Origin of the sequence: Butyrivibrio sp. AE3009 (assembly GCF_000420845.1) — a bacterium.
Classification (GTDB): domain Bacteria; phylum Bacillota; class Clostridia; order Lachnospirales; family Lachnospiraceae; genus Butyrivibrio.
The window spans coordinates 1-57671 of record NZ_ATVS01000022.1; the positions used below are offsets into that span (position 1 = coordinate 1).

Below are 57671 nucleotides of genomic sequence, written 5' to 3' on the forward strand. Positions count from 1 at the left end.
ATTGGTACTCATTGATACTTTATGGCTGGATTATCCGGTTAAATTACGTATCATCTAGAGTTTTTATCTAAACAGACGTAGTCCTTTCCGGGCATTACGTCTAAAATCCCATTTTTACTTATTAGAAGTAGCGTGCTAAGTTTTTTATTACGTCTATATTGGGGGAAAATGTATAAATACGTAAATCTGATTTGGAAGTGAAAAGGCAGGCAGAATTATTACGTCTTACTCAATGAATTATGCAGATAGACGTAAGTAATTTTGAATTTCTGTGGGACCGCTACGTCTCATACAGAAAATTGCATTATAAGACGTAACGAGATTTTTTTACTACGTCTTATTTACATAATTAGAGGAATAGACGTAAACTATCAGTTCAAAAAAGTGCAAAAGTATACTGTTTACCGATTTCGGCTTGGAGATTTATACATTCCAATAAACGTTCCCAATTATTTATTCACAATCTCAGCAATCTCATCAGCATTTTCCCTGTTAACCTTGATATAGTCGCAGCCTATATAATGCTTGTTGCCTTCGCCTGTGATATAGCGGACAGCGGCGTCTACAGCATTGTGGGACTGTGAGATATAGTCGTTGAAAACTGTTCCCACGAGAGATCCGTCTTTTACATATTCGATAGCCTGGGGGAGGGCGTCAACACCCACTACCAATATGTCCTGACCGGGCTTAATGTCTGCGGCATTAAGGGCCTCTATGGCGCCTATTGCCATGGCGTCGTTGTTGCAGATTATCAGTTCAACTTCCGGGTGGGCTACAAGGGCCTTGGCGACAAGCTCCCTTGCTGTGGCTGTGTCCCAGTTGCCGACACCTGTGTAGAGGCAATCCATATTCCAACCCTCATGGGCAATGGTGGCTACTGAGTATTCGGATCTGTATCTTGCATCTATGTTTTCCGGAGCACCCTCAATGAGGTAGTATTTGACGGAGCCATCGCCGTTTTTGTCTACAGCGGATTCTCCAAGGCTTAAGACCAGCTCGCCCTGATAGATTCCGGACTGTCTGGCATCACAGCCCACATAGGTCATGTTGAGGTTGTAATCCTCCCAGCGGCTTTCCTCGGAAGCCTCCGGTTCTCTGTTGATGTAGATGACGGGAACACCGGCAGCAGAGGCCATATCCGTGATGGGACGAACGACGTTTACATTGACCGGGTTGACGATGAGAGCATCATACCCTTCATCAATAAGCTGCTGTGCCTGCTCAAGCTGAGTATCCATGTTGTTGAGCGCATCCAGCATGGTGATGTTCTCCTTGGAAAAACCAAGGCTATCAAGATACTTCTCTGTTTCTTCGGAAAAGCGTGACATGAAATCGTCACTAAATTGATAAATAAGGACACCGATTCTTTTATTTGACAAGTCCGCACTGTCTGAATTGTCGATGATAGCTTCATCCCTGCCCAAAAGACTTGAGCCGGAGGAACATCCCATAAGAGTGGGAACAAGGACCATTATCAGACCTGCAAGGACAAGAAATCTATTTTTCATGCTAAACCTCTGTCATATTTTTTGAAAAACATATTTTAGTATAGCAGAAAACAAGCATATTACATATCGTTTTTATGTAAATGTGTCAGAAAAATCCACAGCGCAAGAAGCAGGATTATTCCTGCAAATAAAAAATGCCTTATATTGGGATGGGAGCCTGTCTCAGAGTTATCAGCAAGCGAATCGAGAGGGTCCTGATACAGTATGATGCCGGTTCCCAGATTATGAGTGGAAATGGTGATTGAGTCTGGCTCAGGGTCAAGATCCGGTAAAAGAACGTATTCCCCCATATTGCTTACCATGATCCAGTAAGAGCGCTCTTCGGAGATCAGATACAAGGGTACGTCTATTTCAATGAAAACATCATCCGAGAGGGCGCTGAGACTTTCGGAAGGACTGCCGGGAGCGGTTTTTTCAGCGGAAAATTCGATATACATTCCCTCTGAGAGTTTACCCAGGGAGGCTTCTTCCTTCTGTCTGGCGGCATCTAACTGCTGCTTGAGAAATTCATCAGAGATATCTTCGGATATAGCAAGGTTCAGACTAAGGTCGGCAGTCTGACCGCCTGAAATGGCCTCCAGCTCCTTTTTGGTAAAGCATGCCTCCACCAGATTGTCATAGTCGGCAGGCCTGTAGGCAGGAGGAGCTATCTCATACAGGCTTTCGGAATTCAATGTGATATTTACGGTTCCTTCTTCGTAGGACAGGCGGGTGGTTTCGTGCATTCAGGCCTCCAAAAAATGCGATATTCTCAATATTATCTTACATCAATTAACTAAATATAGATAGTTTGCAAAAATAAAAAAAGAGCAAAGAATTGATATCCTTTGCTCTTTGCATTATCCGGTTATTTCTGCCTGATATTATTCAGCAGATGAAGCCTCTGCGGCGGTATCATCAACATACTCTGTTGAGATAGCTTCTGTTGAAGCATCTGCTGCAGCTGCGTCATCGTTCTTACCTACCTTGTTGTAGACAATAGAACCAACGATTGCTGCAACAATTGCAACAGCGGCAAGACAGCTGATGATCTTGGCAATCTTTCTTCTCTTTTTCTGCTTCTCGATTCTTTCCTTACGACCTGCTTTTTCTTTTTTGTAAGCGTCTATTTTTTCCTGACTCATAATTCCCTCAATCCCTTTTCTCTGATTTTTGCTATTCCGTGAATATTTCTTTCACAAAAGCTTTATTCATTATACTACATTTCCTTAAAAATAGTTAAAATTAATTTGTGAATATTATGCGTTCGTTGTATCTTAAGGTAGGAGAATTTGAAGATGAAATTTTATTTTGCACCTATGGAGGGGATAACTCTTTATCCTCTGAGAAATATTCATAACAGTATGTTCGGCGACAGTATAGACAAGTACTATACACCTTTTATTACGGCAACCCACAATTTCCATTTCAAGAAAAGGGAAAAAAGGGATGCCCTCTTTGAGAACAGTCCCGCCTTTGAATCGGATAAGGACAGGATATGTGCTCAGATAATGGCGGGGAGACCGGACACCTTCTGCTGGGCCGCCGTTGAGATGAAAAAATTGGGCTATCACGAGGTTAATCTGAATCTTGGATGCCCTGCTCCCACTGTGGTCAATAGGCACAAGGGTGCGGGCCTTCTTCTGGATACAGAATACCTGGATTGGATGCTTGGCGAAATTTTTGGGAAACTGCAGCCCTACGATGAGGGCGGTGTTGATATTTCGCTCAAGACAAGGCTCGGGTTTTACGACGAAGATGAGGCAGAGAAACTCATGCAGATCTACGCCAAATATCCGATCAGTGAACTGACCATTCATTCCAGAGTAAGAGAAGACTACTACAAGGGCGAACCCAGAGTAGACGCCTACAAAAAAGCTGTCAGCATATACCGTGAGAGCGGCGGAGCGGCACCTGTGTGCTACAACGGCAACATCCTGTCCTCCGGCGATGAGTCGATAATTGCTGAGATTGCGGATATCTCCGATGCAGTCATGCTGGGACGCGGAATAATGGAGAACCCCGCCCTTGCAAGAGAACTAAGAGGCGGAGAACTTCTTTCAAACGAAGAACTCAAGGAATATCTGGAAAAATTATATTATGGCTTTGCCGAGTACATTCCCGAAGAGAGAAATGTTATCTTCAAGATGCTTGAACACTGGGCTTTTCTTGCCGGAAGGTTCGAAGGCAAGGAAAAGGAACTCAAGGCCATCAGGAAATCCCGCAGTAAGGGCGAGTATTTCGCTGCGGTTAATAATTTTTTTGCAAAGTGATTCGGAGCTAAGGTGGAAAAAAAGCTTATTCGTAAAAATGACATAATTCTCCTGGGAGGACTGCTTTTTGTTTTGGCTGTCATAACTCTGATTGTATTCCTGACGAGGCAGGCAGGGGCAGAGGTGGTAGTGTCCGTTGACGGACAGGAAGTTGCAGCTTTTCCTCTTGATGTGGACACAACCTATGAGATAGAGGGCGCCGGCGGAGGCAGGAACCTGCTGGTAATAGAAGGCGGTCAGGCTTATCTTAGTGACGCCAGCTGCCCGGATCTATTGTGTGTTCACATGGGCAAAATAAGCAGAGCCGGGCAGTCCATAATCTGCCTTCCCAACAAGGTTACTGTGGAGATACGGGGAAAAGAAAAGAGCGAAGAATACGATACTATTGTAGGTTAAGGGGATTTAGAACTTGAGGAAAACATCCAAACTTGCGCTATATGGAGTGATGACAGCACTGGCGATGATACTTAGCTTTGTTGAGTCTCAGATACCGGCTTTTGTTGCTGTACCCGGAGTTAAGATCGGGCTTACCAATATTGCTGTTCTTGCAGCTCTTTATATCCTTGGTGACAAAGGAGCTCTGGCAATTAATTTCGTGAGAATAGTAGCAGTGGCGCTTCTGTTCGGCAATGCCATGAGCTTATCCTTTTCACTTGCAGGAGGCATGCTTGCCACTATAGTAATGATACTTCTTAAGAAGCTTGGCAGATTTTCGGCGACGGGAGTCAGCATCGCAGGAGGACTCTGCCATAATCTTGGACAGATAATCATGGCGATGATTATTCTGAATACAAAGGCAATTTTCTGGTATCTTCCCGTTCTGTGGTTAAGCGGAATTTTGTCCGGATTTGTCATCGGAATCATAGGTGCTCTTGTTATCCGCAGAATCCCTGTGGGTAAATCTGATTTTTGAATTATTTGTGAACTTTCAAAACTTTCTTGCATTTTACTCTTTTTATGTATAATATGTTCTCATCAGCATTCAGCTGGTACAAATCACAGGAGTTCTCCTGCTGATATTTCACTTTTTTATCAAATATTCGCTGCATATGTTGTGGTGTCTGTTTTTGGGGCTTTTCATACATATGCCGCGCAAGGAAGAAAGGGTATGTAATGAAACTGAAAGAGAGATTCGGAAAACAGAACAATTCAATCAAGCAGCTCTTAAAAAAGCTGAAAAGACATGACACTGTAGTGGTGGCCATTGCGGTACTGATCGCACTGATACTGTGCGGCGGACTCATCTACCTTAGCACCCCTGTGGTTGCATCCAGCGTTGCGGAGGAGTACGGGGAAAAAGGCATGGAAGCCAACGAACAGACCAGGGAGAAGCTGGATGAGATTCATGAGTATCTCACAGAGCTTGACAAGCTGGTATGCGACAACAAGGAAGGCATCGACTCAATCTGCGAGGATACCAGGGAACTTAGGAAAATAAGCAGTAAGGAGACTAATGATTCGGAGACAAACAACACAGAGACCATTACCAGCGAGATTAAGAGCACCATCACAGAGAAGATAATAGGTCTCGATAAGTCCGTATCGGAGATTCACTCCAGCATTGAGAAGACTAATGACAAGATCACGGAGGTCGAGAAGCTCATCATCGCCGGGGATCAGGATAACAAGAAACTAATCGCCGAGGGCTTTGATAAGATAAGCGAAGATCTCTCCGTGATCAAGCAGCAGTATGCGCAGATTCAGGAAGATAACCGCGCTCTGACAGAGGAACTCAAAAAAGAAATTAATGACGGAGATGCGCAGATAAACAATAATCTGACTGCCAAGTACAATGCTATCATTGACAAGCTTGACAAGATGAACGAGGATCTGCAGGCCAAAGACAAGGAGGCCATAGATGCCTTCAGAGGCGATATTCAGGCACTTAGTTCGGATATCGGCGGCAAGATCACCGCACTTAACAATAATGTAGATAACAAGTTCGGCGGCCTTCAGGAGACCATATCCGGCTATAATGAGACCGTGGTTAACAAGATCGATTCTCAGAATGCCAAAATGGATTCGGATATAGGATCGCTCAAATCCTATATGGAAGAAGAGATCGGATCGGTAAACACCAAGCTTGATGAGGTTTTTCAATCTGTGAGTAAGGGCAAAGAACAACTGGCATCCGCCTTACTCACCAAAGGCGTAACTGTCAGTGAGGATGCCAGCTTCTATGAGTTAAGCCAGGCTATTTCCAGCATAGATACAACCCAGATGCAGGGAGAGATTGAGTATATCAGACATTATCATGTCGACGGAAACGGCAATAAATATGAAGGAGAAGAAGTGCCCGCAGACAGGCATGGAGGCTGTTTTACCGTGGCTAAGAAGCATCAGCATACATCTGCGTGCTACAAAAAGGTAACGGTATATACCTACTCCACCGGTACAAGTGTTGATAATCTCGGGGCTGCCTATACTGTAAACAGTGAGCAGTACTATAACTATCGTTGCAATTATTGCGGCTCTACATTTGTAAACACCAATCCTTCCCATGCGGAAACAACAAGAGATTATTCAGATATTCAGAAGCGAAACGGACAGTCTGTAACCTCCAAGCAGGTGACAGTTTCAAATTGTAGTCTCGGCAATCAGGCAGATGTATACGCTTGCAGCTGTGGTTATCTGAATGGCCAGATCATAGAAGCCCGCATCAAGTATGATTCCCACAAACCCACAGTAAGACCCGCTGATGTGCTGACTCCTGAGGATGAAGAAGCAGCGGTGGCAGAAGCAAGAACTGATGGTGAAGTTATTTCGGGCAATGAAGCCGTGCTCGGTGAAACAGAAGCGGCCGGTGGAGAAGCTACTCGCGGCAGCGAAGATAACAGTAATGAAAATGTACAGGATGCCCCCGGTAAAACTGATGGTGACAGCCAGGTTGTCACTGAGGCTGTGGCCACGACATTTATCCACACCGAAGTAGGAAATGATGAAAAGGGGCCTGACGGCGGGGAAAATCCGCAACCTTGACATTATTTCAGGGGCTGCTATAGAATATACTTTGTTGTAGTAGATATAGCACAGATGTTTGTGCAGAATGGAGTATACATATGACAAAGATAGATATTATTTCAGGCTTCCTCGGAGCAGGAAAGACGACACTTATAAAGAAGCTTCTCAAGGAAGCTCTGGCAGGAACAAAAGTAGTTCTTATTGAAAATGAGTTCGGAGAGATCGGTATTGACGGCGGCTTTCTTAAGGAAGCAGGAATTGAGATCACCGAGATGAATTCAGGCTGCATCTGCTGCTCACTGGTGGGTGATTTCGAGACCTCCCTCAAGCAGGTTATGGAACAGTATGCACCTGAGAGAATCCTCATCGAGCCCTCAGGAGTAGGCAAGTTATCCGATGTTATGAGAGCTATTCAGAACATCGCCGACGGATCAGCTGATATGGAGCTTAACAGCGCAGTTACCGTTGTTGATGTATCCAAGGCTAAGGTTTATATCAAGAACTTCGGCGAATTCTTCATCAATCAGATTGAGAACGCCGGCACAATTATCCTTACAAGAACAGACAAGGCTGATCAGGCCAAGATTGAAACAGCTGTAGAGCTTATTCGTCAGCACAATCCCAAGGCAACAATCATCACAACTCCTCTTGATCAGATTACAGGTAAAGAGATTCTTGATACCTTCGAGGGCAACAATGATCTGGAAGCTGAGCTTCTTAAGCTTGTTATGGAAGAGCAGGAAGAGCATCATCACCATCATCATCACCATGGTGCACACAAGACCGTTGCAGAGGATGGCTCAGTAGTATACAGCGCTCACCACGACCACGATGAAGATGAGTGTGACGATGAGGAGTGCAGCTGCCACCATCACCATCACGACCATGATGACGATGATGAGCATGAACACGAGCATCATCACCATCACGACCATGACGATGACGATGATGAGCATGAACACGAGCATCACCATCACCATCACGACCACGATGATGACGATGATGAGCATGAACACGAGCATCATCACCACCATCACGATCATGATGATGACGATGATGAGCATGAGCACGAGCATCATCACCACGATCATGATCACGCTGCTCACGATGTATTTACAAGCTGGGGTATGGAGACTCCCCTTAAATATACAGCTGAGGAGATTGAGTCCATGCTTGCAAGGCTTGAGGACGAAGAGACCTATGGTATCGTTCTTCGTACCAAGGGTGTTGTTCCATCAACAGACGGCTCCTGGATAGAGTTTGACTATGTTCCCGGAGAGGCTGATGTCCGTAAGGGTGCAGCTGATGTAACAGGTAAATTCTGCGTTATCGGATCTAAGCTTAAGGAAGAGAACCTTGAGAAGCTGTTCCGCAGACTTTAAGCTATGATAAGGAGAAGTAAATTGAAACCGGTATATATAATCAATGGTTTTTTAGATAGCGGTAAGACTGATTTTTTCAGATATACCATCGCTCAGCCCTATTTCAGAACCAAGGGCAAGACCCTTCTTATAGTATGTGAAGAGGGCGAGAATGATTATGAGGACAGGCTCCTTAAATCAACCAATACGGTTATCGAGATGATCGAGGACGAAGAGGATTTCAATCCTGACACTCTCATTGCTCTTGATGCCAAGCACAATCCCGAGAGAATCCTTGTGGAATACAACGGTATGTGGAACTTCAAGAACATGAAGCTTCCTGTAATGTGGAATCTGGAGCAGCAGATAACAGTCATCGATGCCTCCAGCTTCGAACTGTATTTCAGCAATATGAAGTCTCTTCTTGCAGAGCAGATCAGGAATTCCGATCTTATTCTGTTTAACCGCTGCGACGGTATAGAGGATCTTGCATCCTATAAGAGAAATGTCAAGGCAATCAATCAGAAGGCAGATATCATCTTCGAGGACAAGAACGGCGAAGTTGATGTTACTCTTGACGAGGATCTTCCTTTTGATTTAAATGCCAACCCGATAGATCTTAACAATTACGGCTATGGTATGTTCTATCTTGATGCTCTTGATCATGTTGAGAGATATGAAGGCAAGACTGTAAGATTCAAAGGCATGGTCCTTAAGCCCGAGGAATTCCCTAAGAACAGATTCGTTCCCGGAAGAATGGCTATGACCTGCTGTGCTCAGGATATGCAGTTTTTGGGCTTTGCCTGCGAATATGACAAGACAGAAGAGCTTAATGAGAAGGACTGGGTTCTCGTTACCGCCAAGGTTGAGAAGCAGTATGTTGCTGAATACCAGGGCGAAGGTCCCGTTCTCAAGGCTGTTTCAGTGGAGAAGACCACAGAGCCTGAAAATCAGGTAATAGATTTTTCCAATCCTCAGCAGTAAGAATCTGATCTCAGGAGAATTATATGTTTAATTATCTTCCGCTTCAGTGGATGTTTCTTTTCTATTCCTACAGCTTTTTGGGATGGATATGGGAATCACTGTATGTTTCGGTTTTAGAGAAAAGACTGGTTAACAGGGGCTTCATGCGAGGCCCCTTTATTCCTTTATATGGTTGCGGCGGAGTCATGATGCTGGTGGTATCAAGGCCCTTTTACGACAATGTGCTTCTGGTATATCTGGCAGGGTGTCTCGGCGCCACGCTTCTTGAGCTTATAACGGGCATTCTCATGGAGACCCTGTTTAACGTAAGATATTGGGATTACCACCACAAGAAGTTCAATTTCAAAGGGTATACCTGCCTTGAGTCAACGCTGTTCTGGGGCGTTTGTACCGTTGTGTTTTCCCACTACCTGCAGATACCGGTTGAAAAACTGCTCTTGTCCATACCATATAACATACTGACTGTTGTTACTCTGGTTCTGACAATATATATCAGCTGCGACTTCATGATTGCCTTCAAGACAGCTCTGGAACTCCGCGATGTTCTGATGTATATGGAGAAGGCCAAGGCTGAGATCCAGAGAATGCAGAAGCGTCTTGACGTTATCATTGCCTTTAAGGGCGAAGATGTCAAAGAAGGCATAGGCAATACCGCCTCCGGAACCCTTAATACCGCAATTAACTTTGGAAGCGGCATTGGAAATAAGGCCCAGGCCATTACCTCCGGAATAAGCAGCAGACTCGATGTCCTTAGCAGCACCCTTGAGGGAACCTTTGCAAGTGTCAGGGAAAAGATCAAGCTGGATCCTTCTTCCTACGTGGAAGGGGCCAAAGAAGAGGTTGCAGAGCTCTATGTTAAGTACAGAGTTATAATGTCCAAGCTGACACCTCCGCCGGTGAAGGGATTTTTTGAGTGGTACAAGGCCCGCACAATCGCAGGCAACCCGACAATTACCTCCAGGTTCAGAATAAGTATGGATGAACTTAAGGAAAAGGTAATGAGCAGAATCGACAAATAAGAAATAATAAAGAACAACAAAAAACCTGATGCCGGTGAGAAGACATCAGGTTTTATTATTATCAAAAATATTAAAAAGTAAAAGCTTAAGCCATCTTGTTTACAGCCTGTGCAAGACGGGAAACCTTTCTTGAAGCAGTGTTCTTCTTGATGATTCCCTTTGACTCAGCCTTGTCGATAGCAGATGTAGCAGCAAGGAGTGCCTTAGCAGCCTCGTCCTTGTTACCAGCCTCAACAGCTGCTCTAACCTTCTTGATCTCTGTCTTAACAGCTGACTTGATCATCTGATTTCTCTCAGCCTTCTTGCTATTTACCAAAACTCTCTTCTTAGCGGATTTGATATTTGCCATAGTTACCTCCGATTTATACTAGAAAAATTGAAATTATGTTTGTGTGTGCATTAAGCCGGACACGGACAGTTAATGCTACATACTCTGTCTATTCTAGATGAAATTGCGCAAACTGTCAATAGATATAATGGATTTTTGGGCTCCGTCATGTTATTATAGGTTGTTGGAAAAAATAGTTAATTATAAGATTGAGGAAATATAAGTGGATCAGAGTAAGATTAGAAATTTTTGTATAGTAGCACACATCGATCACGGCAAATCAACCCTGGCCGACAGAATGATCGAAAAGACAGGTGTCCTTACCAGCAGAGAGATGCAGAATCAGGTGCTGGACAACATGGATATCGAGCGTGAGAGAGGAATCACCATCAAATCTCAGGCTGTGCGAATGATATATAAGGCTAAGGATGGTCAGGAATACATCCTTAACATGATAGACACCCCCGGCCACGTTGACTTTGGTTATGAGGTATCAAGAAGCCTTGCAGCCTGTGACGGAGCCATTCTGGTGGTTGATGCCACACAGGGTGTTGAAGCCCAGACCCTTGCCAATGTGTATATGGCCCTTGACCATGACCTTGACGTATTTCCGGTCATCAACAAGATAGACCTTCCCAGCGCAATGCCCCAGGAAGTCAAGGACGAGGTTGAGGACGTGATCGGAATCGAGGCCCAGGATGCACCTCTTATCTCAGCCAAGAACGGAATCGGTATTGAGGAGGTTCTGGAGGCGGTTGTTGAGAAGATCCCCGCTCCGGTTGGTGATGTATCCAAGCCTTTGACTGCACTTATTTTTGACAGTATCTATGATTCCTACAGAGGAGTTATCGTATTTGTCAGAGTAAGAGACGGTGTTATCAGGAAGGGAATGAAGGTCAAGTTCATGGCAACCGACGCTGAGGCGGATGTTGTTGAGGTTGGCTATTTCGGACCGGGAAGATTTATCGCAAGTGATGAACTTACTGCCGGTGAAGTTGGATATTTTACCGCATCAATCAAGAATATCGAGGATACCCGCGTAGGTGATACCGTAACGGATCTGGCCAATCCCTGCAAGGAGGCCCTTCCCGGTTACAAGAAGGTTATGCCTATGGTGTACTGCGGACTTTACCCCGCAGACTCCGCTCATTATTCGGATTTAAGAGATGCACTGGAAAAGCTTCAGCTCAATGATGCTTCTCTTTTCTATGAGCCAGAGACTTCTCAGGCTCTGGGCTTTGGCTTCAGAGCAGGTTTCCTTGGACTTCTCCATCTGGAGGTAATCCAGGAGAGACTTGAGAGAGAGTATGACCTTAACCTGGTGACCACAGCGCCTTCCGTTGTATACAAGGTACATAAGACCGACGGCACCGTATTTGATCTTACCAACCCTACCAATCTGCCGGATCCTTCCGAGATCGATTATATGGAGGAGCCGATCGTTAACGGTGAGATCATGGTGACAACTGATTATGTGGGAGCCATTATGCAGCTGTGCCAGGAGAGAAGAGGCAAATACTTAAGTACCGATTACATTGAGCAGACAAGAGCAATCCTTAAATATGAGCTTCCTCTTAACGAGATTATCTATGATTTCTTCGATGCCCTCAAGTCAAGATCAAGGGGCTATGCATCCTTTGACTATGAGCTCAAGGGCTATGAGAAGTCCGATCTTGTCAAGCTGGATATTCTTATCAACAGGGAAGAAGTGGATGCGCTGTCCTTCATCGTTCACAAGGAGGGTGCATATGAGCGCGGCCGCAAGATGTGCGAGAAGCTCAAGGATGAGATCCCAAGGCATATGTTTGAGATTCCCATCCAGGCATCTGTCGGAGGCAAGGTTATAGCAAGAGAGACCGTCAAGGCATACAGGAAGGACGTTCTTGCCAAGTGCTACGGCGGTGATATCTCACGTAAGAAGAAGCTTTTGGAGAAGCAGAAGGAAGGCAAAAAGAAGATGCGTCAGATCGGTAACGTAGAAGTTCCCCAGTCAGCATTCTTAAGCGTCCTTAAGCTTGACAGCGTAGATTAAATATTAAGAGATCAGCTATGAAACAGTTGTCTATTTATGTGCATGTTCCTTTTTGTGTCAAGAAGTGTCTGTATTGCGATTTCCTGTCCTTTAACGCAAGGCCGGAACTGATCGACGGATACTTCGGCGCTCTGGTAAAGGAGATAGAGGCATGTGCTGATAAGTTCAGAGATTATGAAATAAAGTCGGTGTTCTTCGGAGGGGGAACACCTTCTTTTGTTGACAGCAGGCTGATATGTGAGACGTTAGGCGTGGTCGCAGGGAACTTTCGCATAAGGAGCGACGCTGAGATCAGTATAGAGGTCAATCCCGCTTCGGCAATATACGGCAAACTGTGCAATTACAGACAGGCAGGCTTTAACAGGATCAGCATAGGAGCCCAGTCCCTTAACGACAGCGAGCTTGTGGCTATCGGGCGGGCCCATGACAAAAAGGCCTTCTATGAGACCTTCGAGAATGCGAGGAAGGCCGGTTTTAGCAATATCAACGTGGATGTGATGAGCGCTCTTCCGGGGCAGAGCCTGGATTCCTATATGGATACCCTCAAAAAAGTAGTCAGCTTAAGACCTGAGCACATCTCTGCCTACAGTCTTATCATCGAGGAGGGGACTCCTTTTTATGACATGAAGCTGGATCTTCCCTCTGAGGAAGTGGACAGGGCCATGTATCATGAGACCAAGAGATTTCTTGAAGAGCACAGATATCACAGATATGAGATATCCAATTATGCCCTTGGCAGAGACCATGAGTGCTCACACAACAAGGTCTACTGGACAAGAGGTGAGTATCTGGGACTTGGAATCGGCGCAGCTTCTATGGTGGATAACAGAAGATGGAACAATACAAGAAATGTGGAGGATTACATCCAGAACAGTACGAATCCGGATTCAGTCAGAGAAAACGTGGAAGAACTTGATGTCAAAGCTCAGATGGAAGAGTTCATGTTCCTTGGGCTTCGTCTTGTAGAGGGAATCAGCATCAGCGAATTTGAGAGGCAGTTTGGCAAGGATATTTTTGCGGTCTACGGAGATGTTATTTCCAGGTACAGGGAAATGGGCCTTCTTGAGCTGCAAAAAGGGTGGCTGCGTCTTACCGACAAGGGGCTTGATGTTAGCAATACCGTTATGGCTGACTTTTTATTGTAAAGTACTATTGATTAAATCATTTTCTGATAGTAAGATTAAGTGCTATCGTTTATAAAGGGAGTTACAGGTATGAATTACAACTTTTTTGCATTGATATCAAGAATGAGATATATAGAGAGATGGGCTCTTATGCGCAACACAAGGCCTGAGAATCTCTGCGAGCATTCCATGGAGGTTGCCATGATCGCGCATGCGCTCTGCACCATAGGAAATGTCAGATACGGCAAGAATCTGGATGCGGACAAAGCTGCTCTTGTGGGCCTCTATCATGACGCTTCCGAGATAATCACCGGAGATATGCCTACTCCCGTCAAATATTTTAACAAGGAGCTCAAGGCTGCTTACAAGGAGGTTGAGGCCATTGCCGATGACAAGCTTCTTGATAAGCTCCCCAAGGATCTCAGACCTTCCTACGAGAAGATATTCAAGGGAGATATGGGCCCTAATGAGGCATATATGAGAAAACTGGTAAAGGCCGCAGACAAGCTCTCGGCTCTTATCAAGTGCATGGCTGAGGTAAGCGCAGGAAATACCGAGTTCAGAACAGCCAAAGAGAGCACTGAGAAATCCATAAGGAGCCTCTACCAGGAGCTTCCTGAGGTTTTGGACTTTGTAAATGAGTTCCTTGGCCCCTATGGAGATACTTTAGATGAATTAACTTAATACAGTTGATTTTTGCACTTGTAAGCGCCATAATTAATCTGAGGCTTTATTCAGTCGGCAAGATTAATTATGCATGATGAGTGAGAGGTATACATGTCAAGAATCGAGGATATCCTAAGAGAGGCTAAAGACAACGGTGCTTCGGACGTACATATCACAGTAGGTCTTCCGCCCAAGATGAGACTCAATGGCAAGCTTGTTGCCATGGACAAATATGAGAAGATGACTCCTGCGGATACAAGCCAGATCGCGGATGAAGTCATGAACGAGAAGCAAAGAGAACACCTGGAGGAGAACGGACAGCATGATATGTCCTTTTCAATCCCCGGCGTTGGAAGATACAGACTCAATGTGTTCAGACAGCGTGGTTCTATAGCTATGGCTTTCAGAGTTGTGGCAACTCAGATCCCATCCGCTGACAGTCTGGGAATTCCGGATACCGTCATCGACCTGTATAACAGGAAAAGAGGCCTGGTTCTTGTTACCGGACCTACCGGAAGCGGCAAATCCACTACGCTTGCTTCGATAATCGATATGATCAATAACAACCGGGAGGCTCATGTAATAACCCTTGAGGACCCGATTGAGTTTACCTATCAGCACAGAATGTCGATTGTTAACCAGAGGGAGATCGGAACGGATTCCAACAGCTACGCCAATGCCCTCAGGGCGGCGCTTCGTGAGGATCCGGATGTAATTCTTGTGGGAGAGATGCGAGATCTTGAGACCATAAGTACAGCGATCACAGCTGCAGAGACAGGTCATCTGGTGCTGTCAACGGTTCACACCATCGGAGCATCCAATACCGTAGACAGACTGATCGATGTATTTCCGCCTCATCAGCAGCAACAGATAAGGATTCAGCTGGCCAGCGTAATAGAAGCCATCATTTCCCAGCAGCTCATTCCCTCCAATGACGGGGTTACCAGACATGCTGCCTTTGAAGTGCTTCACGTCAACAGCGCTGTAAGGAACCTCATAAGAGAGGGTAAGTCTCACCAGCTTATAACCATAATGCAGACCAACAGGAAGATGGGCATGATAACCATGGACGATGCTATCATCCAGATGTACAAGGATCAGAAGATATCAAGAGAAATGGCTATCCAGTTTGCCCAGGATCCTGATAATATGCAGATGAAGATGTTAAGATAAATCTTATAAAAATATATAGCAGTTCTTTACTTGGCAGGTTTTTGTAAAAAGAACCTGCCAATTCTGTTAAGTCCCATTGAAGCCACAAATATGATAATGGCGCAGGCAATGTGTCTTTTGCCAAGCTTGATCTCCATGGGGCTAATGTATTTCCATACCCATTCGTGAAGACAGTAGATCTCCAGGGTAAGCGTGCCTATAAGGGCAAGTGCCTTGTTGATGAAGGCAGTGGCCTTGAGCTTGTCGAAGGCGTCAAATATCAGTGCCAGCACAACTATCATTGCAGAAACCAGAAGGTTACTGTGGATGACATTGTCGGCGTGGAAGGCATCGAAGAATCCGTAGTTGATCTCATAATATACAAGTCCTGCTCCAAACAGGGCCATTACAGCTATCAGAACCGCGTAGAGGTTCCTGGTTTTTTGGCTGAGTGAATCATCGTAGGTAGCCAGCATGAAGCCCAGGAAAACATCCGGGATTCTTGTAAGTATCGCATTGATATCTCTTCTGATAAGGCCTGTGGGGTTCACTGTGAAGAGGAAAATGTAGAGCGCAACGGACAGAGCTACTGTCAGAAGCGGAACATTTTTGACCTTCTTGACCAGCATATAGCAAAAAGGTGCAAATATATAAAAGATAATTATGCAGGGAATGTACCACAGGTGAACATATATAGACTGAGTTAACTGGTCGATAAGAAGGAGCTTACGAACCAGCTCTTTGATGCTCCAGTTATCAATCAGCATATACATTACCGTTACAGGGGCATATACCACGTAGATACGAAGGATTCGTCTAAAAAGGTACTGCCAGTAGGTGCGAAGATTGGTTATCGGATTTTTTTCAAAGGAATGGTAGAGACCAAACATTGACAATACAATGAAGGCATCCACTCCGAGTATGGCATTTCTGTGGATGATAAAGCCGATGGAACCTTCGGCGGGTTCATAGAAAAGATGGTTAAAATACACCAGAAAAATGCAGATAGCCATGATTTCCGATCTGTGTTTGCTGATTTTCTCTCTCATAAAAAACTCCCTTTTAATCTAGACTTTTCTCACATAATGAATTATAATAACAAACAGCATTTTTGTCTAAATAAATACCTAAAAAAGTGTTTGCATATCTGGCAGACATTATTTCCATGACTAAAATTGAAAGGTGAATACAGCGATGTTCAGTTCTATTGTATCCGGAGCTGTCCATGGTATATCCTCCTATCTGATGCAGGTAGAAGTGGATGTTTCCGACGGACTACCCGGCTTTAACATGGTTGGCTTTATGAGCGGAGAGGTCCGCGAAGCCAAGGACAGAGTAAGAGTTGCTCTGAAAAATTACGGATTCAAACTTCCGCCCTCGAAGATAACGGTTAATCTATCACCGGCGGATATCAAGAAGGAGGGAATTGTGGTGGATCTGCCTGTGGCGGTGGGTATACTGACGGCCATTGGCGAGATCTCAGAGGATTCTCTCCAAGATACGGTGGTGCTGGGAGAACTTGGCCTCGACGGCGAGATCAAGGCGGTGAAGGGAACCCTGCCCATTGTAATGAAGGCCAAGGAGATGGGGTATAGAACCGTTATTCTCCCCAAGGCCAATTCCAGGGAGGGAGCTGTAATTGACGGAATCAAGATAATCGGAGTTTCGTCCCTTCAGGAGGCGGTAGCTTATCTTACTGCGGATGAAGAGGAGCGCGATGAGTATATCCCGCCAACTGTTGTAGATATAGATGAGATATTCAGAGAAGGGGAGAGAAGGCAGAGTAAGCTCGATTTTGCCGACATCAATGGCCAGGCAGGGGTAAAAAGAGCTGTTGAAATAGCCGCAGCGGGATTCCATCACATTCTCCTTATCGGACCTCCGGGCTCCGGCAAGAGTATGGTAGCCAAGCGCATTCCCACTATACTTCCGCCCTTGTCTCTCAAAGAGAGTCTTGAAGTATCTGCAATCTATTCCGTGGCAGGTATGCTGGGAGAGAATGAAGCTCTCATCACAGCAAGGCCCTTCATGGCACCGCACCATCTCATAACTGAGACCGCACTCACTGGAGGTGGAAGCATTCCTCATCCCGGCGCAATTTCTTTATCCCACAGGGGAGTCTTATTTCTCGATGAAATGCCTGAGTTTTCAAGAGCAAAACTGGATCTTTTGCGACAACCCATAGAAGACAGGAAGATAAACATAGTCAGAACCAAGGGGACCTTTTCCTATCCTGCGGATTTCATGCTGGCGGGGGCTCTTAATCCATGCCCTTGCGGTTATTATCCCGACAGGAACAAGTGCAAATGTACTCCCAATGAGATAAGGCGATATCTTGGGCATATTTCCGGGCCTATCCTTGACAGGATCGATATCTGCGTGGAGGCACCAAGGGTGGATATTTCAGATCTCTCGCGGGGAAATAAAAGCGCCAACGAGAGTAGCGCAGCCATCAGGAAAAGAGTCCTTGAGGCAAGAAAGAGGCAGCAGGAGAGATTTGCGGGCACAGGCCTTAATTTCAACTCCGAAATGTCTCCGAAGGACATAGAAAAATACTGCGCTCTGGCCCCTAAGGAAAAGAGCTTTCTTGAGAACGCTTTTTGCACCATGGAACTAAGCGCAAGGGCCTATCATAAGGTCCTTAGGATTGCCCGCACAATAGCGGATATAGAAGCATGCGACAATATTACACAGTTACATCTGATGGAGGCACTCAGCTATCGTATGACCGACGGCAAGTACTGGCGTCAGCAGGAGGAGTAAATGATACGAGACAAAAACAGAAACGTAAATATAACCGAAAACGAGTATGCCCACTGGCTGTTCAACGTTCCGACGATCGGCCGCGGAACCATAGACAAGCTTCTGTGCGGCGGCAGAAGCTGCAGGGAGATATATGAGATGGATGAGAGGGAACTGGGCGGAATTCTTAGTAAGGCCCAGACAAAGAAGTTCGTCGAATCCCGAAATGTCTGGGATTTTGCCAAGGAAAGGGAGAAACTACAGAAGCTGGGGATCAGATTTATTCCTAGGATAGATCCTGATTTTCCGGAAAAGCTCAAGAACATTCCGGATCCGCCCTTTGCTCTGTATGTTAAGGGGGAACTTCCCGATGACAGTAAGCCCTGCGTTGCCATAATCGGAGCAAGGATGTGTTCGGAGTACGGCAGATTTATGGCAAGGCAGCTTGGGAGAGGCCTTGCTCACGCAGGAGTTCAGGTGATCAGCGGAATGGCCAGGGGAGTTGACGGTATCAGCCAGAAGGCCGCTGTGGAAGCCGGCGGAAAGTCCTTCGGAATAGTCGGAAGCGGCGTTGATATCTGCTATCCGGATGACAACAAGCCCCTCTATGATGAGCTGTGCCTAAATGGCGGTGTTATCTCTGAGTATCCTCCCGGGACCATGCCAAGAGCCGGTTTCTTTCCCATGCGAAACAGGATAATCAGCGGTCTGTCGGATGTGGTGGTTGTAGTGGAGGCAAGGCTTAAGTCCGGAACCCAGATTACGGTCGATACTGCTCTTGAACAGGGGAAGGAGGTTGTGGCTCTCCCCGGAAGAGTTACCGACAGGCTCAGTGACGGCTGTAATCAGCTCATCTGTCAGGGCGCGGGAATAGTATTGGGGACAGAGGATATCCTGGAAAAACTCTTTGAAGTAAGAAACCGGGACTACAATAAACGAAATAGTGATAAAAACGACGAAAACGCTCTTATAGAAGAGGAAACTGATTATATTGACGAAGAAGTATTAACTATAGAGGATGAAATCCTTGAAACTATAGATATTATCCCTACTACAGCATCATCAATACTTGATAAGCTTGCCGGAAACGGTGTTGTAATATCGATACCGGAGTTGATGCAAAGGTTAATGGACATGGTGGGAAGTGGCAAAATTGCTCAAGATGGCGCGTATTACAGGAAAATACTGGGTGGCACCGCTTGCGCAAAACGTTTCCGGTAACGATACCGAAAACGATTCCGATACAAAATGTCAATGTGCAATATGTATAAAAACGCAAACGTTATATCATCAAAAGTGCTTAATTGACAAAATAATGCACAAGTCATACACTTTTTATTAGAGCAACCGATTGCGCAAGTTGCGCAACCAAGAAATTTTTATGGAGGGAATAATATGAAAAAGAAATTGGTATCAGTTTTACTTGCAGCAGCAATGAGCACATCACTTCTTGTTGGCTGCGGCGAGGAAGCAGCACAGACTGTCCAGGAGACAGCAGAGACTGTTCAGGAGACAGCACAGGAGACAACAGAAGCAGTTCAGGAGACAGCAGAGGCTGTTCAGGAGACTGCTGAAGAGATTACAGATTACGGCACAGGCGAGATCAAGATCTGGGTTGCAGACGCAGTTGTTGATTTCACTAACAAGCAGGTTGCAGACTTTATCGCGGCCAATCCTCAGTTCGCAGGCTATACAGTTACTGTTGAAGCTGTAGGTGAGGGTGATGCAGCCAGCAATATGATCACAGACGTTACAGCAGGCGCTGATATCTACGGATTCGCTCAGGACCAGACAGCAAGACTTGTTGCTGCAGGTGCTCTTGAGGAAGTAGCTCCCGAGAACGTTGACGCCATCAAGTCACAGAACGCTGCAGGCGCAGTTGTAGCTGCTACAGTTGGTGACACACTTTACTCATATCCTATGACAGCTGATAACGGATATTTCCTTTACTACGATAAGAGCGTTGTAACAGATCCTTCTACTCTTGAGGGAATCCTTGAGCAGTGCGAAGCAGCAGGCAAGAACTTCTACATGGATCTTACAGGCTGGTATCAGGTAGCTTTCTTCTTCGGAACAGGCTGCACACTTACATATGATTCTGACAACGACGGTAACTTCACAGGCTGCAACGTTGACTACGATTCAGACAAGGGCCTTGTTGCTCTTAACGAGATGATCGAGGTTGCAGGTTCCAAGGCATTCCAGCCCGGCTCTTCAGCAGGTGATGCTGTTAACTACGCAGCAATCATTGATGGAACATGGGATGCTTCAACAGTTAAGGATTTCCTTGGCGACAACTATGCATGTGCTAAGCTTCCTACCTTCACAGGTTCTGACGGCGCTACATATCAGATGAGCGGCTTCAACGGCTGCAAGCTTCTTGGTGTTAAACCTCAGGAAGATGAGAACAAGCTTGCTGTTTGCGATGCACTTGCTCTTTACCTTACAAGCAAGGATGTACAGCTTGCTCGTTACAACGAAGTAGGTTGGGGTCCTTCAAATCTTGAAGCTCAGGCTGATGATGCAGTTAAGGCAGACGAAGCTCTTTCAGCTCTTTCAGAGCAGTTCGCATTCACAGTACCTCAGGGTCAGTATCCCGGCGACTACTGGACAAACGCTGAGGCTCTTGCAGGCGATGTACAGAATGGCCTTCAGGGAGCATCAGAGGATGACGTTAAGGCAGCTCTTAAGGACTTCCAGGAGAAGATTGCTGCAGCAAGATAACAGGAATTCTTTGAACTATCTTATTTATTAAAAATATACCGGCAGGAGCTTTGCCTTCTGCCGGTTTTTTAAAAAGAAGCACTATAGCATTCCGTTGTGGAGGAAACGATATGAGTAACACATCTGTGGCGAAAAAGAATCCTGTTGGCAGCTTTTTTTCTGCGGTGGGAAATGTATTTAAGGACATTGGGGTAATCTTTGTTCAGGGGGATTGGAGAACAAAGATTTCTTATCTGATCATGGGATTCGGGCAGATAATGCGTGGCCAGTTTTTGCGTGGCGGCATGTATCTTTCCATCGAAGTTCTGTTTATATGGTTTATGACATCCTTTGGCAGCAAGTATTTTTCTAAGCTTGGAACCCTGGGAACTATCGAGACCTATAAGAAAAACCGTAAGACAGTATACGGCGATCATTCATTCCTGATTCTGTTATTCGGCCTTTTGGCTTTATTCTTCATTATTTTCCTGCTCTTTTGCTGGTACAAGAATATCAAGGATAACCAGAAGGAGGAGCTGATTCTTAAATCCGGCAAGAAACTGCCGGGAAGCAAAGCGGACTTCCTGTCGCTTTTTGATTCCAACTTTGATAAAACACTTTTGGCACTTCCTGTGACAGGTGTATTTGCCTTCACTGTTCTGCCAATTGTTTTCATGATATGCGTAGCCTTTACCAATTATGACGCCACGCATCAGGCTCCCACCAAGCTGTTTACCTGGGTGGGATTTGAGAATTTCAAGAACATGTTCTCCTTTGGAACGGGCGGATTTGGCCGTACCTTCGGAGGAGTCCTTCTGTGGACACTGGTCTGGGCGCTTCTTGCAACCTTCATAGACTACTTCCTTGGAATTGCAGTAGCTATCCTGATCAACAAAAAGGGCATCAAGTTCAAGAAATTCTGGAGAACCTGTCTGGTTATGACGATTGCGGTTCCTCAGTTTGTCAGCCTTTTGTATGTGTCCAAGCTCTTTGATTCTGCAGGTATCATCAACGGTACTCTGATGAAATGGGGGATCATTGACTCGGCGATCCCGTTCTGGACCGATCCGCTGCTTGCCAAGGTGACGATCGTTGTAGTAAATATCTGGATCGGTATTCCTTACCTTATGCTGATGGCTACGGGACTTCTCATGAACATTCCCGCAGATCTTTATGAGAGCGCCAGCATTGACGGGGCAACACCCTGGCAGATGTTCAGACACATCACAATGCCTTACATGCTCTTTGTAACAGGTCCTTATCTGCTTACTTCTTACACCGGTAACCTTAACAACTTTAACGTGATCTACCTGCTCACCGGCGGAGCACCGAAGTCTATGAGCTACACCGGCGGCGCCGGCGCTACGGACCTATTGGTAACCTGGCTCTATAAGATGACCATCAACGACACTGACTATAAGATGGCAGCTGTTATAGGTATCATGGTATTCATTGTGACAGCCGTGATCTCACTGTCTGTTTACAGGATGTTACCGTCAGTTAAAGATGAGGAGGGATTCCAATAATGGCAAGAGAGAGTTCAATGAAAAGAAAACGGGCAGTTAGCAACTTTTTTTCCTACCTGCTTCTGATAATAATTGTAATTATCTGGCTTTTCCCGTTCTTTGGTATTGTTCTGGGAAGCTTTCGTTCCTACAATCCTGCTGTTGAATACGGCGGAATTGTGGATTATGTCATTCCCAAGCATTTTTCTTTGGATAATTACAGATTCTGTCTCGGAGATGAGACCAATTATAAAAGATGGTATATGAATACCGTTACAATTGCGTTCTTTGTTTCACTGCTGCAGACAATTGTGGTATTGTGCGTAAGCTATGCCCTCAGCCGTATGAGATTTAACGGCAGAACTCTTCTTATGAAGTTCTGGCTTATCCTTGGAATGTTCCCGGGCTTCCTTACCATGATCTGCCTCTACTTCCTTCTGAAGCAGGTCGGACTTACACAGGCAGGAGCGGTTCCCGGACTTATTCTTGTATCTGTTGCAAGTTCAGGTATGGGCTACTATATTTGTAAGGGATATTTTGATACAATTCCCAAGGCCCTTGACGAAGCTGCCAGAATCGACGGAGCTTCCAGAGCGAGAGTATTTTTTACCATGACAATTCCCATGAGTAAGCCTATCATTATCTATCAGGCCCTGGTTGCATTCATGGCTCCCTGGAATGATTATGTATTTGCTTCCTACATGGCTTTCGGTCATGACAAGAGTTACAACGTTGCGGTTTCCATGTACAGATGGATGAATACCGGAGACTATCAGGGATACTTTACAAGATTCTGCGCCGGCGGCGTACTTATCGCCATTCCTGTAACACTTCTGTTCATGTTCCTTCAGAAGTACTACGTAGAAGGTGTAACCGGTGGTGCGGTTAAGGGTTAAAATGTTACGTTGGTAGGAAAACTATGAGCGAACGAAAGATAACAATTGATGACGTGGCCAATGCCCTTGGGATTTCCAAGACCACCGTTTCCAGAGCAATCTCGGGAAAGGGGAGAGTCGGAAGTGATACAAGGGCCAGGGTCATGGCCTATATAGAAGAGCATAATTACAGACCAAATGTCATGGCCAGAGCCCTTGCTCAGCAGAGAACATTCAATATCGGAGTGGTCTGGCCGGATGATTACAACGCTGTGGATCTTCCTTTTTTCCAGCGCTGTATGATCGGCATGAGCGAAGTTACATCAAGCTATGGCTATGACATTATCGTATCTCTTATTGCAGGCGATGATATAGCGGGACTTAAGAGAATAGTGGAGAACCACAAGGTTGACGGCATTATTCTCACCAGGACACTGGTTAACGATGCTCCTGCCAGATATCTGAAGGAATGCGGAATTCCTTTTGTAGCAGTGGGGTCAACAGATGATCCCGATATTGTTTCCATTGATAACGACAACTTTGACGCCTGCAGAGAGCTTACCTCAATTCTTATTGCCAAGGGACTTAAGAGACTGGCTCTTATCGGAGGCTCACGCAATCACATCATCACAAGAACCAGATACAACGGCTTCATCGCAGCCTTTAACGACGCAAGGATTGAAGTGGATCCGGCTCTTATCTATCTTGATGTGGATAGTAATCTCAAGGTGGCAGCTATACTGAAGGAGCTTCTTAAGAGCAACATTGACGGCGTGGTATGTATGGACGACTCAATAGCGGGAGAGGTTATAGCAAGGTGCAGAGATGCACGGCTTAAGATACCGGATGACATAAGGCTTGCTTCCTTTTATAACAGCTCGATCCTGGAGAGTGCCATTCCTTCCGTCACCTCTCTTAATTTCAATGACAAGAATCTGGGAGCTGTGGCTGCCAGAACACTTCTTGGCATGATAGGCGGCGAGAAGTCGGAGAATCAGGTGCTGAGAAACTATGAGGTAATCCTGAAGGAGAGTACAAAGTAACATTAGGAGAAAATTATGAAAATAACGACAGACTCTAAGATCACATATGATCCTGTGAGCCTTTTGGTAGATGGGAAGAGATGGTTTCCCATGATGGGGGAGATGCATTTTTCCAGATACCCCGCAAGATACTGGGAAGAGGAGCTCTGCAAGATGAAGGCGGGCGGAATCGACATTGTTTCACTTTACGTTATCTGGATCCACCATGAAGAGATTCAGGGACAATTCGATTTTACCGGTGACAGGAATCTGAGAGCATTTCTTGAAACTGTGCAAAAATGCGGCTTATACAGCATTTTGAGGATCGGCCCCTGGGCCCACGGAGAAGCAAGAAACGGAGGCTTTCCAGACTGGCTGCTTCAGGACAGCGAAGCTAAGGGGTACGAAGTAAGAACAGATGCTCCCGAGTATCTTCAGCATGTAAGACACTTCTATGAAAAGACCTATGAGCAGGCCGAGGGCTATTTTATCAAGGATGGCGGCCCTGTTATAGGTATTCAGATTGAAAATGAGTACGGCCACTGCGGCGGCAAAAACGGAGAAGAGGGCGAACAGCACATGAGAACCCTTCTTGCCATGGCCAAAGAGATTGGCTTTGAGACTCCGATCTACACCGCAACAGGCTGGGGCGGCGCTGTGACAGGAGGCATGCTCCCTGTTATGGGCGGATACTGCGAAGCTCCCTGGGATCCCAGGGTTACGGAGATCGAGCCCAGCGGCAATTACATTTTTACCAGAGAGAGGAACGATCACAATATCGGATCCGATCATGGACTGGGGGCAGGAATAACCTTTGATATGGGAAGATTCCCATACCTTACCGCAGAGTTGGGCGGCGGCCTTCAGGTTACAAGACACAGAAGACCTATCGCATCCGGTACTGATACCGCAGCGATGACAATGGTCAAGATGGGAAGCGGAGCCAATCTTCTCGGATACTACATGTATCACGGCGGAACCAATCCTGAAGGCAAGCTCACAACATTGCAGGAGAGCACGGATACAGGATATCCCAATGACCTTCCTGTATGCTCCTACGATTTCAATGCCCCACTTCGTGAATATGGCCAGATGGAGGATACCTACCGACAGGTAAGGCTTATCTCCGAATTCGTCCACGATTTTGGCGATGATATGTGTGACATGGAGCTTACGGAGCAGCCTGGGAACCCCCTTAAGCCCGATAATCTCACAGACCTTAGAACCAGCGTAAGATGTAAGAATATCAGGACTAAAGATGGAGAGGAAGTTTCTTCCGGGTATCTTTTTGTAAACAACTATCAGAGAAGATACGAGATGGCTCTTCACAGAGACGTTACTCTAAGGGCCTACGACTCTGACGGCAAGACTGTTCTTTCCGAATTTGCCCAAAGAGATATAGAGAACGGCGACTTTTTCTTCTATCCCTTCAATATGCCCGTGGGCGAAGATGCTCTTTTGACGATTGATGCGACTCCTCTTTGCAGGATCAGGGACTTTGACGATAACGGACATGATGCATATGTTTTCTACACAGACAGTGACAGGGAGGCATCGGTCAGTATCAAGGGAGATCTTGCAGGAAACAGGATTATTGTTCTTACGGCGAATGAAGCACTGCATACCTCCAAGACCAGCATCTTGGGCAAGGAGTATCTGTTTATTTCTGAGGGAGAAGTGGTAAACGCAGCAGATGGAGCGCCTTACCTCTATTTTAATGCAGCGGAGGAAGAGGAGAAAAAGCCTTCGTTTAAATGTTTCCCGGCCCTTAAGGATATTTCCGGTGATTTCGACAGGAAGTCTGAGGGAAGAAACGTTGAGGAGATTGGAGACAGCGACGCCTTTGCCTTCTATGAAGGAAACAGGTTCTATGGCTGCACTGCCAAGGCTTCGTCTCCATCCCGGGAGGACAGCGATGATAAGGCCCTGTACAGCATAGAGGTTACCGATATCTCAGAAGAACCCGAAGAGATCTATCTGGAGATCGAGTACGAGGGCGATATGGCGCAGATGTATAAGGGCGACAAGCTTATAGCTGACAGCTTCTACACAGGCCAGCTCTGGGAGATAGGACTTAAGAGGTTCATTGATAAGGACGGCGAAAGAGCCAAAGAATTCGCAGCCGACATTCTTATCACACCTCTTTATGAAGATACGAAGGTCTATCTCCAGGATCCGCCAAAGCTCAAGAATGGCAAGGCTTGCGACTTAATTAATATACATTTAATATCTCAATACCGTGTTAAAATATAACAATATGTCGTATAATAATGTTATCTGGGAAAATATGCCCGGATAACATTATTTTTTTATTGTGAGGAAAAAAATGCAAAATGACGGGATAACCATGACCTATTCCGCAATAGTTCGGGATAAGGATAACAAAAAGATCGTGAGAGTCTCGTTTGAGAGAATAGGCACTCTGGGAAAGGAAATCGCAGAGGGTCTTATTCCTGAGTGCATAATTACTAATCAAAAGGGCTTTTCCGCGGAGGAAGTCAAGGGACTTGAGGAGTACCTTAAGGCTAATTATGAGGATATCATGGATAAGGCCAAGATCATCAGTAATCCGCTGAAATGGCTCTGATCCGCATATAAGGTAACCGGAGGACGGCGCATGCAGTACGATTTTTACTATGACATCTGCGCTTTGTGCATATTGGCGACCATAGCCATCACCTCTCTGTCTAGAAGAAGGGTACCTGCTTACAGACAGAGAGTTTATGATGCGCTTTTTTGGGTTGTGCTCATGGCTACCGTGGCGGAGCGCGTTGAGACCATACTCCAGATGGAACCAATGCCGGAAAAAGTATGGTATCACTTCGCTGAAATGCTGTGCGGCTCTGTGTATTTTGTTAATCATCTCGGGGCTGCTATGTTTTATTATTTTTATATCATGTCGATACTTGACATACATGTAGACCGTGAGTCCAAAAAAGATATGCTGCTGACCTATGCCAGCTTTTGGATCGCCATGGCGCTTGTTGCGGTTAACTGGTTTTATCCGGTGCTGTTTTACTATGATGAGAATGGTCTTTATCACAGGGGAGCATTGATTATTATCTTTTATATTACGTCATTGTATTATGTGGTATATGGTCTTATTACCATGGGGCGATACAGGCATCTTATGCGATTGAAGACCAGGCTTGTGGCTACTTCTTATGTTGTCTTTGCACTCATAGGTGTTATCGTTCAATATTTTTTACCCTGGGTGCTCATAGAGAATTTCTGCAATACCATCAGTATCACTCTTGTTTTCATCACTCTTCAGAACCCCAGCGAAATGGTTGATGAGACACTGAATATCCTGAACAGAAAGGCGTTTCTTGAGGGACTTGAGCTTAACATGAAGAGAAAAGACCCTCATTCCACGATATTTATAACAATAGACAATATCAGAGCACTGAGCACGGAAATAGGTTATGTACAGGCTCAGGCCGTTCTTAAGAAAATAGCGACTTTCCTTAAGCATGTGGGAAGAAAAGAGTTCAGTATTTCGACATATACCTACAGATATGCTGAGTACTGTTTTGCCGTTACTGTGCACGGTCTCGACGAAGCAAGGACCAACAAGCTCTTAGAGAGAATAGCGACGAGGCTTAAAGAGCCCTGGAACTCATCCAACATGGCTATTCATATCGACGGGCACTGCTTTGTTATAAAGTATCCGGATCATTATAAATCCTCTGCGGAGCTGATGAACAGAATTGACATCATCAATGAGGATATCACCGGCTACAGAGATGTGATCATAGATCTGGACGATCTTAAGTACAATGAGCTCAAAAAGTACAGAGAATACGATGTTCTGGCAAGGGGAAATCTTGATACCAAGAAGGCTGTTGTGAAATTCCAGCCGATTCTGTCCAAGGTGTACAAGATTAACTACAGTGCAGATCTGGTTTGCTTTTTCCTTGATGAAGAGGGCAATGAGATAGATGTAAGAGGACATATTCCTGACATCAGAGTGACACAAGCCCTTATGGATACTGATGAATATGTGTACAGAAGAGCTTGCAGGGCGCTTGCGTTCTGGAATGCGGGTGATAAAAAAGGTAAATACAGGGCTGTTGTTGGGCTTTCTCAGGGTGAGATATCCAGAAACGATTTTGTCAGAAGGATCAAAAAGATACTGAGAGAGGAAAAGGCGGAAGCCTCCTGGATAAGCCTTAAGCTTACGGAGACGACTCTTGCCACCATGAATAGTGTTGCCGAGAGAAATCTGAAGCTCCTTGGAGAGATGAAGGCTTCCATAGTGGTGGACAAGTACGGAACAGGTTATGGCAACCTGGACAGACTTCTTACACTGCCTATAATGCAGGTCAATCTTGATCACTCCATCCTTGTTTCTGCCATGGAATCGGAGCAGATGAAGCTGGTGGCCCATGGAATCGTTAATCTTTTCCACGATATCAGCCTCTTTGTGGGTGCTACGGAGATATCCTCCGAGGAGGACAAGGAAATGGCAGAGGAGCTTGGCTGTGATTTCCTTATAGGTGATTATATGGGTAAGCCCATGAAGGACAGCTCTTATGTCAGATTTATAGACGCATATTTTGATGAAGGGTAAGTATGGAACTGTTAACACGTCCTCACAACTACAATATTTCATTTAATATTGCAGCTCTTGTGCTTGTTTTTGTGACTTTGCTGATACATATATCGCAGGAGGTTCACTACAGCAGGCAGAGGAATGTTTTTGGTGCCATTATCGCAGATGCCTTTTTCATTAATCTGATGGGGCTGGCGCACCAATGCTACCTTTCAAACGATTACTTCAAGTATATTATTACAGCTGAGGGAAACAAATATATTGTTATCGCAGAAAAAATCTCCGTTTATCTTCTGCCATATTTTTCCATAATCTATGTTGCTGCGATTTTCCAGATGGAGCTTGATTCTCTACTGAAAAAAGCTATTGTTGCCATTCCTACTATTTATGCAGTTTTGGCATTTGCCAGTGGTGTTTGGAGCGATTATTACTTTAGCTTTGATGCAGCCGGCAATCTTAAATTTAATTATTATCAGGGGGCGACGGTTAATATCGGAGTAATCCTGTATTTTATATCTGCTGCATATCTGCTTCTTAAATACGGCAAATCCCTTACAAGTGAGAAATTCATCGCAATCTGGGTATACTTTTTTATAATGCTGCTGGGCATCCCTGTCAGGATACTTACCAGGTCCGGATCGATATTTGAGTTCAGCGTGTCGATCTCACTTCTTTTGTGCGTATATACCTTCCAGAATCCCAGCGAATTTGTGGACAGAATGTCCGGTGCGGGTACGAGGAATGCGCTGAATTTCTATATTTCCACCAGTCTTATTCAGAAAAAAGAGTTTACCGCACTGGGAGTACATGTGAACAAGCTGGCGGTTATTTTGGGGGTGGAACCTACTGAGGCTGCATCGGACCTTCTGAATCAGATATCTTCTTATCTTAAGAAGCTGTGCCCCGAAGGGAATCTTTTTTACCCGGGAGACGCGGATTTTATACTTGTATTTCCGGATGTTACCCCGGATGAGGCGGTTATTGAAAAGACCGTTGAACAGATAAGGAAAAGATTCAAGGAACCCTGGAAGATCAGAGGCGATGAAATCAAGCTGGTCCAGAGCCCTTATGCCATCGGTTTTCCTGATGAGGCGGATTCACTGGACAGGTACAGTGAGATAAGATCTGTCATGAGCAAGGCTATCCTCAGGCAGAACAGGGAAATCCTCAGGGTATCTGATCTTAGTCTTAAAACGGTGGAACAGGACAAAAAGATCAATAACATAGTAAAACATGCACTGGATAATGGGCATCTGGAAGTGTATTATCAGCCTATTTATTCGCCTGAGACCGGGAGATTTTCTTCCTGTGAGGCGCTTCTAAGACTTAAGGATCCTCAGCTGGGCTTCATATCACCTGCGGTATTCATGCCCGTAGCGGAGCGAAACGGAACTATTTTGGCCATGGATAAATACGTACTTTCGAAGGTCTGTGAGATGATCTCGAATACAGCGGTAAGAGACTACGGACTTGAGTATGTTGAGATCAACCTGTCTATAGTGGACTGCATTCAGACCAATCTTGCAGAAAATGTCCTTAGGACTCTCAGTAAGTACGATGTAAAACCTTCCGAGATCAATCTTGAGGTGACAGAGACCTCTGAGGAGGGCATAAATGCGGTTATGGAGGAAAACGTAAGAAAGCTCATGGCCGCAGGCGTTGATTTTTCAATGGATGATTTCGGAACGGGCTATTCGAACATTGCCAGGGTAGCCAGTATGCCGGTCAAGATATTCAAGCTTGATAAGAGTATAATCCAGTCGGCCTTTGACTCTGAAGTCAACTACATGGTAATGTACAACATGGTCAAGATCATCAAGTCTCTTGGAAAAGAGATTGTGGCGGAGGGCGTCGAGACCGGCGAACAGGCAAGGCAGATCATCAAGCTTGGCTGCGATCACCTTCAGGGATTCTTTTATTCCAGGCCCCTGCCAAGGGATCAGTTCTTGGACTTTATGAAGGAACATAATTCTTAAATACTTTATTGCAATAAAGAGGTCTACAGTGTAAAATTTACTAGTGCATCTTTTCCTATATTATGGAAGAGATGCACTTTTGAGAGATAGTATTAAGAAATTTTTTTAGTAAGGATGGTAATATGGCACTTATAAAAAAACCCGTTACCGGAATGAAGGATATCCTTCCTTCCGAAATGCAACTCAGAGATTACTGCATAAGCATTATTAAGAAGACCTACGCAGAGTTTGGATTCAATTCCATCGAGACTCCCTGCGTTGAGTCCCTTGCGAATCTTAACAGCAAACAGGGCGGTGAGAATGAGAAACTCATCTTCAAGGTTATGAAAAGAGGAGAGAAGCTCAATCTTGAGACAGCCAAGGAGGAGAACGACCTGACAGATTCAGGACTTCGTTATGACCTTACGGTTCCCCTTGTTCGTTTTTATGCCAATCACGCAAGTGAGCTTCCTGCTCCCTTCAAGGCACTTCAGATGGGCAATGTGTGGAGAGCGGACAGACCCCAGAAGGGAAGATATCGCCAGTTTATGCAGTGCGACATAGATATTCTCGGTGAAGCTTCCAATCTGGCTGAGATCGAGCTTATTCTTGCTACAACCACAACTCTCGGAAGACTTGGCTTCAAGGATTTCAAGATCAGAATCAATGACAGACAGATCCTCAAGGCAATGGCTGCATATAGCGGATTCCCTGAGGAAGAGTACGATAACGTATTCATCACTCTCGACAAGATGGACAAGATCGGCATCGACGGAGTTTCCGAGGAACTTATCAAAATGGGCTTTGCAAAGGAGTCTGTTGACAAGTATCTTGAGCTTTTCAGAGAGGCTGAGGGCAAGGGCTCAGTAGAAGCTCTTACCGATATCGCTGACAAGCTTGGAGATTTTCTTTCCGCAGAGGTTAAGGAAGGTCTTACCGAGATCATCAACAGCGTCGAGGGAACCAAGGCTGCACAGTTTGAGATGGAATTCGATCCTACGCTTGTTCGCGGAATGAGCTATTATACAGGAACTATTTTTGAAGTAGCAATGCCTCAGTACGGCGGAAGCTGCGGTGGCGGCGGCCGTTACGACAAGATGGTAGGCAAGTTCCTTGGTCAGGATACACCTGCCTGTGGTTTCTCCATCGGTTTTGAGCGTATCATCATGATCATGATGGATGAGGGCTTCAAGATCCCCGGTGAGAGCGCCAAGGTTGCATACCTTATCGAGAAGGGCATCAAGGGAGACAGACTTGCTGAGATTATTGCACAGGCTCAGAAGGAAAGAGCAGAGGGCAAGCAGGTTCTGGTTGTTCGTATGAACAAAAACAAGAAGTTCCAGAAGCAGCAGCTTACCGAGCAGGGCTACGAGGAGTTTAAGGATTTCTATGAGAATCCCCTTGGCTGATAGCCGGGTTCTCAATAATGAAAGTATTTAGGAGGGGTAAAATGATAAGAAAAGGCTTTAAGATGAAGCTCTATCCGGGAATGGAGCAGGAATACGAGAAGAGACACAATGAACTGTGGCCGGAGATGCAGGAGATGATCCATCAGCATGGCGGCAGGAACTACAGTATTTTCCTGGATCCCGAGACAGATGTGCTGTACGGATACATTGAGATTGAAGACGAGGAGCTGTGGGCCAAGGGCGCCGATACTGCCATCAACCGCAAGTGGTGGGATTTCATGGCGGATATTATGGAGACCAACCCGGACAACAGCCCTGTAGCCGTAGATCTTCATCCGGTATTTCACCTGGACTGATTTAAATAGGAGGATATTTTGAGCGTTCACTCTATAAGGCTGACAGTATTGATACTGCTGGTTCTTCTTTCTGCTTTTTTCTCATCTGCCGAGACTGCTCTCATGACTGCTAACAGAGTCAAGATGAAGGCACTCTCCGATGAGGGCAACAAGAAGGCGGCACTGGTCCTTAAGATCTGTGAGGATACCCAGAAGATGCTGTCGGCAATCCTGATTGGAAACAATATTGTTAACTTAAGTGCTTCAGCCCTTATGACTATCTATGTTACGGATCGTTTTAAGGTGAGCTATGCGGTAAGTATAGGCACGGGTATTCTTACTCTGGTGGTTCTTATCATCGGTGAGATCATTCCCAAGACCATCGCAACTGCCCATGCGGAGACCATTTCTCTTTTATATGCGAGGATTATTCTCTGTTTGATAACTGTTGTGACACCCATTAGTTTTATTATTAATGGTATAGCAACAGGAATCCTGCGTCTTCTTCGTATTGACACCAGCAGCAGGCAGGCTATGACCGAGAATGAGCTTAAGACCTACGTGGATGTCAGCCATGAGGACGGTGTCATTGAGACCGGAGAGAAGCAGATCATTTACAACGTGTTTGACTTCAGCGACGCTGTGGCCAAGGATATCATGATCCCCAGGATCGATATGGTCTGTGTCAGCTCCGACGCTTCCTATGATGAAGTCATGAAGATATTCAAGGAAGAGATGTACACCAGAATCCCTGTTTATGAAGGTAATGAGCAGGACAATATCATCGGACTTATCAATGTCAAAGACCTTATTCTCATAGAAGATACTGAGAACTTCCGCATTTCGGATAATCTGAGAAAAGCTTATTATACCTATGAGTACAAGAAGACTGCAGACCTACTTATGGAGATGAGGCAGAAGTCCCAGAACGTTGCTTTTGTCCTTTCCGAGTACGGAACCTGCCTCGGAATGATAACTCTTGAGGATCTTCTTGAAGAGATCGTTGGAGAGATACGAGATGAGTATGACTCCGATGAGGCTCAGCTTATCAAGGATCTTGGAGATAACAGATATCTTGTGGAAGGCAATATGAAGCTGGACGATGTCAACGATGCTCTGGGTACTGAGCTTGATTCGGAAGACTATGATTCCATCGGCGGTCTTATGATCGAGAATCTTGACAGACTTCCCGGCTACGGCGAGACGGTTACTCTTGATGACGGCACTACCTTGACGGCCAGAGGAATCAAGAGAAACAGGATCACCAAGGTGCTTATGGTGGTACCTGAGGCGGAGGCCAAAGAAGAGAAGGAGTCCGAATAAAAAACTTTAATAATTTGCGATAATATGTTATACTGAATTGATGTATAAACTCGAAAAGTGGTTTTATATCCGCATTTTCAAGTAGGAGGCTATTTATTATGAAACATGTAAAATCATTAGTTACAAGAAATCTTAAGGAATCAATGAAGAAGGGCGGATGCGGCGAGTGCCAGACATCTTGCCAGTCTGCTTGCAAGACTTCCTGCACAGTAGGAAATCAGAGCTGCGAACAGCTTAGCAAGTAATCACCGGTTATTTGATATTCCGGGTACATATTTTTTGACCCGGGAGCATGATAATGTCATGTCGGGCAGCGGTTGAACGGCCGCTGCCAAATTTTTGGTTAGGAGTATTTATGATTCACGCTTATAAGAACAATGGCTACAATATTGTTCTGGACGTAAACAGTGGATCCGTACACGTTGTTGATGACGTGGTATTCGATCTCACTGAGGTAGTGGAAAGCAAACTTAAGGACAAGTATGGCACAGCTGCCACTCAGAATAATAAAGATAATGGCAATGAGTACAATTCTGATGTAGAATGGATATATCGGGATATTTTATCTTCCACGGATCTGTCACAGAAATATCCGGAGGAGGAGATAAGAGAAGGCATCGAAGAGCTGATGGAGCTCAGGGATGCAGAGGTTCTGTATACAGATGATGTATATGAGAACTACGTAGAGGATTTCCAGAACAGGGAGACCGTTGTTAAGGCCCTTTGTCTTAACATAGCTCATGACTGTAACCTCAGATGCAAATATTGTTTTGCTGATGAGGGTGAGTATCACGGAAGAAGAGCTCTTATGACCGAGGAGGTTGGTAAGGCCGCTCTTGATTTCCTTGTTAAGAATTCCGGCAGCAGAAGGAATCTTGAAGTGGATTTCTTCGGCGGAGAGCCTCTCATGAACTGGGAGGTTGTTAAGAAGATCGTTGAGTACGGTCGCAAGATTGAGAAAGAGCATGACAAGAACTTCCGTTTTACCATAACAACCAACGGAACGCTCTTAAATGATGAAATACTTGAATATGTTAACAAGGAAATGGGTAATATAGTCCTTTCCATCGACGGACGTAAGGAAGTCAACGATTTCATGCGCCCCAGAAAAGGCGGACAGGGCTGCTACGAGGACATCGTACCCAAGTTCCAGAAGGTAGCTGAATCAAGACATCAGCTCAGATATTTCGTTAGAGGAACCTTTACTCACAACAATCTGGATTTTTCAGAGGATGTGAAGCATCTGGCAGATCTGGGATTCAAACAGATTTCCGTAGAGCCTGTAGTTGCTAAGCCTGAAGACTGGTACGCACTTAAGGACGAGGATATCCCCAAGCTCTGCGAGGAATACGACAAGCTGGCTAAGTTCTATCTCGAGAGGCAGAAGGAAGGAAAGGGCTTTAACTTCTTCCACTTCAATATTGATCTTGAGGGCGGACCTTGCGTAGCCAAGAGACTTTCAGGATGCGGATCGGGATGTGAGTATCTGGGAGTTACCCCCTGGGGTGACCTGTATCCCTGCCATCAGTTCGTAGGTAACGAAGACTTTATTATGGGTAATGTTTATGATGGCATTACAAGGAATGACATTCGCGAGATGTTCAAGAAGAGCAATGTTTATTCCAGACCCGAATGTGAGAAGTGTTTTGCAAGGTATTATTGCAGCGGCGGATGTGCTGCCAATGCCTACAACTTCAACGGGGACATCAATACGACATATAAGCACGGATGTGAGCTTCAGAGGAAGCGCATTGAATGTGCGATTATGATAAAAGCGGCTATGGCCGAAGAAGGATAATGGAGGAATTATAGTATGAAACGCGTGAAGTATGTTGTTGCACTACTGCTTGTACTGCTGCTTCTTGGGGGTATCGGTTACACAGCGGTAAACGGTCTGGGAGAGGACAAATCAGGATCTCTTAGCAGCATCAATTTGGGTCTTGACCTTGCCGGTGGTGTAAGTATCACTTACGAGGTAGTAGGTGATGAGAATCCTGATAAAGAGGATATGTCTGATACTATTTACAAGCTCCAGCAGCGTGTAGATCAGTATAGCACAGAGGCCCAGGTATATCAGGAAGGTTCTAACAGAATCAATATTGAGATTCCGGGTGTTACAGATGCGAACAAGATCCTTGAGGAACTTGGACAGCCCGGTAATCTTTATTTTATAGCAGAGACAGACTCTGAGGGTAACAAGAACTATCAGCTTGATGCAACCTACGGATTTTTCTACGAACTCAATAAGAGCCTTGAGGAACTTCAGGCAGATGGATCAATCGTTCTTTCCGGTGAGGATGTAGCCGCTTCACAGGCTGCATATCAGCAGGATTCCTACGGAGCTAACGAGGCAGTTGTATCACTTGAGTTCACAGAGAAGGGTGCTCAGGCATTTGCAGATGCAACTACCAAGGCTTATGCAAACGGAGAGACAATCGGTATCTACTACGACGGAGAGTTCATTTCCGTACCAAAAGTACAGGCTGCGATCACAGACGGCAAGGCTGTTATCACAGGTATGTCAAGCTTCGAATCAGCAGAGAACCTCGCTTCAATGATCAGAATCGGTGGACTTAAGCTTCAGCTTAACGAACTTCGTTCCAACGTAGTTGGTGCTCAGCTTGGTCAGGATGCTATCAGAACAAGTTTGATCGCTGCAGCAGTTGGTTTCGCACTTATTGCATTGTTCATGATCGTATTCTTCAGAATACTTGGTTTTTCAGCATCCCTGGCACTGTCATTCTACTGCGGACTTATTGTATTCCTTCTTTCCGCTTTTGATATGACACTTACACTTCCGGGTATCGCAGGTATCATCCTTTCAATTGGTATGGCGGTTGACGCCAACGTTCTTGTTTTCTCAAGAATTCGTGAGGAGATTTCGGCAGGCAAACAGGTTGACCTGGCAAGAAAGAACGGTTACAACAAGGCTCTTTCATCAATCCTTGACGGTAACATCACAACACTTATCGTTGCAGTAGTTCTTCGTATCGGCGGAACAGGTTCCATCAAGGGATTCGCTGAGACACTTATGCTTGGTATCATCCTTTCAATGTTCACAGCGCTTGTTGTTACAAGATGCATTACATCAATCCTTTACGGAATTGGTATTCAGGATGTTAAGTTCTACGGCAAGGCTAAGAAGGTTAACGTAATTGATTTCGTATCAAAGAGAAAGATCTTCTATGCTGTATCAGCAGCCATCGTTGCTGTAGGTATCATCTTCATGGCAGTTAACGGAGCACAGGGCAAGGGAGCATTCAACTACAGCCTTGATTTCGTAGGTGGTACATCTACAACCGTTACATTTGACAGAGAGTATACACTTTCAGAGCTTGAGAGCACAGTTGCACCTGACCTTAAGGCGGCTGCCGGTGTTTCAGAGCTTCAGATCCAGACAGTATCCGGTACTAACCAGGTTATCTTCAAGACAACAACTCTTTCCGTTCAGGCAAGAGAGGCTATCGAGAGCGTACTTGAAGAGAAATACAACGTAACTCCTGAGAATGTTGCAGCAGAGACCATCAGCTCAACAATCAGTGGTGAGATGAGAACAGCAGCTATCCAGGCTCTTCTTGTAGCTCTGGTACTTATGCTTATCTACATCTGGATCAGATTCAAGGATATTAAGTTCGGTGCAGCAGCTATTATCGCGCTTGCACATGATGCACTTATTGTTATCGTATCCTATGCTATTACAAGACTTGCAGTTGGTAGCACCTTCATCGCTGTAGTTCTTACAATCATCGGTTACTCAATCAACGATACAATCGTTACCTTCGACCGTATCCGTGAGAACCAGCATCTTGCAACCAGCAAGAGTGAGCTTGCACAGCTTGTTAACGGCTCAGTATCTCAGACACTTACACGAAGCTTGTTCACATCAGCTACTACATTCTTCACAGTACTTGCACTTTACATCTTTGGTGTAGCTGATATTAAGGCATTTGCACTTCCTCTGATGGTTGGTGTTATCTGCGGTACTTATTCTTCAATCTTTATTGCATCTCCGATGTGGTATGATCTGAAGACAAAGTTCAAGACATTCTTCAACAAAGCAGCATAATTTATGGGGCGCCGATCCGGCGCCCTTTTTTATTGAGGACGCGCCCAGGACAAGACCAAGAACTTGCGGAGGGGGAGCCGCGGGCTGATGCAATAAAACTTTTGTCATCCTCGTTCAGTGATTTATGGCATTTCATCTAGCCAGACAGTCTCATTTCACCCTGTTCAGAACAATCGACTGTCTGTCTATCTGAAACGCTCATAAATCATCATCGCGGGGCTAAAGACAAAACTTTTATTGCATCAGCCCACGTCTCCCCCTCCGCAAGTTCTTGACCTTGTCCTGGGCGCTGCTCATTCAAAAAAGGCGTCCTGATCCGACATCCCCTGGATTGCAGGTGGAATGAGGTGTTTTCTGCCTGGACTAAAGCAGATTTGATCAGTAGCGCAATCGGCAGCAATAATCCCAGTGGAGGCTGTCATAGCACAGGGAGAAACGATGGAGGAAGGGGAGGAGGTTCGAGGCGCTGAAAATTTTGTCTTATAACGCTGAGGTGAATACATGAGCGTTTCAGTCAGGCAAACGGTCGATTGTTCTGAGCGAAGTCGATATGAGACCGTTTGGCCGGATGAAATGCCATGGATTCCCGATGGGTTATGACAAAATTACCATCGCCTCGGACCTTCTTCCCTTCCTCCATCGTTTCTCCCGTCCTCATAACACCCCCCAGTGGGAATTATTCTCGTTTTGCTGTATAATCAAACTACGTGTGTTTAGCAGAAAATGCCGAATGGAACACATGATTTGATATGTAGGAATGGTGCGATTTATGTCAAAATGGATGGTAGCTAATAAGAATGCGGATTTCGAAGGAATCTCCCAAAAGTTCGGGATTTCTCCCATAACCGCCAGACTTATTGCAAATAGACTAATTACCAATAGGGAGTTTGAGAAGACTCAGTGCAGCGATGAGAAAATTGATGAGTATCTGAATGCCGGTATTGAGAATCTCCATGATCCTTCGGGTATGGCCGATATGGACAAGGGCGCGGAGGTTATGTATGAGAAAATTCAGGCCGGAGCTAAGATAAGAGTAATCGGTGATTACGATGTGGACGGTATCTGCTCATCCTATATTCTTGTTTCAGGACTTAAGCTCTTTGGCGGAGACGTGGACTGCGTTCTGCCTGACAGAATGAAGGATGGCTACGGCCTTAGTGTCAAGCTGGTTGACAACGCCTACGCTGAAAGAATCGATACGATAATTACCTGTGATAACGGAATTGCAGCCGCAGAGCAGATTGCACATGCCAAGGAACTGGGAATGACTGTAGTGGTTACAGACCATCATGAGGTTCCCTTTGAAGGTGGCGACCTTGCAGCAAGAAAAGAGATTCTTCCACCCGCAGATGCAGTTATCGATCCTAAAAGGAATGAGGGCAGTTACCCTTTCAAGGAGATATGCGGCGCTGTTGTGGCTTACAAGTTCCTTCAGGTATTATCAGCTAAATTTGAGGATGCAGAGCACAGTTTTGGCGACTTTTTTACCGAGATGCTGATATTTGCAGGAATAGCCACCGTATGCGATGTTATGGAGCTTAGGGATGAGAACAGGATTATCGTCAAGGAATCCTTAAGACTTATTGGTAAGACCAAGAATAAGGGCCTTAGGGCACTTATCCATGTTAACTCTCTTGATGAAAACAAGATTTCCGTATATCACTACGGCTTCGTTATCGGTCCCTGCCTTAATGCCACAGGCAGACTTGAGCTTGCCAGCAGGGCACTGGCTCTTTTCACAGAGGAAGATGAGAGCGAGGCTGCCAAGATAGCAGAGGATCTCAAAAACCTCAACGACAGCAGGAAGGACCTGACTAAAGAGGGTGTAGACGAGGCCACAGAGATGGTGGAGGAGGCTATCCGCAAGGAGGGCATGCCCAAGGTAATCGTTGCATATCTTCCGGACATCCACGAGTCCATTGCCGGAATTGTTGCAGGCAAGATCAAGGAGAAGTATTACAGACCCACAATTATCCTTACAGAGGCCGCAGATGGCGGTGCCAAAGGCTCCGGAAGGTCAATCGAGAAGTTTGATATGTTCGAGGAATTAAGCGCCTGCAAGGAGCTGTTTACCAAGTTCGGCGGACACAAGATGGCTGCAGGACTTTCCCTTCCCAAGGAGAACATAGATGAACTCAGGAAGAGACTTAATCAGAACTGCACGCTGGAAGGTGCTGATTTTGAGCCTGTGATCCATATTGATATTGCGATGCCGCTTCGTTATGCCTCCATGGATCTTGTAAGAGAGTTCTCCAGGCTTGAACCCTATGGGAACGGCAATACCAAGCCCCTCTTTGCCCAGAAAAATGTTGCACTGTTATCCGGAAGGATCCTTGGCAAAAACAAAAATTGCGGCAAATATACCGTTACAGACGACAGTGGCTACAGATATGAGATGATGTACTTTGGGGATATGGAAAAGTGGCATGGGTTCCTCAGGGACAGATATGGAAGCGATGCTGTTGACGCATTATATGATGGAATGGGTAACGGTGAAATGAAGATAAGCATTGCCTATTATCCTGATATAAACAGTTACATGGGAAGAGACAGTCTTCAGATCGTGATGAATGATTACTGCTGAAGAGTCTAAGCAAAAAAAGACCCCAATAAACCACAAAAACACACGCGGATGCGTGTGCCTGCGGTTTCTTATGAGGGGGAGATAGCGAACACTTCATGTGTTCACTTCATGTAATTATATTATCAAATAATTGTGAATAAATTGTGTCAAAAATATAAAAATTAGAATTAGCCAATTGTAAGCTAATTTAAAGATTAAATAAAGCAATGAGCAAGCTATATTTAGCTAAACGGAGGTGCAAAAATGAAACTTTCAAAACTGCTGGATAAACTTAACTACAGTGTTACTGCAGGAAACAGTGATACAATCGTTAATCCCGAGTCTGTGGAAATACAGGATGTTGTCAACGACAACAGAAAGATTGGTGAGGGATCCCTTTTCATCTGTATTAAGGGAGCAAATTTTGATGGACATTCCTGCGCTGCACAGGCCGCAGAGAAAAAGGCCGCAGCAATCGTGGCAGAGCATGAGGTTGAGCTTCCCGAGGGCTGCACTATGCCGGTTATAAGAGTTGAGGATACAAGATATGCAATGGCATTTATCTCTGCCGCATATTTTGATCATCCCGCCCAGAAGCTTAAGACCATAGGAATCACCGGAACCAAGGGCAAGACCACCACTACCTACCTCATCAAGAGCATGCTTGAGAATGCAGGTCACAAAGTGGGACTTATCGGTACAATTGAGGTTATAATCGGAGATGAGCATATTCATGCCGAGAACACCACTCCCGAATCCTATGACCTTCAGAAATACATGGCCAAAATGGTGGAGGCCGGCTGCGACAGCGTAGTTATGGAGGTTTCCTCACAGGGCCTTATGCTTCACAGAAGTCAGGGCTTTATCTATGACCTTGGTATTTTCACCAATATCGAGCCCGATCATATCGGCCCCAATGAGCACAAGGATTTCGAGGACTATATGCACTGCAAGGGCCTTCTTTTCAAACAGTGCAAAGTAGGTATCTGCAACGGTGATGACATTCATACTGATGACATTTTAGAAGGCCACACCTGCGAAGTTGAGACCTATGGCTTTAACGAGGGCGTAGACCTTAGAGCCATCAACCTTGCCTATATCAGAAAGCCCGGCGAGCTCGGAGTTTTCTTTGACACAGAGGGGCTTCTTGATATGCATGCGGAGATCAGAACTCCCGGCAAATTCAGCGTATACAATGCACTCTGCGCAATTGCCGTAGCAAGACATTTTGACTGCACACCTGAGGAGATCGCTGCAGCTCTTAAGGAAGCCAAGGTAAAAGGCAGAATTGAGATGGTCAAGGTATCTGATGAGTTTACTCTTATGATTGACTATGCTCACAATGCAATGGCCTTAAAGAGCCTTCTTTCCACCCTTAGGGAGTATCATCCCAACAGACTTATCAGCGTATTTGGCTGCGGTGGTAACAGAAGTAAGCTTCGCCGTTTTGAGATGGGTGAAGTCAGCGGCAAGTTCGCAGATTTTACCATCATTACCTCCGACAACCCAAGATTCGAGGAGCCTGAGGATATCATGAACGATATCGAGACAGGAATGAAGAAGACCGACGGCAAATACATCAAGATAACCGACAGAAAAGAAGCCATCGCCTATGCTATCGATCACGGCGAACACGGCGATATCATTGTTCTTGCCGGCAAGGGACACGAGGACTACCAGGAGATTAAGGGAGTTAAGTACCACATGGATGAGAGAGAACTCATTCAGGAAATCCTTGAGGAAAGAAAATAAATAAAATCTGAAAAAAAGTCTGAAAAGAAATCTTAAAATGATTTCTTAAACGTATAAGCAGATTAAAATTAATTCGAATTATTTTGCACTAACCGTTTTTTTGATATTGGTTATCAGTAAAAAACTGATAATGAGGTTGCTTAAATTAATCAAAACAGACAGCGAATGTGATCATAATCTACCGGAAAGGAGGAGAGTCGTGGCTTCTTATGAGTATGCAAACGTAATAATAGATATATCCCATGAGAAGGTGGACAGACTCTTCCAGTACCGGGTTCCCTCTTTTCTTCGTGATACCGTTGAGATCGGCGACTGCGTCAATGTCCCCTTTGGTAAGGGCAATACTCCAAGGAAAGCCTATGTCATAGAGCTGACTGATGAGGCTGAGTATGATCCTGCCAAGATTAAAGAGATAACCGGAATCTCCACGGAACTTGTTTCCGCAGAGGATATTTCCATCAAGCTTGCAGCCTGGATGAAGAGGCAGTATGGATCCACCATGATCGCAGCTCTTCGAACAGTTCTTCCTTCTGTCAAAAAGCAGAACAGACAGACCCGCAAGTTCGTTTCTCTACATATGCCTTTGCGAGAAGCCAAGGAATATTATTATGAATGCGCCGGCAAAAAGAATCAGAAGGCCAGGGAAAGAGTAATGAAGGAGCTTCTTGAAACTCCCGATGAACGAATCCCTTACGAGCTTATCACGGACAAACTCAATGTCACGGCAGCAACTCTTAAGAGCCTTCAGGATAAGGGCGTTATTTCCATAGAAGAGGAAGAATACTTCAGAAAACCCGTTGCCGGCGACGGCTCCAGATACGGCGCCAAGACCCTTAGTTCCGAGCAGCAATACATCGTTGATACGGTTTCTCAGGACTTTGATAGTGGTAAAAGAGATACCTATCTCATCCATGGAATCACAGGAAGCGGCAAGACTGAAGTCTATATTGCTCTTATCGACGATATGATAAAAAGAGGCAGACAGGCCATTGTTATGATCCCTGAGATCGCCCTGACCTATCAGACCCTTATGAGATTCTACAGACATTTCGGAGACAGGGTATCCGTAATGAATTCCTCCCTTTCACCGGGAGAGAAGTTCGATCAGATGGAGAGAGCAAGAACCGGGGACATAGATATTATCATAGGACCCAGATCTGCTCTTTTTACGCCTTTTCCCAACCTGGGAATAATAATTATTGATGAGGAACACGAATCTTCATATAAGAGCGAGACCATGCCCAAGTACCATGTAAGGGAAACCGCCATAGAGCTGGGAAAACTCGTTCCCGGCGGAGCAGCCGTGGTTCTCGGATCCGCAACACCTTCTCTTGAATCCTATTACAGAGCAAAGAACGGTGAATACAGACTTTTTGAGTTAAAAAGAAGACTTACCGGCGGAACACTTCCTGCAGTTGAGGTGGCAGACCTTAGGCTTGAACTTAGAAGCGGCAACCGCTCCATCTTTTCACGTAGACTTCAGGAACTTATTGATGACAGATTAAGACGCGGTGAGCAGACCATGCTCTTTATCAACAGGAGAGGTCTGGCGGGCTTTGTTTCCTGCAGAGCCTGTGGACATGTGTTTAAGTGCCCGCACTGTGATGTTTCATTGTCGGAGCACAGAGGCGGCAGACTTGTCTGTCACTACTGCGGCTATGAGGAGGCCAAGCCGAGGATATGTCCGAAGTGCGGCTCCAAGTATGTATCAGCCTTCAGAGCAGGCACCCAGCAGATAGAGGACGAGGTCAAAAAGTTCTGGCCTGAGGCCCGGGTACTTCGAATGGATGCCGATACCACCAGGACTAAGGGAAGCTATGATAAGATACTTTCTTCTTTTGCCAACAAAGAAGCAGATGTACTGGTGGGAACACAGATGATCGTTAAGGGACACGACTTCCCGGATGTGACGCTGGTGGGAATACTGGCTGCGGATATGTCTCTCTATGCCAATGATTACAGGGCCAGCGAGAGAACCTTCCAGCTGCTGACCCAGGCTGCGGGACGAGCCGGAAGAGGAGATAAGCCCGGCAATGTGGTGATACAGAGCTATCAGCCCGAGCATTACAGCATTGTGACTGCGGCAAGGCAGGATTATGACGCTTTTTATGAAGAAGAGATCGGCTACAGGGATCTTCTCAGATACCCGCCGGTTTCGCATATGATGTCTCTGCAGATTCAGGGCAAGGATGAAAATGAATCCATGGCCTTTGCAAACAGACTTCGCGCCCTTATGGAACAGCAAAGGATTCCCGGAGCAATTTTCATAGGACCTGCTTTTGGAAGCATCAGCAAAATTAATGATGTTTACAGATTGGCAATTTATGTTAAACTTGATGATTATGAGGGCCTGGTCAGACTGAAGGACAATGTGGAGAAATATGTCCGAATGCTGGAGGATTCCGGTAAACTTAGGAATATCACCATACAGTTTGACTTTGATCCCGTTAACGGATACTAAAGAAATAATTATACGAAAAGGAGGCCGATATGGCACTTAGAACCATTAGAGAATACGGAGATGACGTCCTTGCACGTCCCTGTAAGGAGATCAAGGAGGTTACTCCAAGAATAAGAGAGCTTGTTGATGACATGCTTGAAACCATGTATGACGCTAACGGCGTTGGACTTGCCGCACCTCAGGTTGGAATCCTTAAGAGACTGGTTGTTATTGACGTATCTCCCGAGGGAGATCAGCCACTTATCATGATCAATCCCGTGATCCTTGAGACAGACGGAGAGCAGACAGGATATGAGGGATGCCTCTCACTTCCCGGTAAGTCCGGAATCGTTACAAGACCTAATTACGTCAAGGCCAAGGCTTATGACCTTGATATGAACGAGTATATCGTTGAGGGCGAGGAGCTTCTTGCAAGAGCCATCTGCCATGAGCTTGATCATCTTGACGGCCACATGTATGTGGAGAAGGTTGAGGGCGAGCTGGTCAACAATGAGGACCTTACAGCCCCTGATGATGACGAAGAGTAATGTAACGAACAGGTAAAATATTTTAAACTTGCACAAAAAATATCCGAGGATTAATATTTTTGTGTACAATAAGTAAAAAATGTGCTTAATGATGTAAAAGATTTACATTAATTATGCACATTTTTTTTATTATCATGTATTTATCAATTAGTTGATATGGGAGTTAAAGTTATGAAAATGAAGAAATTGGTAGCGGGGACAGTCTTGTTTTTATCTCTTTTGTCTCTTACCGGCTGCGGCAGAAAGACCGAGAGCTGGGCGTACAATCATGAACCAACACAGGAGGTGCTTGCTCTTTATAGTAACGGCAAGGCCACTTACAAGGGTGATGAATACAAGTATAAGAGAGACGATTCTTATATCTACCTGAAGACCAAAGACGATTCCACTCAGCTTCATTATGTCAAGGACGGAGACAATATCATTCTCTACGAGAAATCCGTATATCATCGTTCCGGCAGTGACGGAGGCGGCGTTGTTGGCCTGTGGACTCAGGACAACGGCTGGTCATACCAGTTTACCGAGGAAGGTAAGTTCAGCGAGGACAATATCTTCTACGGAAGCTACAGCGTTGATGAAGAGCAGAAATGCATCAAGCTCATGTATGACGATCCGCTGCAGGACGCTTACCTATATTACGAACTGGAGGGGGATGAGCTGACGATCGATTATCCGTGGCCCATGGTTCCCACACAGAAGGAGGGCGAATAAGCCCTGATCATCATGATTCTGAGCGCTTTGCGCCATGAATAGAACCGGCAGGACGTACTGCCTAAACCATTTTTTACAAAGGAGAGGTGTTATGAAAATGAAAAAAGTTTTATCTACACTGCTGACGGGGGCTATGGTTCTTTCCCTTTTCGGATGCGGTGAGGCAAGCACAACTGCTCAGCCCGCTGAGACAGCACCCGAGACAACCCAGACTGAAGAAGCTGCTACTCCCAAGGCAGATGCTCCTGAAGAGACAGCTGCTTCAGGTGATCAGATCGATCTGACAATGTGGTGTATCGCCACAGAGAGTGACTCCAACCGTCATTCTTACGAAGCAGCTATCGCAGACATGGCTGAGAAGTATCCCAATGTTAACTTCACATGGGAAGCTTTTGAGAACCAGTCCTACAAGACCAAGATCAAGGCTGCTGTATCAGCTAACGAGATGCCTGATATCTTCTTTACCTGGTCATGTGCATTCCTTGGCGATTTCGTAGAGGCAGGCAAGGTTTACTGTCTTGATGATGCTTATGAGAACTATAAGAGCGAGCTTCCCGAGGTTATGATGGGCAACTCAACATACGATGGCAAGCACTACGGTGTGCCGCTTACAATGAACATCGTTGGTCTCTTCGCTAACATGGAGCTCCTTGAGCAGGTTGGTTACACAGAGATTCCCGGAACTTATGAAGAGTTCATCGCTTGCTGCGACGCTCTTAAGGCAGCAGGAATCATTCCTTTCGGATGCGCAGGAAAAGAGACATGGTGCGTAACCGAGTATCTTGAGTCAGTTATCGAGAAGAGCGCAGGCGCTGATACTCTTAACGATATCTTCGCGGGCAAGGCTACATGGAACAACCAGGACGTTGCTGACGCTGTTGACACCTTCCAGGGTCTTGTAAACAACGGTTACTTCGATCCTTCAGGAATCGGCCTTACAAACGACGAAGTTAAGAACAACTTCATGGCAGGTAAGTATGCATTCTACATGAACGGAACATGGAACTGTGCAGACTTCGCAGCTAACGCTGATTTCAAGGATAAGGTTAAAGTTGGTGAGTTCCCTGTAATCAACGCAGACAAGTCCAGACTCGGACAGCTCATCGGTGGACCTTCAGACACACTTGCAGTTGCAGCTTCTTCACCTAACGCTGAGATGGCTGCTGAGTACACCTTCGAGCTTGGTAAGCTCATCTGCCACTATGGATATCTTGATGGCTGCGGACTTCCTGCTTGGACACCTTACGGCGACACATCATCAGTTAACGAGCTTACACAGACTGTTGCAAGCATCGTTGCAGGCGCAGACACAATGGTTCTCTTCGGCGATACTGCTATGACAGCTGATTCAGCTAACACATATCTTTCATATGTAGATCAGGTTTACGGATGCCTTCTTGACGGCCAGCAGTTCATCGAGGGCCTTGCTAAGGATATTCAGTAATACCCGGTTTTATAAGTAACAAGAACCCAATAGTGATCAAGGCCCTTCCGTACTTCTTATGAGAAGGCGGAAGGGCCTTTTTGATTAAAAAAATAAGTTAAGGGAAAAACTATGTCGGAAAAAAGTGGTGTTAGGGAAAAAAGAAAGAGAAGACTGAGCGACGGATTGGCAATTTTCCTATTCCTTCTGCCGGCTCTGCTTCTTTTTATCAGTATTTTGATTGCTCCCATAGCGGTGTCCGTATACAGAAGTATGTATGACTGGAATGGCTTTTCAGAGGGGACATTTATCGGATTTAGCAACTATGTGGAGCTGTTCACAAACGGTTCTATCAAATTCATGACTTCATTGAAGAACTCAATGATCCTTGCGTTCTTTTCAGTATTTGTTCAGCTTCCTTTTGCGCTGTTTCTTGCACTTATTCTTGGCAGAAAGCCTAAGGGAGAGAGATTCTTCTTATCGGTATTCTTTATGCCGGTTCTGATCTCAACTGTAGTTATCGGTCAGTTGTGGCTCAAGATCTACAACCCTGACTACGGTCTTTTAAACAGATTCCTTGATTTGGTTCATCTTTCTAACCTCAAGCACGTATGGGTAGGTGAGGTGAAGACTGCTCTTGGCAGTATCATAGTTCCCACCATATGGCAGTATGTCGGATATCATATGCTCCTTATGTATGCGGGAGTTAAGGGCGTGTCTACTGAGCTGCGAGAGGCTGCAATGCTGGACGGTGCATCACCCTGGCAGATTGACAGATATGTGGTTATTCCGATCATCAAGCCCATCATCAGAGTAAGTGTAATCTTTGCGGTAACAGGTTCCCTCAAGACCTACGACCTTGTTCGTATCCTCACAGAGGGTGGACCTTTCCAGACCACAGAGGTTCCAAGTACACTACTTGAAAATATGCTGTTCTTAAGGAACAGATACGGAATGGGCAGCACCATATCGGTTATGCTTATTATTCTGTGCTTTGCCTTTGCACTTCTTATTACAGCAGCATTCAGAGAAAAGGATGAGTGACGATGAAAGTTAAGAAAACTTTAGTATATATACTTCTTGCCATATGGACTTTGGTGAATCTGTTTCCCATTTATTTCATGTTCACCTTTTCACTTAAGTCCAATGAAGAAATATTCGGTGCAAATGTCATAGGACTTCCCAAAGAGTGGCTCTTCCAGAACTTTGCGACAGCCCTGAATACGGGAAATATGGCGTTGTACTTCTTTAACAGTATTCTTGTTACTGTGCTTGCAATCTTTATTTCAATTTTCGCAGCGATGATGGCAACCTATGCCATTACCAGGATCAGATGGAGACACAGCAAGCTCACCAATGCATTCTTTATGCTGGGACTTACAATTCCGATTCAGGCTTCTATCGTTCCTGTATATGTTGTACTTTCCAAACTTCACTGGCTCAACAAGTATTCGACTCTGATCGTTCCATACTCAGCATTTGCGCTGTCCATGGCGATCCTTATCTGCACCGGATTTATGGTGGAGATTCCCATAGCGCTGGATGAGGCGGCCAAGATTGACGGCTGTAGCCTGTACGGAACGTTCTTCAGGATCATACTTCCGCTGATGAAGCCGGCTTACTCAACTGTTGGTGTGTATTCTTTCCTTCAGTGCTGGAATGAGTTCATGTTTGCCAATGTATTTATTTCGGATTCGAAGCATCGTACGCTGCCGGTTGGTATTAAGGCGCTGTCCGGTCAGCATACCACAGAGTGGGGCCCCATCGGAGCAGCTCTTGTTATTGCCACCTTCCCCACCCTCATAACCTACATCTTCCTTAGCCGCAAAATCCAGGCCAGCTTCATAGCAGGCGCTGTAAAAGGCTAAGTTGATTTCAGAACGGATGAAGCGACAAAGTCCGGGGGATGGACTGACACAATAAAATTTTTGCTACCTTCGACAAAAATCTTATTGCATCAGTCCATCCTCCGGACTTTGTCCCCTACCTCCAACTTGTTTGACCGTCCGTTTCGAAAATGGTATCTTTAAAGGGGAGTTTATACATGGGGAAGAAGCGTAAAATAGGGGAGTTTCATATAAGGGACAACAGGGAGTATTCTCTTTCGGCGAGCCTTAAGAGGATTATTTTTGGTATCGTCCTCGTCGTCGCCATCTCATTTCTCGTTTCCACCTACATCATCGTTCAAAAAGAAAGCATAGACTACACCCGCAGTGAAGCCGACAGCGTTCTCAAGACTCTTTCCAGCAACATTTACTCTGAGATCAACAACTACACCGAGATTTCCAGACTTATCATGACCGAGGACAGACTGGTCAGGTTTCTTAGGGCTGATGCCGCAGAGGTTGATATCGGCATGATCAATGATGCCCGCTACGGCATCATGTATATCCTCAATGTCAAAGAGGGCGTGGACAGCGTGATGATATTCAGAGAGGATATGATCATGGTGGCCACCAACAGATTTACCTATAATTATGATTATGATCTTATGAACTCCGACAGCTGGCGTGGGGACATATATTCAGGCAAGGGCAAGGCTGTTGTATCCCTTAACAGCAACGGCATTGCAGCCAAGGCCGACGGAAGGCCGGTTGTGACCATAGGAAGAGCAGTTTATGACATTGATTCCCAGAAGAGAACGGGAATAATGATGATGAATATTTCCACCAGGGTCTTTGACTGGGAGCTGTCCAAGCTTGGTTATAACGACATTTGCATCATGGGAAGTGACGGAACTTTCCTTGCAGGCAACAGGAAATATTCCGACTATTTTGATGAGACTTTTTTAACCAGGACAACGTCCTACAAAGATGTCTCAGGAGATGAGGGAAGATTCTTGCTATCGGGCTGTAAGGTCAGCGACATGCCCATTGTGATACTTAAGGTGTCCTCCTACGGAAGAGAGGGAATACCTTTTAGATTTATTTATGTACTTTTGGCACTGCTTTTTGTTTCAGTGGTTCTGGCGCTGTTCGTGGGCTTTTTTATCAGGAAAAATATCACAAGCCCCGTCTTCGAACTGTCCGAAGCCATGGAGAAAAACAGACAATCCGGCAATCTTCAGAAGATTGACGTGGACGTGCCCTACAGCGAATTTGAGATGCTTAAGGGCGATTACAACAACATGATCGATCATGTTAACGAACTTATCACCACACTGATTGAGAAGGAAAAAATACTGCAGAAGTCGGAGATGCGAGTTTTGCAGGAGCAGATAAAACCACACTTTTTGTACAACTCCCTTGAGACCATAGGGTTCCTGGCCATGGACGCAGGAGCTGACAAGGTTCACGATGCTTTGGAAATACTGGGACGTTTTTACCGGAACTTCCTTAGTAAGGGCGGAAGAGAGATACCGCTGTCGAGGGAGATAATGATCGTACAGGACTATTTATCACTGCAGAAACTAAGGTATGGCGACATCATAAACGACGAGTACGATATCGCCGAGGATACCAAGGACTGCATTGTTCCCAAGCTGATATTGCAGCCTCTGGTGGAAAACAGTATCTACCACGGCATCAGGCTCAAAGGCGAGAGCGGCACCATACGGATATCCAGCAGAATGGAAGAGGGAAGGCTTCACATTGTTGTAAGGGATACCGGCGTGGGAATGGACGAGCAGCAGATCAATAAGTTTATTGTTTCCGGGGATGAGGCGTCGGAAGGTCTGGAGAGCGAGAGCTTCGGCCTCTGGGGCACCATAGAGAGGGTAAGAATTTACACCGGCAAAAAGGATGTAGTCAGGATCCGCAGCGAAATTGGGGAATATACTGAAGTTGAGTTTGTATTATGATATAGGGGACATGGAGCAATTCGATATCATAATACATAACCAGGCAACTCGTAACAATAGGGAAGGGTATAAAGGATATACGGGGTATATGCAATGAACAGAAAGTACAGGGTTATGATAATCGACGATGAGGAATCCGCCAGGAGACTCATGCGGGCAGCCATTAAATGGGATGCCATGAATATGGAGGTTGTGGGAGAAGCGGCCAGTGGCATTGAGGCCATCAACACCATTGATGAATTCAAGCCGGATATCGCTTTTGTGGATATTTCGATGCCCTTCATGGATGGCATTGAGTTCACGGAGATAGCCACAGACAGGTATCCCAATCTTGTCATCATCATAATGACAGCCATCGACAAGTTTGAATATGCCAGGAAGTGCGTAAGCCTTCCGGTGTTTGACTATATGTTAAAGCCCATGGTCCGTGAAGAGATAGAGCAGGTCCTTGAGAGGGCCAAAAAGAAGCTGGATGCGGAGCCGGATTATTGGGAGAATGCCAAGAAAGAAGCAGAGACCGTTCCCGTAAACGCATATGCCTCCACCGATACCGAGCAGATCATAAGGTACCTGGAGGAGAATTTCACCGATTCCAAGCTGAATCTCGAGTCCCTGGCAAGACAATTTGGCTTTAGTTCAAGTTATCTGTCCAGGAAGTTCAAGCAGGATACGGGCAAAAAATTCATCGAGTTCCTTTTGGAGCTTCGCATGAAGAAGGCTGTTAAGATAGCGGAATCCGGCGTCAAGATGTACCAGGCTGCATCGGAAGTGGGGATTCCGGATCCCAACTATTTTGGCAGATGCTTCAAGAAGTACACGGGAGTTAGTTATTCCGACTACGCAGCAAGCAAAGTCGGCTGACCATTTTGTTAGATTACAAGATAGGGGGAGAATATTATGGAACAGAAAAAAAGTAGTTTTGGAACCGCGATAATTATCGGCATCAGCATTGTTATCAGCTGCATTGCACTGGCCTTTGGCTTGTCTCATTTCAGATCCGAGAGCACCCATGTGATATCCGCAACGGGTAGTGCCAGCGTTGATTTTGAAGCAGACATAATTATCTGGAGAGGAGAGTTCGCTTCGGTTGCTTATACTTCACAGGAAGCTTATACCAAGATTAAAAAGGATGCGGAGCTGGTCAAGAACTATCTCACCAGCAATGGTATCTCTGAATCTGAGGTAGTCTTTAATTCCGTGGACATCGGCAGAACCTACAAGGATAACTACGATGAGAACGGCAACTACATTGGCTCAGAGGCAGACGGCTACAGGCTTACACAGAGTGTCACCGTATCTTCCGGCAATCTCGACAATGTGGAGAAGGTGTCAAGGGATATTTCAAGTCTCCTGGACAAGGGCGTGGAGCTCACCAGCGGATCTCCCGAATACTACTATTCAGACCTTGATGCGCTCAAGCTAGATCTTATCGACAAGGCTTCCATCAACGCCAAGGACAGAATCGATATCGTGGCCAGGAACTCCGGAGCAAAGCTTGGTAAGCTCAAGAATTCCAGCCTTGGAGTATTCCAGATAACAGCCAAGAACTCAGGCACCGGCAGCTATTCCTATGACGGAGCCTTCGATACCAGCTCAAGACACAAGACCGCAACCATCACAGTAAGACTTGAATATGATCTTAAATGATATATGATCCTTAGACTATAGAGAGCCGTAAACCCCAGTGGTCATCGGCTCTTTATGTTTATTTTGCCAAAACATCAAAATGAAAAATGCTATTCAGAAAAGATAAATGTAAAATATACTTGACATTATGCTACTGTAGATTTACTATAATATCACAGAGATAAATAAACAGTATTTAATCTTAATGCCGATAAGCGAGGAGGTATAGTAATGGCAAGTGTAGCAATTGTTTTTTCATTGGGAATCTTTGTAGCAATTATTCTTACTATTGTGATCATGAAGTTCACCAATACAGACAAGAAGATCAAGACTCAGTACGATGAGAGGCAGGAGATCATAAGGAGCCGCGGATACAAATACAGTTTTTACGCAATGCTTATTATTGAAGTTTTATTTATGTGTATTAAGATTGCAGATATTAAGCTCCCCGTTAATGACTTTCTCCTCCACCTTCTGGCAATGCTTTTCGGATGCCTGGTGCTTTGCGTATACAGCATTTGGAACGATGCTTACTGGGGACTTAATAATGACAGGAAGAAATACATTATTATTTATGCTTTAGTAACCCTTTTCAATGTGGCTCCTATAGTAGCAGCATTTCTTGAGGGGGACTTCAGAACAGAGGGATGGGATGCACTTCCAATAACCAATATCGTGGTTGTGATATGGCTTGCGCTCATTGCAGCAGCAGCCCTTGTTAAAAAGATCGTGGATTCCAGATCCGGAGAGGAGGACTAAGCCATGAAGAATCTTAAACTTAAGTCCGCAAGAGCCGGCAAGGATCTGTCCCAGGATCAGCTGGCAGCCCTCTGCGGGGTATCCCGACAGACCATCAGTGCTATAGAGAAAGGGGATTACAATCCCACCATTAACCTTTGCATTGCGATATGCAAGGCCCTGGATAAGACGCTGGATGATCTATTTTGGGAATGAAATTTTAGAACAGTAACAGTTTGAGACAGCAATGTTTTTTATATAAAGGAGAAGAGTATGAAAACAACATTACAGACAAGATGCGAACTTTTAGCAGAGAACAGAAATATCATCAATAAGGGATTTGTGCTTGAGAATTCCCTTATCAAGATTGCTTCGGCACTGGTTTATACCGAGACTGACAAGACAGTTGATAACGCATATCTCAAGGAGTGCAGAGGACTTCTTAGAAAGAATAAGGGCGCTTTTTCCGATTTCAGAACCATGAATGAGCTTATGGTAAGCGCCAAGCTTGCGCAGCAGGCTGATCCTGAGAGATACCTGGAAGAGATAACAGCTTCCTATAAGATGCTTCATCAGGGCAAGGTATTCGGATCAAAATTTATGGTCCTGGCAGCTATGAACATTTCTGATGCAGGGAGATTTGCTGAGGCTGACAGCATTATCGAGAAGACAAAAGCCATTATGAAGGGCATGAACAAGGCACACCCTGTTCTTACCAATGAGGAAGACACCTGCTTTGCAGTACTTCTTGCCATGACAGATAAGAGCGTCGAGGACATTCTGACAGAGCTGGAAGAAACCTATCAGACTTTGAAGAAAGATTTTTCTTTCCATGACAATTCAGTATATTCTCTGGCTCAGGTCCTCACCATGAAGAAGGGCACAGTAGCTGAGAAGTGCAGCAAGGCAGTGGAAATCTACAATGCCTTCAAGGATGCCGGTGTTAAGTACGGCAAGGATTATGAGTTTGCTTCTCTTGGAGTATTGGTGGGACTTAACGTCAGAGCAGAAGAGATAGTAAATGAGGTTGTGGATGCAGCAGATTTTCTTAAGACTCAGAAGGGCTTCGGAATGCTGGACTGCTCCGAGAGACAGAGACTTATGTTTGGTGCTATTCTTTATGCAGGAATCATGGATGAAGGTGTACTTAGCGGCGCTTCAGCCTTTGACAGCACTATCGCAATGGTAATTGCAGAAGAGATCGCATTCATGATGATGATGGTTGCTGTATCTGCAACTGCTGCAGCCAATGCATCTCACTGATAAAACTTTATCCTGAACGGAAAGTGAAATACAAGCGGGAAATTGCCGGCGACGACAGTTTCCTGCTTTTTTTATGCGCTTTTTTGCAATCGAACATATTTTTGGTTTTTGTATTGTATGCGGGAGAGGCAGATGCTATACTCATTTATATAACGTGCCCGGAGCAGGCATTTTGCTCTATTGACATGGGCAGGAACAGAAAGGTATTGGAATGGAATTACTGGAAGGATTAAATGACTCTCAGAGGGAGGCAGTTACAACTACAGAAGGATATGTGAGAGTTATTGCGGGAGCCGGCAGTGGCAAGACCAGGGCTCTTTCCCGCAGGTTCGCCTATCTGGTGATGGGGCTTGGTATCATGCCCGGTCACATTTTGTGCGTGACCTTCACCAACAAATCCGCCAATGAGATGAGGCAGCGTATTCATTACCTTACGGGGGATAATGACACTGGCTACATAAATACTTTCCATGGTTTCTGCGTGTCGGTCCTTCAGGAGGACAGCAGCGCAGTCAGTTATCCAAAGAGCTTCCTTGTTCTTGATAATTCTGATATTGATGACATTCTGGATATCATATACGAGGAGAGGCATCTCTCCATGCGGGACATGACCTACAGTAATGCCAGGGATATGTTCGAGATCATGAAGATCAAGGAGAGACCCGATTACTATCTTGATATGATCTCCATGTCCATCGATGAGTTAAAAGAAAAGTATGACAGGGCCACAGAGGTTAAGGACATTCTTTTTTACGGATATCTCTATCAGGAAAAGAAGTGCTTTGGCCTTGATTATAACGATCTGATAAAGTTCACACTATACATTTTTCAGCAGAATGAAGAGATCAAGTTAAAATGGCAGAAACGCCTTGAATACATCATGATAGATGAGTTTCAGGATATTGACGGCCTCCAGTATGAGCTGATGGAGGTGTTATCGGCTTATCACAAGAATCTTTTTATCGTGGGAGATCCCGACCAGACCATTTATACCTGGCGCGGGGCCAATGTGAAGTATCTATTGGATTTTGACAAGGGGCACAAGAATCTTAAGACCATAATGATGAACGACAACTATCGCTCCACACCTCAGATTTTGTCAGCAGTCAATTCACTTATAGATAAGAACACTCAGAGGATTAAGAAGGAGCTTACAGCAGTGCTTCCGGCAGGAGACAGCGTCCTGTGCCATATGGCTCCCAATACCACCGACGAGGCAGATTGGATCACCGGCCAGATGCTGGTGCTGAAGGGCATGGGCGTATCCTACAAGGATATGACTGTTCTGTACAGAGCCCATTATGTCACAAGGACCATAGAGGAGGGACTCATCAGGGAGAAGATTCCCTATACCATCTATTCCGGAGTGCAGTTCTTCGGAAGGCTGGAGATCAAGGACGCATTGTGTTACCTCCGAATGGTTGTTTACAAGGATGACATTTCATTTAGAAGGATCGTCAACGTTCCTAAGAGGAATATCGGAAAAAGACGTATGGCCTTTCTTGAGGAATACGCTGCGGAGCATAGATGCTCACTTTACACAGCTCTTAACGACAATATCGATAATGAGCTTATAAGGGGGACCGGTGCTAAGGGCTTCATCAGTCTTATCGAGGAGTTTGCCGAGAATTATCAGGGTGAAGCAGTATCCGAAGTACTGACTAAGATTTTGCAAAAGAGCGGCTATGAGGAGATGCTTCGTAAGGAAGGTGCTCAGGACAGGCTCGATAATCTAGCTGAACTTAAACAGTCTGTTTTCGAGTATGAGACCACCTGCGGCGAGGAGATAGGCCTTGAGGATTATCTTAAGCACATAGCTCTTTTTACCAATGCAGATGCAGAGGCAGGAAGTGAAGATAAGGTTAGGCTCATGACGGTACATGCCGCCAAGGGACTGGAGTTTCCTTATGTATTCCTCTGCGGTATGAATGAAGGTATTTTCCCTTCGAGGAAAATCCATACCCTTGAGGGAATGGAAGAGGAGAGGCGCCTTGCTTTCGTTGCCATGACAAGAGCTCAGAGGAGGCTCTTTATCTCAGAGGCCGGAGGAAGGAATTTTGAGGGTATTCCCAGATATCCTTCAAGGTTTATACTTGATATAGATGAGGACAAGCTGGAATTTACCGAGAAGCCGGATGAAGCAATGCTTACCAATGTCCGCAAGTTTATCGAGAATGATTCAAGGCATCTCAAGGGTGCCATGAAGCTGAATGTAATGGAACCCGGGACCAGGGTTGAACATTCGATATTCGGCGCCGGCATCATTGTCGATGTGAATTATGAAGAAGAGAGCTATACGGTTCAATTCGATGAGATGGATACACCAAGGCAGATCTCATGCAAAGTACGACTTAACAAACTGGAGGGCTGAGTTATGGATGAATTATTGTATGTCGTCGTATATATGGTTGTGATAGCAGTCATTTTGAGCGCAGTTAAGAAGTCCGCTGCCAATAAAAATGCCAATAAGGGACCGGTTAATAAAAATGTGATGACAGGGCCTATTACCGGTCAGACAATGGCTAAGTCCGCTAAATATGATACGTATAACAAACGTGGCAATACCTCCGGAGCGATGCCGCACAAGCACAAAGAAAAAGGTGTCTATGACACTTATAATAAGCGTCAGTATACTTCTATGGCCGATGCCTCCAAGCTTCCACCGGGATATATTCTTCTTAACGGAGAACCTGTTCGCGTGGCAGACCTTGAGGGAAAATAAATAATACTTAAAACACTTAACTGACAACCATGGTAAGGCCTCGAAAGGAGAGCGACATGAAGAAGGTAAAATGGGGAGTTTTGGGAACTGCTAACATTGCAAGAAACTGTACTATTCCGGGCATGAAGAAGGCGGAGAGCTGCGAGCTGTATGCCATTGCCGGAAGAAGTAAGGAGAAGGCAGAGAAGTTCAAGAAGGAATTTGGTTTT

49 protein-coding genes (1 of these 49 running past the window's edge) are annotated in these 57671 nt (G+C 45.3%); 44 read left to right on the forward strand and 5 right to left on the reverse strand.

Translation table 11 applies throughout. From position 1 onward, the window contains the following. Positions 1–449 precede the first annotated feature (449 nt). The 3 genes from G588_RS0111805 to G588_RS20090 form a co-directional block, all read right to left on the reverse strand. On the reverse strand, positions 450–1508 hold the full coding sequence (locus tag G588_RS0111805; RefSeq protein ID WP_022778946.1) for a substrate-binding domain-containing protein: 1059 nt from the start codon (positions 1506–1508) through the stop codon (positions 450–452). 59 nt (positions 1509–1567) lie between these two features. Then, on the reverse strand, positions 1568–2233 hold the full coding sequence (locus G588_RS0111810) for a hypothetical protein (RefSeq protein WP_022778947.1): 666 nt from the start codon (positions 2231–2233) through the stop codon (positions 1568–1570). Between the two features lie 138 nt (positions 2234–2371). Beyond that, a complete protein-coding gene (locus tag G588_RS20090; protein ID WP_022778948.1) occupies positions 2372–2632 on the reverse strand; it encodes a hypothetical protein in 261 nt (86 codons plus the stop codon). Positions 2633–2785: 153 nt separating this feature from the next. Between G588_RS20090 and G588_RS0111820 the strand changes: the two genes are divergently transcribed. From G588_RS0111820 to G588_RS0111850, 7 genes are all read left to right on the forward strand, one after another. Continuing rightward, entirely contained in the window at positions 2786–3760 is a 975-nt protein-coding gene (locus tag G588_RS0111820) for a tRNA dihydrouridine synthase (RefSeq protein ID WP_022778949.1), read from the forward strand. Between the two features lie 12 nt (positions 3761–3772). After that, a complete protein-coding gene (locus G588_RS0111825; RefSeq protein WP_022778950.1) occupies positions 3773–4156 on the forward strand; it encodes a NusG domain II-containing protein in 384 nt (127 codons plus the stop codon). Between the two features lie 13 nt (positions 4157–4169). Beyond that, the gene (locus tag G588_RS0111830) at positions 4170–4673 is read left to right on the forward strand and encodes a Gx transporter family protein (protein WP_022778951.1); all 504 of its coding nucleotides are present in this window, start codon (positions 4170–4172) and stop codon (positions 4671–4673) included. Between the two features lie 200 nt (positions 4674–4873). Continuing rightward, a complete protein-coding gene (locus G588_RS0111835) occupies positions 4874–6739 on the forward strand; it encodes a hypothetical protein (RefSeq protein WP_022778952.1) in 1866 nt (621 codons plus the stop codon). Between the two features lie 80 nt (positions 6740–6819). Then, complete coding sequence (locus G588_RS0111840; RefSeq protein WP_022778953.1) at positions 6820–8103, forward strand: GTP-binding protein; 1284 nt, start codon at positions 6820–6822, stop codon at positions 8101–8103. A 3-nt stretch (positions 8104–8106) separates the two neighbouring features. Then, the gene (locus G588_RS0111845; RefSeq protein ID WP_022778954.1) at positions 8107–9066 is read left to right on the forward strand and encodes a TIGR03943 family putative permease subunit; all 960 of its coding nucleotides are present in this window, start codon (positions 8107–8109) and stop codon (positions 9064–9066) included. Between the two features lie 23 nt (positions 9067–9089). Then, positions 9090–10085, forward strand: coding sequence for a putative ABC transporter permease (locus G588_RS0111850; protein WP_022778955.1), 996 nt, complete (start codon positions 9090–9092; stop codon positions 10083–10085). Between the two features lie 85 nt (positions 10086–10170). Here G588_RS0111850 and rpsT read toward each other — a convergent pair whose 3' ends face one another. Continuing rightward, positions 10171–10434: a 30S ribosomal protein S20 gene (gene rpsT, locus G588_RS0111855; RefSeq protein WP_022778956.1), complete on the reverse strand. Its 264-nt coding sequence runs from the start codon at positions 10432–10434 to the stop codon at positions 10171–10173. A 202-nt stretch (positions 10435–10636) separates the two neighbouring features. On the opposite strand from rpsT, the gene lepA reads away from it, so the two are divergent. The 4 genes from lepA to G588_RS0111875 all read left to right on the forward strand — a co-directional run bounded on the left by lepA (position 10637) and on the right by G588_RS0111875 (position 15408). Next, positions 10637–12445, forward strand: a complete 1809-nt coding sequence (gene lepA, locus G588_RS0111860; RefSeq protein WP_022778957.1) for a translation elongation factor 4 — start codon at positions 10637–10639, stop codon at positions 12443–12445. 17 nt (positions 12446–12462) lie between these two features. After that, positions 12463–13590 (forward strand): radical SAM family heme chaperone HemW, encoded by a 1128-nt coding sequence (gene hemW, locus G588_RS0111865; protein ID WP_022778958.1) that lies wholly within the window; start codon positions 12463–12465, stop codon positions 13588–13590. A 69-nt stretch (positions 13591–13659) separates the two neighbouring features. Beyond that, the gene (gene yfbR, locus G588_RS0111870) at positions 13660–14253 is read left to right on the forward strand and encodes a 5'-deoxynucleotidase (protein WP_022778959.1); all 594 of its coding nucleotides are present in this window, start codon (positions 13660–13662) and stop codon (positions 14251–14253) included. Between the two features lie 93 nt (positions 14254–14346). Continuing rightward, on the forward strand, positions 14347–15408 hold the full coding sequence (locus G588_RS0111875; RefSeq protein ID WP_022778960.1) for a type IV pilus twitching motility protein PilT: 1062 nt from the start codon (positions 14347–14349) through the stop codon (positions 15406–15408). Positions 15409–15434: 26 nt separating this feature from the next. Here the strand turns inward: G588_RS0111875 and G588_RS0111880 are convergent, their stop codons facing one another. Then, positions 15435–16436 (reverse strand): acyltransferase family protein, encoded by a 1002-nt coding sequence (locus G588_RS0111880; protein ID WP_022778961.1) that lies wholly within the window; start codon positions 16434–16436, stop codon positions 15435–15437. Between the two features lie 145 nt (positions 16437–16581). Between G588_RS0111880 and G588_RS0111885 the strand changes: the two genes are divergently transcribed. The 33 genes from G588_RS0111885 to G588_RS0112050 all read left to right on the forward strand — a co-directional run. Further along, a complete protein-coding gene (locus tag G588_RS0111885) occupies positions 16582–18150 on the forward strand; it encodes a YifB family Mg chelatase-like AAA ATPase (RefSeq protein ID WP_022778962.1) in 1569 nt (522 codons plus the stop codon). After that, positions 18151–19350, forward strand: coding sequence for a DNA-processing protein DprA (gene dprA, locus G588_RS20095; protein WP_022778963.1), 1200 nt, complete (start codon positions 18151–18153; stop codon positions 19348–19350). Positions 19351–19524: 174 nt separating this feature from the next. Continuing rightward, positions 19525–20853 carry an extracellular solute-binding protein gene (locus G588_RS0111895; RefSeq protein WP_022778964.1) on the forward strand — a complete coding sequence of 443 codons (1329 nt, stop codon included), beginning with the start codon at positions 19525–19527 and terminating at the stop codon, positions 20851–20853. 110 nt (positions 20854–20963) lie between these two features. Next, the gene (locus G588_RS0111900) at positions 20964–22358 is read left to right on the forward strand and encodes a carbohydrate ABC transporter permease (protein ID WP_022778965.1); all 1395 of its coding nucleotides are present in this window, start codon (positions 20964–20966) and stop codon (positions 22356–22358) included. Next, complete coding sequence (locus tag G588_RS0111905; RefSeq protein ID WP_022778966.1) at positions 22358–23233, forward strand: sugar ABC transporter permease; 876 nt, start codon at positions 22358–22360, stop codon at positions 23231–23233. The genes G588_RS0111900 and G588_RS0111905 overlap by 1 nt, the downstream gene beginning before the upstream one ends. A gap of 23 nt (positions 23234–23256) precedes the next feature. Then, the gene (locus G588_RS0111910) at positions 23257–24255 is read left to right on the forward strand and encodes a LacI family DNA-binding transcriptional regulator (RefSeq protein WP_022778967.1); all 999 of its coding nucleotides are present in this window, start codon (positions 23257–23259) and stop codon (positions 24253–24255) included. Between the two features lie 15 nt (positions 24256–24270). After that, entirely contained in the window at positions 24271–26487 is a 2217-nt protein-coding gene (locus G588_RS0111915; protein ID WP_022778968.1) for a beta-galactosidase, read from the forward strand. A gap of 73 nt (positions 26488–26560) precedes the next feature. Next, positions 26561–26821, forward strand: coding sequence for a hypothetical protein (locus G588_RS0111920; protein WP_022778969.1), 261 nt, complete (start codon positions 26561–26563; stop codon positions 26819–26821). 30 nt (positions 26822–26851) lie between these two features. Beyond that, on the forward strand, positions 26852–28807 hold the full coding sequence (locus tag G588_RS0111925) for an EAL domain-containing protein (protein WP_022778970.1): 1956 nt from the start codon (positions 26852–26854) through the stop codon (positions 28805–28807). 2 nt (positions 28808–28809) lie between these two features. After that, positions 28810–30765: a GGDEF domain-containing phosphodiesterase gene (locus tag G588_RS0111930; protein ID WP_022778971.1), complete on the forward strand. Its 1956-nt coding sequence runs from the start codon at positions 28810–28812 to the stop codon at positions 30763–30765. 122 nt (positions 30766–30887) lie between these two features. Beyond that, positions 30888–32153 (forward strand): histidine--tRNA ligase, encoded by a 1266-nt coding sequence (hisS, locus tag G588_RS0111935; RefSeq protein WP_022778972.1) that lies wholly within the window; start codon positions 30888–30890, stop codon positions 32151–32153. A 41-nt stretch (positions 32154–32194) separates the two neighbouring features. Further along, positions 32195–32509 (forward strand): L-rhamnose mutarotase, encoded by a 315-nt coding sequence (gene rhaM / locus G588_RS0111940; protein WP_022778973.1) that lies wholly within the window; start codon positions 32195–32197, stop codon positions 32507–32509. An 18-nt stretch (positions 32510–32527) separates the two neighbouring features. After that, on the forward strand, positions 32528–33811 hold the full coding sequence (locus G588_RS0111945; RefSeq protein ID WP_022778974.1) for an HlyC/CorC family transporter: 1284 nt from the start codon (positions 32528–32530) through the stop codon (positions 33809–33811). A 98-nt stretch (positions 33812–33909) separates the two neighbouring features. Next, the gene (gene scfA, locus G588_RS20100; RefSeq protein WP_013281386.1) at positions 33910–34056 is read left to right on the forward strand and encodes a six-cysteine ranthipeptide SCIFF; all 147 of its coding nucleotides are present in this window, start codon (positions 33910–33912) and stop codon (positions 34054–34056) included. Positions 34057–34166: 110 nt separating this feature from the next. Next, positions 34167–35609 (forward strand): thioether cross-link-forming SCIFF peptide maturase, encoded by a 1443-nt coding sequence (gene scfB / locus G588_RS0111955; protein WP_022778975.1) that lies wholly within the window; start codon positions 34167–34169, stop codon positions 35607–35609. 15 nt (positions 35610–35624) lie between these two features. Then, positions 35625–37877: a protein translocase subunit SecDF gene (locus G588_RS0111960; protein WP_022778976.1), complete on the forward strand. Its 2253-nt coding sequence runs from the start codon at positions 35625–35627 to the stop codon at positions 37875–37877. A gap of 769 nt (positions 37878–38646) precedes the next feature. Beyond that, a complete protein-coding gene (gene recJ / locus G588_RS0111970; protein ID WP_022778978.1) occupies positions 38647–40461 on the forward strand; it encodes a single-stranded-DNA-specific exonuclease RecJ in 1815 nt (604 codons plus the stop codon). Between the two features lie 243 nt (positions 40462–40704). Further along, positions 40705–42192 carry a UDP-N-acetylmuramoyl-L-alanyl-D-glutamate--2,6-diaminopimelate ligase gene (locus tag G588_RS0111975; protein ID WP_022778979.1) on the forward strand — a complete coding sequence of 496 codons (1488 nt, stop codon included), beginning with the start codon at positions 40705–40707 and terminating at the stop codon, positions 42190–42192. Positions 42193–42391: 199 nt separating this feature from the next. Then, complete coding sequence (gene priA, locus G588_RS0111980; protein ID WP_022778980.1) at positions 42392–44653, forward strand: replication restart helicase PriA; 2262 nt, start codon at positions 42392–42394, stop codon at positions 44651–44653. A 29-nt stretch (positions 44654–44682) separates the two neighbouring features. Continuing rightward, positions 44683–45180 carry a peptide deformylase gene (gene def / locus G588_RS0111985; RefSeq protein ID WP_022778981.1) on the forward strand — a complete coding sequence of 166 codons (498 nt, stop codon included), beginning with the start codon at positions 44683–44685 and terminating at the stop codon, positions 45178–45180. Positions 45181–45351: 171 nt separating this feature from the next. Beyond that, positions 45352–45891: a hypothetical protein gene (locus G588_RS0111990; RefSeq protein WP_022778982.1), complete on the forward strand. Its 540-nt coding sequence runs from the start codon at positions 45352–45354 to the stop codon at positions 45889–45891. A 91-nt stretch (positions 45892–45982) separates the two neighbouring features. Beyond that, positions 45983–47335, forward strand: a complete 1353-nt coding sequence (locus tag G588_RS0111995; protein ID WP_022778983.1) for an ABC transporter substrate-binding protein — start codon at positions 45983–45985, stop codon at positions 47333–47335. A 111-nt stretch (positions 47336–47446) separates the two neighbouring features. Continuing rightward, positions 47447–48358 carry a carbohydrate ABC transporter permease gene (locus G588_RS0112000; RefSeq protein ID WP_022778984.1) on the forward strand — a complete coding sequence of 304 codons (912 nt, stop codon included), beginning with the start codon at positions 47447–47449 and terminating at the stop codon, positions 48356–48358. Between the two features lie 2 nt (positions 48359–48360). Then, on the forward strand, positions 48361–49182 hold the full coding sequence (locus G588_RS0112005) for a carbohydrate ABC transporter permease (protein WP_022778985.1): 822 nt from the start codon (positions 48361–48363) through the stop codon (positions 49180–49182). A 176-nt stretch (positions 49183–49358) separates the two neighbouring features. Beyond that, on the forward strand, positions 49359–51113 hold the full coding sequence (locus G588_RS0112010; protein ID WP_022778986.1) for a sensor histidine kinase: 1755 nt from the start codon (positions 49359–49361) through the stop codon (positions 51111–51113). A gap of 93 nt (positions 51114–51206) precedes the next feature. Next, the gene (locus G588_RS0112015; RefSeq protein WP_022778987.1) at positions 51207–51974 is read left to right on the forward strand and encodes a response regulator transcription factor; all 768 of its coding nucleotides are present in this window, start codon (positions 51207–51209) and stop codon (positions 51972–51974) included. Positions 51975–52010: 36 nt separating this feature from the next. Further along, complete coding sequence (locus tag G588_RS0112020) at positions 52011–52760, forward strand: SIMPL domain-containing protein (RefSeq protein ID WP_022778988.1); 750 nt, start codon at positions 52011–52013, stop codon at positions 52758–52760. A gap of 210 nt (positions 52761–52970) precedes the next feature. Then, positions 52971–53498, forward strand: a complete 528-nt coding sequence (locus tag G588_RS0112025) for a hypothetical protein (protein WP_022778989.1) — start codon at positions 52971–52973, stop codon at positions 53496–53498. A gap of 3 nt (positions 53499–53501) precedes the next feature. Beyond that, positions 53502–53693 (forward strand): helix-turn-helix transcriptional regulator, encoded by a 192-nt coding sequence (locus tag G588_RS0112030; RefSeq protein ID WP_022778990.1) that lies wholly within the window; start codon positions 53502–53504, stop codon positions 53691–53693. 57 nt (positions 53694–53750) lie between these two features. Beyond that, a complete protein-coding gene (locus G588_RS0112035) occupies positions 53751–54740 on the forward strand; it encodes a DUF4003 family protein (protein WP_022778991.1) in 990 nt (329 codons plus the stop codon). A 211-nt stretch (positions 54741–54951) separates the two neighbouring features. Beyond that, the gene (locus tag G588_RS0112040) at positions 54952–57111 is read left to right on the forward strand and encodes an ATP-dependent helicase (RefSeq protein ID WP_022778992.1); all 2160 of its coding nucleotides are present in this window, start codon (positions 54952–54954) and stop codon (positions 57109–57111) included. Positions 57112–57114: 3 nt separating this feature from the next. Continuing rightward, positions 57115–57462 (forward strand): hypothetical protein, encoded by a 348-nt coding sequence (locus G588_RS0112045; protein WP_022778993.1) that lies wholly within the window; start codon positions 57115–57117, stop codon positions 57460–57462. Between the two features lie 56 nt (positions 57463–57518). Then, positions 57519–57671, forward strand: the beginning of a protein-coding gene (locus tag G588_RS0112050) for a Gfo/Idh/MocA family protein (RefSeq protein ID WP_022778994.1). 828 nt of this gene lie beyond the right edge of the window; only the first 153 of its 981 coding nucleotides appear in the window; the start codon lies at positions 57519–57521; its stop codon lies beyond the right edge, outside the window.

Excerpts from the sequence above, each read along its gene's own strand:
- G588_RS0111805 (WP_022778946.1), bottom strand. The coding sequence starts at position 1,508 with ATGAAAAATAGATTTCTTGTCCTTGCAGGTCTGATAATGGTCCTTGTT.
- G588_RS0111810 (WP_022778947.1), bottom strand. The coding sequence starts at position 2,233 with ATGCACGAAACCACCCGCCTGTCCTACGAAGAAGGAACCGTAAATATC.
- G588_RS20090 (WP_022778948.1), bottom strand. The coding sequence starts at position 2,632 with ATGAGTCAGGAAAAAATAGACGCTTACAAAAAAGAAAAAGCAGGTCGT.
- G588_RS0111820 (WP_022778949.1), top strand. The coding sequence starts at position 2,786 with ATGAAATTTTATTTTGCACCTATGGAGGGGATAACTCTTTATCCTCTG.
- G588_RS0111835 (WP_022778952.1), top strand. The coding sequence starts at position 4,874 with ATGAAACTGAAAGAGAGATTCGGAAAACAGAACAATTCAATCAAGCAG.
- G588_RS0111840 (WP_022778953.1), top strand. The coding sequence starts at position 6,820 with ATGACAAAGATAGATATTATTTCAGGCTTCCTCGGAGCAGGAAAGACG.
- G588_RS0111845 (WP_022778954.1), top strand. The coding sequence starts at position 8,107 with ATGATAAGGAGAAGTAAATTGAAACCGGTATATATAATCAATGGTTTT.
- G588_RS0111850 (WP_022778955.1), top strand. The coding sequence starts at position 9,090 with ATGTTTAATTATCTTCCGCTTCAGTGGATGTTTCTTTTCTATTCCTAC.
- rpsT (WP_022778956.1), bottom strand. The coding sequence starts at position 10,434 with ATGGCAAATATCAAATCCGCTAAGAAGAGAGTTTTGGTAAATAGCAAG.
- hemW (WP_022778958.1), top strand. The coding sequence starts at position 12,463 with ATGAAACAGTTGTCTATTTATGTGCATGTTCCTTTTTGTGTCAAGAAG.
- yfbR (WP_022778959.1), top strand. The coding sequence starts at position 13,660 with ATGAATTACAACTTTTTTGCATTGATATCAAGAATGAGATATATAGAG.
- G588_RS0111875 (WP_022778960.1), top strand. The coding sequence starts at position 14,347 with ATGTCAAGAATCGAGGATATCCTAAGAGAGGCTAAAGACAACGGTGCT.
- G588_RS0111880 (WP_022778961.1), bottom strand. The coding sequence starts at position 16,436 with ATGAGAGAGAAAATCAGCAAACACAGATCGGAAATCATGGCTATCTGC.
- G588_RS0111885 (WP_022778962.1), top strand. The coding sequence starts at position 16,582 with ATGTTCAGTTCTATTGTATCCGGAGCTGTCCATGGTATATCCTCCTAT.
- dprA (WP_022778963.1), top strand. The coding sequence starts at position 18,151 with ATGATACGAGACAAAAACAGAAACGTAAATATAACCGAAAACGAGTAT.
- G588_RS0111895 (WP_022778964.1), top strand. The coding sequence starts at position 19,525 with ATGAAAAAGAAATTGGTATCAGTTTTACTTGCAGCAGCAATGAGCACA.
- G588_RS0111900 (WP_022778965.1), top strand. The coding sequence starts at position 20,964 with ATGAGTAACACATCTGTGGCGAAAAAGAATCCTGTTGGCAGCTTTTTT.
- G588_RS0111905 (WP_022778966.1), top strand. The coding sequence starts at position 22,358 with ATGGCAAGAGAGAGTTCAATGAAAAGAAAACGGGCAGTTAGCAACTTT.
- G588_RS0111910 (WP_022778967.1), top strand. The coding sequence starts at position 23,257 with ATGAGCGAACGAAAGATAACAATTGATGACGTGGCCAATGCCCTTGGG.
- G588_RS0111915 (WP_022778968.1), top strand. The coding sequence starts at position 24,271 with ATGAAAATAACGACAGACTCTAAGATCACATATGATCCTGTGAGCCTT.
- G588_RS0111920 (WP_022778969.1), top strand. The coding sequence starts at position 26,561 with ATGCAAAATGACGGGATAACCATGACCTATTCCGCAATAGTTCGGGAT.
- G588_RS0111925 (WP_022778970.1), top strand. The coding sequence starts at position 26,852 with ATGCAGTACGATTTTTACTATGACATCTGCGCTTTGTGCATATTGGCG.
- G588_RS0111930 (WP_022778971.1), top strand. The coding sequence starts at position 28,810 with ATGGAACTGTTAACACGTCCTCACAACTACAATATTTCATTTAATATT.
- hisS (WP_022778972.1), top strand. The coding sequence starts at position 30,888 with ATGGCACTTATAAAAAAACCCGTTACCGGAATGAAGGATATCCTTCCT.
- rhaM (WP_022778973.1), top strand. The coding sequence starts at position 32,195 with ATGATAAGAAAAGGCTTTAAGATGAAGCTCTATCCGGGAATGGAGCAG.
- scfA (WP_013281386.1), top strand. The coding sequence starts at position 33,910 with ATGAAACATGTAAAATCATTAGTTACAAGAAATCTTAAGGAATCAATG.
- scfB (WP_022778975.1), top strand. The coding sequence starts at position 34,167 with ATGATTCACGCTTATAAGAACAATGGCTACAATATTGTTCTGGACGTA.
- G588_RS0111960 (WP_022778976.1), top strand. The coding sequence starts at position 35,625 with ATGAAACGCGTGAAGTATGTTGTTGCACTACTGCTTGTACTGCTGCTT.
- recJ (WP_022778978.1), top strand. The coding sequence starts at position 38,647 with ATGTCAAAATGGATGGTAGCTAATAAGAATGCGGATTTCGAAGGAATC.
- G588_RS0111975 (WP_022778979.1), top strand. The coding sequence starts at position 40,705 with ATGAAACTTTCAAAACTGCTGGATAAACTTAACTACAGTGTTACTGCA.
- def (WP_022778981.1), top strand. The coding sequence starts at position 44,683 with ATGGCACTTAGAACCATTAGAGAATACGGAGATGACGTCCTTGCACGT.
- G588_RS0111990 (WP_022778982.1), top strand. The coding sequence starts at position 45,352 with ATGAAAATGAAGAAATTGGTAGCGGGGACAGTCTTGTTTTTATCTCTT.
- G588_RS0111995 (WP_022778983.1), top strand. The coding sequence starts at position 45,983 with ATGAAAATGAAAAAAGTTTTATCTACACTGCTGACGGGGGCTATGGTT.
- G588_RS0112000 (WP_022778984.1), top strand. The coding sequence starts at position 47,447 with ATGTCGGAAAAAAGTGGTGTTAGGGAAAAAAGAAAGAGAAGACTGAGC.
- G588_RS0112005 (WP_022778985.1), top strand. The coding sequence starts at position 48,361 with ATGAAAGTTAAGAAAACTTTAGTATATATACTTCTTGCCATATGGACT.
- G588_RS0112010 (WP_022778986.1), top strand. The coding sequence starts at position 49,359 with ATGGGGAAGAAGCGTAAAATAGGGGAGTTTCATATAAGGGACAACAGG.
- G588_RS0112015 (WP_022778987.1), top strand. The coding sequence starts at position 51,207 with ATGAACAGAAAGTACAGGGTTATGATAATCGACGATGAGGAATCCGCC.
- G588_RS0112020 (WP_022778988.1), top strand. The coding sequence starts at position 52,011 with ATGGAACAGAAAAAAAGTAGTTTTGGAACCGCGATAATTATCGGCATC.
- G588_RS0112025 (WP_022778989.1), top strand. The coding sequence starts at position 52,971 with ATGGCAAGTGTAGCAATTGTTTTTTCATTGGGAATCTTTGTAGCAATT.
- G588_RS0112030 (WP_022778990.1), top strand. The coding sequence starts at position 53,502 with ATGAAGAATCTTAAACTTAAGTCCGCAAGAGCCGGCAAGGATCTGTCC.
- G588_RS0112035 (WP_022778991.1), top strand. The coding sequence starts at position 53,751 with ATGAAAACAACATTACAGACAAGATGCGAACTTTTAGCAGAGAACAGA.
- G588_RS0112040 (WP_022778992.1), top strand. The coding sequence starts at position 54,952 with ATGGAATTACTGGAAGGATTAAATGACTCTCAGAGGGAGGCAGTTACA.
- G588_RS0112045 (WP_022778993.1), top strand. The coding sequence starts at position 57,115 with ATGGATGAATTATTGTATGTCGTCGTATATATGGTTGTGATAGCAGTC.